55 protein-coding genes (1 of these 55 only partly in view) are annotated in these 56,634 nt (G+C 72.2%); 35 read left to right on the plus strand and 20 right to left on the minus strand.

Going from position 1 to position 56,634, the window contains the following annotated elements:
- Positions 1–152, plus strand: a 152-nt coding sequence (locus tag ACFHWT_RS09185; protein ID WP_416594300.1) for a RidA family protein, incomplete at its 5' end; no start/stop codon positions are given.
- A gap of 203 nt (positions 153–355) precedes the next feature.
- Positions 356–1,516, plus strand: coding sequence for an alanine racemase (locus tag ACFHWT_RS09190; protein WP_416594173.1), 1,161 nt, complete (start codon positions 356–358; stop codon positions 1,514–1,516).
- Positions 1,517–1,537: 21 nt separating this feature from the next.
- On the opposite strand, the gene ACFHWT_RS09195 is transcribed toward ACFHWT_RS09190, so the two are convergent.
- Positions 1,538–3,517 (minus strand): polysaccharide biosynthesis protein, encoded by a 1,980-nt coding sequence (locus ACFHWT_RS09195; RefSeq protein WP_416594174.1) that lies wholly within the window; start codon positions 3,515–3,517, stop codon positions 1,538–1,540.
- Between the two features lie 182 nt (positions 3,518–3,699).
- On the opposite strand from ACFHWT_RS09195, the gene ACFHWT_RS09200 reads away from it, so the two are divergent.
- Positions 3,700–5,169 carry a polysaccharide biosynthesis tyrosine autokinase gene (locus ACFHWT_RS09200; RefSeq protein ID WP_416594175.1) on the plus strand — a complete coding sequence of 490 codons (1,470 nt, stop codon included), beginning with the start codon at positions 3,700–3,702 and terminating at the stop codon, positions 5,167–5,169.
- Here the strand turns inward: ACFHWT_RS09200 and ACFHWT_RS09205 are convergent.
- Positions 5,156–5,746: a low molecular weight phosphatase family protein gene (locus ACFHWT_RS09205; protein ID WP_416594176.1), complete on the minus strand. Its 591-nt coding sequence runs from the start codon at positions 5,744–5,746 to the stop codon at positions 5,156–5,158. The genes ACFHWT_RS09200 and ACFHWT_RS09205 overlap by 14 nt on opposite strands.
- Before the next feature lie 129 nt (positions 5,747–5,875).
- On the opposite strand from ACFHWT_RS09205, the gene ACFHWT_RS09210 reads away from it, so the two are divergent.
- Genes ACFHWT_RS09210 through ACFHWT_RS09225 form a run of 4 tightly spaced genes read left to right on the plus strand, consistent with a single transcriptional unit; the run spans position 5,876 to position 10,260 of the window.
- Positions 5,876–7,030, plus strand: coding sequence for a DegT/DnrJ/EryC1/StrS family aminotransferase (locus ACFHWT_RS09210; RefSeq protein ID WP_416594177.1), 1,155 nt, complete (start codon positions 5,876–5,878; stop codon positions 7,028–7,030).
- Entirely contained in the window at positions 7,027–7,689 is a 663-nt protein-coding gene (locus ACFHWT_RS09215) for a NeuD/PglB/VioB family sugar acetyltransferase (protein WP_416594178.1), read from the plus strand. Before ACFHWT_RS09210 ends, ACFHWT_RS09215 begins: the two co-directional genes overlap by 4 nt.
- A 53-nt stretch (positions 7,690–7,742) precedes the next feature.
- Positions 7,743–8,939, plus strand: a complete 1,197-nt coding sequence (locus ACFHWT_RS09220; protein ID WP_416594179.1) for a glycosyltransferase — start codon at positions 7,743–7,745, stop codon at positions 8,937–8,939.
- Between the two features lie 58 nt (positions 8,940–8,997).
- On the plus strand, positions 8,998–10,260 hold the full coding sequence (locus ACFHWT_RS09225) for a glycosyltransferase (protein WP_416594180.1): 1,263 nt from the start codon (positions 8,998–9,000) through the stop codon (positions 10,258–10,260).
- Positions 10,261–10,303: 43 nt separating this feature from the next.
- Here the strand turns inward: ACFHWT_RS09225 and ACFHWT_RS09230 are convergent, their stop codons facing one another.
- Positions 10,304–11,566: a nucleotide sugar dehydrogenase gene (locus ACFHWT_RS09230; RefSeq protein WP_416594181.1), complete on the minus strand. Its 1,263-nt coding sequence runs from the start codon at positions 11,564–11,566 to the stop codon at positions 10,304–10,306.
- A 142-nt stretch (positions 11,567–11,708) separates the two neighbouring features.
- On the opposite strand from ACFHWT_RS09230, the gene ACFHWT_RS09235 reads away from it, so the two are divergent.
- Entirely contained in the window at positions 11,709–12,695 is a 987-nt protein-coding gene (locus ACFHWT_RS09235; RefSeq protein WP_416594182.1) for a GNAT family N-acetyltransferase, read from the plus strand.
- A gap of 53 nt (positions 12,696–12,748) precedes the next feature.
- Here ACFHWT_RS09235 and ACFHWT_RS09240 read toward each other — a convergent pair whose 3' ends face one another.
- Positions 12,749–14,479: a hypothetical protein gene (locus tag ACFHWT_RS09240; protein WP_416594183.1), complete on the minus strand. Its 1,731-nt coding sequence runs from the start codon at positions 14,477–14,479 to the stop codon at positions 12,749–12,751.
- A 129-nt stretch (positions 14,480–14,608) separates the two neighbouring features.
- Between ACFHWT_RS09240 and ACFHWT_RS09245 the strand changes: the two genes are divergently transcribed.
- On the plus strand, positions 14,609–15,091 hold the full coding sequence (locus tag ACFHWT_RS09245; RefSeq protein ID WP_416594184.1) for a DUF1707 SHOCT-like domain-containing protein: 483 nt from the start codon (positions 14,609–14,611) through the stop codon (positions 15,089–15,091).
- Between the two features lie 81 nt (positions 15,092–15,172).
- Entirely contained in the window at positions 15,173–15,526 is a 354-nt protein-coding gene (locus ACFHWT_RS09250; RefSeq protein WP_416594185.1) for a hypothetical protein, read from the plus strand.
- Here ACFHWT_RS09250 and ACFHWT_RS09255 read toward each other — a convergent pair.
- The 4 genes from ACFHWT_RS09255 to ACFHWT_RS09270 form a co-directional block, all read right to left on the minus strand.
- A complete protein-coding gene (locus ACFHWT_RS09255; RefSeq protein ID WP_416594186.1) occupies positions 15,517–16,197 on the minus strand; it encodes a hypothetical protein in 681 nt (226 codons plus the stop codon). The genes ACFHWT_RS09250 and ACFHWT_RS09255 overlap by 10 nt on opposite strands.
- A gap of 712 nt (positions 16,198–16,909) precedes the next feature.
- Entirely contained in the window at positions 16,910–17,494 is a 585-nt protein-coding gene (locus ACFHWT_RS09260) for a TetR/AcrR family transcriptional regulator (protein ID WP_416594187.1), read from the minus strand.
- A gap of 212 nt (positions 17,495–17,706) precedes the next feature.
- Positions 17,707–17,958 (minus strand): helix-turn-helix domain-containing protein, encoded by a 252-nt coding sequence (locus ACFHWT_RS09265; protein WP_416594188.1) that lies wholly within the window; start codon positions 17,956–17,958, stop codon positions 17,707–17,709.
- Between the two features lie 151 nt (positions 17,959–18,109).
- Positions 18,110–18,862 (minus strand): zf-HC2 domain-containing protein, encoded by a 753-nt coding sequence (locus ACFHWT_RS09270; protein WP_416594189.1) that lies wholly within the window; start codon positions 18,860–18,862, stop codon positions 18,110–18,112.
- 125 nt (positions 18,863–18,987) lie between these two features.
- Between ACFHWT_RS09270 and ACFHWT_RS09275 the strand changes: the two genes are divergently transcribed.
- The 6 genes from ACFHWT_RS09275 (at position 18,988) to ACFHWT_RS09300 (ending at position 25,439) form a co-directional block, all read left to right on the plus strand.
- The gene (locus tag ACFHWT_RS09275) at positions 18,988–19,569 is read left to right on the plus strand and encodes a sigma-70 family RNA polymerase sigma factor (protein ID WP_416594190.1); all 582 of its coding nucleotides are present in this window, start codon (positions 18,988–18,990) and stop codon (positions 19,567–19,569) included.
- 257 nt (positions 19,570–19,826) lie between these two features.
- On the plus strand, positions 19,827–21,377 hold the full coding sequence (locus ACFHWT_RS09280) for an ABC transporter substrate-binding protein (RefSeq protein ID WP_416594191.1): 1,551 nt from the start codon (positions 19,827–19,829) through the stop codon (positions 21,375–21,377).
- Positions 21,378–21,450: 73 nt separating this feature from the next.
- A complete protein-coding gene (locus ACFHWT_RS09285; protein ID WP_278169221.1) occupies positions 21,451–22,389 on the plus strand; it encodes an ABC transporter permease in 939 nt (312 codons plus the stop codon).
- 74 nt (positions 22,390–22,463) lie between these two features.
- Positions 22,464–23,360 (plus strand): ABC transporter permease, encoded by an 897-nt coding sequence (locus ACFHWT_RS09290; RefSeq protein WP_416594193.1) that lies wholly within the window; start codon positions 22,464–22,466, stop codon positions 23,358–23,360.
- Positions 23,357–24,403, plus strand: coding sequence for an ABC transporter ATP-binding protein (locus ACFHWT_RS09295; RefSeq protein WP_416594194.1), 1,047 nt, complete (start codon positions 23,357–23,359; stop codon positions 24,401–24,403). The genes ACFHWT_RS09290 and ACFHWT_RS09295 overlap by 4 nt, the downstream gene beginning before the upstream one ends.
- A complete protein-coding gene (locus ACFHWT_RS09300) occupies positions 24,396–25,439 on the plus strand; it encodes an ABC transporter ATP-binding protein (protein WP_416594195.1) in 1,044 nt (347 codons plus the stop codon). Before ACFHWT_RS09295 ends, ACFHWT_RS09300 begins: the two co-directional genes overlap by 8 nt.
- Before the next feature lie 15 nt (positions 25,440–25,454).
- On the opposite strand, the gene ACFHWT_RS09305 is transcribed toward ACFHWT_RS09300, so the two are convergent.
- The 6 genes from ACFHWT_RS09305 to ACFHWT_RS09330 form a co-directional block, all read right to left on the minus strand.
- Positions 25,455–26,084, minus strand: a complete 630-nt coding sequence (locus tag ACFHWT_RS09305; RefSeq protein WP_416594196.1) for an MBL fold metallo-hydrolase — start codon at positions 26,082–26,084, stop codon at positions 25,455–25,457.
- A complete protein-coding gene (locus ACFHWT_RS09310; RefSeq protein WP_416594197.1) occupies positions 26,084–27,169 on the minus strand; it encodes an S-(hydroxymethyl)mycothiol dehydrogenase in 1,086 nt (361 codons plus the stop codon). Before ACFHWT_RS09310 ends, ACFHWT_RS09305 begins: the two co-directional genes overlap by 1 nt.
- Before the next feature lie 105 nt (positions 27,170–27,274).
- Positions 27,275–28,057, minus strand: coding sequence for a 2-oxo acid dehydrogenase subunit E2 (locus tag ACFHWT_RS09315; protein WP_416594198.1), 783 nt, complete (start codon positions 28,055–28,057; stop codon positions 27,275–27,277).
- Positions 28,054–28,296, minus strand: a complete 243-nt coding sequence (locus tag ACFHWT_RS09320; RefSeq protein WP_416594199.1) for a biotin/lipoyl-containing protein — start codon at positions 28,294–28,296, stop codon at positions 28,054–28,056. The genes ACFHWT_RS09315 and ACFHWT_RS09320 overlap by 4 nt, the downstream gene beginning before the upstream one ends.
- A 2-nt stretch (positions 28,297–28,298) precedes the next feature.
- Positions 28,299–29,321: an alpha-ketoacid dehydrogenase subunit beta gene (locus ACFHWT_RS09325; RefSeq protein ID WP_416594200.1), complete on the minus strand. Its 1,023-nt coding sequence runs from the start codon at positions 29,319–29,321 to the stop codon at positions 28,299–28,301.
- A complete protein-coding gene (locus ACFHWT_RS09330) occupies positions 29,318–30,475 on the minus strand; it encodes a thiamine pyrophosphate-dependent dehydrogenase E1 component subunit alpha (protein WP_416594201.1) in 1,158 nt (385 codons plus the stop codon). Before ACFHWT_RS09330 ends, ACFHWT_RS09325 begins: the two co-directional genes overlap by 4 nt.
- A 188-nt stretch (positions 30,476–30,663) precedes the next feature.
- Here ACFHWT_RS09330 and ACFHWT_RS09335 point away from each other — a divergent pair, with 188 nt between their 5' ends.
- The 8 genes from ACFHWT_RS09335 to ACFHWT_RS09370 all read left to right on the plus strand — a co-directional run bounded on the left by ACFHWT_RS09335 (position 30,664) and on the right by ACFHWT_RS09370 (position 38,213).
- Positions 30,664–31,212 (plus strand): flavin reductase family protein, encoded by a 549-nt coding sequence (locus ACFHWT_RS09335; RefSeq protein WP_278169209.1) that lies wholly within the window; start codon positions 30,664–30,666, stop codon positions 31,210–31,212.
- A 6-nt stretch (positions 31,213–31,218) separates the two neighbouring features.
- Positions 31,219–32,298: an LLM class flavin-dependent oxidoreductase gene (locus ACFHWT_RS09340; protein ID WP_416594202.1), complete on the plus strand. Its 1,080-nt coding sequence runs from the start codon at positions 31,219–31,221 to the stop codon at positions 32,296–32,298.
- Positions 32,295–33,176, plus strand: coding sequence for an SMP-30/gluconolactonase/LRE family protein (locus ACFHWT_RS09345; RefSeq protein ID WP_416594203.1), 882 nt, complete (start codon positions 32,295–32,297; stop codon positions 33,174–33,176). The genes ACFHWT_RS09340 and ACFHWT_RS09345 overlap by 4 nt, the downstream gene beginning before the upstream one ends.
- Positions 33,173–34,258, plus strand: coding sequence for an LLM class flavin-dependent oxidoreductase (locus ACFHWT_RS09350; protein WP_416594204.1), 1,086 nt, complete (start codon positions 33,173–33,175; stop codon positions 34,256–34,258). Before ACFHWT_RS09345 ends, ACFHWT_RS09350 begins: the two co-directional genes overlap by 4 nt.
- A gap of 19 nt (positions 34,259–34,277) precedes the next feature.
- On the plus strand, positions 34,278–35,813 hold the full coding sequence (locus ACFHWT_RS09355) for a class I adenylate-forming enzyme family protein (protein ID WP_416594205.1): 1,536 nt from the start codon (positions 34,278–34,280) through the stop codon (positions 35,811–35,813).
- An 84-nt stretch (positions 35,814–35,897) separates the two neighbouring features.
- On the plus strand, positions 35,898–36,560 hold the full coding sequence (locus ACFHWT_RS09360; RefSeq protein ID WP_416594206.1) for a TetR/AcrR family transcriptional regulator: 663 nt from the start codon (positions 35,898–35,900) through the stop codon (positions 36,558–36,560).
- 10 nt (positions 36,561–36,570) lie between these two features.
- Complete coding sequence (locus ACFHWT_RS09365; protein ID WP_416594207.1) at positions 36,571–37,416, plus strand: SDR family NAD(P)-dependent oxidoreductase; 846 nt, start codon at positions 36,571–36,573, stop codon at positions 37,414–37,416.
- Positions 37,413–38,213 carry an SDR family NAD(P)-dependent oxidoreductase gene (locus ACFHWT_RS09370; RefSeq protein WP_416594208.1) on the plus strand — a complete coding sequence of 267 codons (801 nt, stop codon included), beginning with the start codon at positions 37,413–37,415 and terminating at the stop codon, positions 38,211–38,213. Before ACFHWT_RS09365 ends, ACFHWT_RS09370 begins: the two co-directional genes overlap by 4 nt.
- Positions 38,214–38,278: 65 nt before the next feature.
- Here the strand turns inward: ACFHWT_RS09370 and ACFHWT_RS09375 are convergent, their stop codons facing one another.
- Positions 38,279–39,505: a CaiB/BaiF CoA transferase family protein gene (locus ACFHWT_RS09375; protein ID WP_416594209.1), complete on the minus strand. Its 1,227-nt coding sequence runs from the start codon at positions 39,503–39,505 to the stop codon at positions 38,279–38,281.
- 28 nt (positions 39,506–39,533) lie between these two features.
- Between ACFHWT_RS09375 and ACFHWT_RS09380 the strand changes: the two genes are divergently transcribed.
- A complete protein-coding gene (locus ACFHWT_RS09380; protein ID WP_416594210.1) occupies positions 39,534–40,454 on the plus strand; it encodes a hydroxymethylglutaryl-CoA lyase in 921 nt (306 codons plus the stop codon).
- On the opposite strand, the gene ACFHWT_RS09385 is transcribed toward ACFHWT_RS09380, so the two are convergent.
- On the minus strand, positions 40,443–41,084 hold the full coding sequence (locus ACFHWT_RS09385; protein WP_416594211.1) for an enoyl-CoA hydratase/isomerase family protein: 642 nt from the start codon (positions 41,082–41,084) through the stop codon (positions 40,443–40,445). The genes ACFHWT_RS09380 and ACFHWT_RS09385 overlap by 12 nt on opposite strands.
- Before the next feature lie 44 nt (positions 41,085–41,128).
- On the minus strand, positions 41,129–41,956 hold the full coding sequence (locus ACFHWT_RS09390; RefSeq protein WP_416594213.1) for an enoyl-CoA hydratase-related protein: 828 nt from the start codon (positions 41,954–41,956) through the stop codon (positions 41,129–41,131).
- A 118-nt stretch (positions 41,957–42,074) separates the two neighbouring features.
- Between ACFHWT_RS09390 and ACFHWT_RS09395 the strand changes: the two genes are divergently transcribed.
- The 10 genes from ACFHWT_RS09395 to ACFHWT_RS09440 are packed head-to-tail and all read left to right on the plus strand — an operon-like array spanning position 42,075 to position 52,329.
- Complete coding sequence (locus ACFHWT_RS09395; RefSeq protein ID WP_416594214.1) at positions 42,075–43,238, plus strand: acyl-CoA dehydrogenase family protein; 1,164 nt, start codon at positions 42,075–42,077, stop codon at positions 43,236–43,238.
- Positions 43,235–43,798 (plus strand): hypothetical protein, encoded by a 564-nt coding sequence (locus tag ACFHWT_RS09400; RefSeq protein ID WP_416594215.1) that lies wholly within the window; start codon positions 43,235–43,237, stop codon positions 43,796–43,798. Before ACFHWT_RS09395 ends, ACFHWT_RS09400 begins: the two co-directional genes overlap by 4 nt.
- The gene (locus tag ACFHWT_RS09405) at positions 43,795–45,138 is read left to right on the plus strand and encodes a phenylacetate--CoA ligase family protein (protein WP_416594216.1); all 1,344 of its coding nucleotides are present in this window, start codon (positions 43,795–43,797) and stop codon (positions 45,136–45,138) included. The genes ACFHWT_RS09400 and ACFHWT_RS09405 overlap by 4 nt, the downstream gene beginning before the upstream one ends.
- Positions 45,135–46,310, plus strand: a complete 1,176-nt coding sequence (locus ACFHWT_RS09410) for a thiolase family protein (RefSeq protein ID WP_416594217.1) — start codon at positions 45,135–45,137, stop codon at positions 46,308–46,310. Before ACFHWT_RS09405 ends, ACFHWT_RS09410 begins: the two co-directional genes overlap by 4 nt.
- Positions 46,310–47,824, plus strand: a complete 1,515-nt coding sequence (locus ACFHWT_RS09415) for a 3-hydroxyacyl-CoA dehydrogenase NAD-binding domain-containing protein (protein ID WP_416594218.1) — start codon at positions 46,310–46,312, stop codon at positions 47,822–47,824. The genes ACFHWT_RS09410 and ACFHWT_RS09415 overlap by 1 nt, the downstream gene beginning before the upstream one ends.
- Positions 47,821–48,654 carry a CoA-transferase gene (locus ACFHWT_RS09420; protein ID WP_416594219.1) on the plus strand — a complete coding sequence of 278 codons (834 nt, stop codon included), beginning with the start codon at positions 47,821–47,823 and terminating at the stop codon, positions 48,652–48,654. Before ACFHWT_RS09415 ends, ACFHWT_RS09420 begins: the two co-directional genes overlap by 4 nt.
- A complete protein-coding gene (locus ACFHWT_RS09425; RefSeq protein ID WP_416594220.1) occupies positions 48,651–49,430 on the plus strand; it encodes a co-chaperone HscB in 780 nt (259 codons plus the stop codon). The genes ACFHWT_RS09420 and ACFHWT_RS09425 overlap by 4 nt, the downstream gene beginning before the upstream one ends.
- On the plus strand, positions 49,427–50,548 hold the full coding sequence (locus tag ACFHWT_RS09430) for an acyl-CoA dehydrogenase family protein (RefSeq protein WP_416594221.1): 1,122 nt from the start codon (positions 49,427–49,429) through the stop codon (positions 50,546–50,548). The genes ACFHWT_RS09425 and ACFHWT_RS09430 overlap by 4 nt, the downstream gene beginning before the upstream one ends.
- On the plus strand, positions 50,538–51,572 hold the full coding sequence (locus ACFHWT_RS09435) for an acyl-CoA dehydrogenase family protein (protein ID WP_416594222.1): 1,035 nt from the start codon (positions 50,538–50,540) through the stop codon (positions 51,570–51,572). Before ACFHWT_RS09430 ends, ACFHWT_RS09435 begins: the two co-directional genes overlap by 11 nt.
- A gap of 1 nt (position 51,573) precedes the next feature.
- Positions 51,574–52,329 (plus strand): enoyl-CoA hydratase, encoded by a 756-nt coding sequence (locus ACFHWT_RS09440; RefSeq protein WP_416594223.1) that lies wholly within the window; start codon positions 51,574–51,576, stop codon positions 52,327–52,329.
- A gap of 21 nt (positions 52,330–52,350) precedes the next feature.
- Here ACFHWT_RS09440 and ACFHWT_RS09445 read toward each other — a convergent pair whose 3' ends face one another.
- The 3 genes in view from ACFHWT_RS09445 to ACFHWT_RS09455 are tightly spaced (at most 49 nt apart) and all read right to left on the minus strand, a layout consistent with a single transcriptional unit that may run on beyond the window.
- Positions 52,351–53,541: an osmoprotectant NAGGN system M42 family peptidase gene (locus tag ACFHWT_RS09445; RefSeq protein ID WP_416594224.1), complete on the minus strand. Its 1,191-nt coding sequence runs from the start codon at positions 53,539–53,541 to the stop codon at positions 52,351–52,353.
- Between the two features lie 22 nt (positions 53,542–53,563).
- Positions 53,564–55,312, minus strand: a complete 1,749-nt coding sequence (gene ngg / locus ACFHWT_RS09450) for an N-acetylglutaminylglutamine synthetase (protein WP_416594301.1) — start codon at positions 55,310–55,312, stop codon at positions 53,564–53,566.
- A gap of 49 nt (positions 55,313–55,361) precedes the next feature.
- Positions 55,362–56,634 carry the 3' portion of an N-acetylglutaminylglutamine amidotransferase gene (locus tag ACFHWT_RS09455; protein WP_416594226.1) on the minus strand. The gene runs 512 nt beyond the window's last position, so the window shows 1,273 of its 1,785 coding nt (coding positions 513–1,785); the start codon falls outside the window, past its right edge; its stop codon occupies positions 55,362–55,364.

The following is a 56,634-nucleotide window of genomic DNA, read 5'->3' on the forward strand; positions in this document are numbered from 1 at the left end:
ACATGAACGACTTCGGCGGCTACAACCAGGTCTGGGCCGAACACTTCGACCACACCGGACCCACCCGCACCACCGTCGCCGTCCACCAACTGCCGCACCCACACCTGCTCATCGAGATCCAGGCCGTCGCCGTGGCGCCGGGGCGGCGGTGAGATTCCGGCCTTGCCGGTGCCCGTGGCTCGATGACTATGCGACCGTGCTCGCCGGTGGCACGGTTGGCGACAACGCGCGGATCGGGTGCGCTGCGACGCGGGTGAGCGCGACACCACGTTGCGAGGTCGTCGCTTGACCATCGCGGTACGGCAGGATGGGCGACGGAGACGCCCGTACCGCGACGACGACTGCCGGAGACGCCGTGACCACCGACACCCGCCCGCAGACCGCCACGCCGGACCTGTTCGCCGTACCGGCCGGCCTGGAGACTCCCAATCTGCTGCTCGACCTCGACGTCCTGGAGCGCAACCTCGATGAGATGGCCGGGCTGTGCCAACTGCATCAGGTGGGGTTGCGGCCGCACGCCAAGACCCACCGGGTGCCCCGGCTCGCGTCGATGCAGCTGGATCGTGGGGCGGACGGCATCTGTGTGGCGAAGCTCGGTGAGGCCGAGGCGTTCGCCGCGGCCGGGGTGACCCGGATGACGGTGGCCTATCCGCTGGTCGGCCGGGACAAGGCCGAACGCGCCGTACGGTTGGCGCAGGGCTGTGAGCTGACCGTCGGCGCGGACAGCGTCGCCGGTGCCCGGACGCTGGGGGAGGCGTTTGCCGCTGCCGGGCGGCTGTTGGACGTACTGCTGATTGTCGACAGTGGTCTGGGCCGGTGTGGGGTGGCGCCGGCGGATGCCGCGCGGATCGCCTGGGACATCGCCGAGCTGCCCGGCGTCCGGTTGACCGGGGTGATGACGTACGAGGGATCGGTGTACGCGGCGACCGACCGTGCGGATCTGACCCGGCGTTCACAGGAGGCGGCCGGTGTCATGGTGGGTACCGCGGCCGCGATCCGGTCGGCCGGGCTGACCCTGTCGACGGTGTCGCTCGGTGCTTCCGCTTCCGCCCGGACCGTGGTGGCCGAGCCCGGGGTGACCGAGATCCGGCCCGGCATCTACGCCTTCAACGACCTGGGGCAGATCGCGCTCGGTAACGCCACCGTGGCGACCTGCGCGGTGCGGGTCCTCGCCACCGTGGTCAGTCATCCGGAGCCGCACCGGGCCTGCATCGACGCGGGGTCGAAGACGTTCGGCCAGGACGGCCTGCCGGCGTCGGCGCATGTCGATGCCTACGGTGGCCACGGGCTGCTGGTGGGGCTGCCGGGTTGGCGGATCGACCGGCTTTCCGAGGAGCACGGTTGGCTGCGGTGGGCCGGTCCGGGGCAGCCGAGTCCGCTCACGGTCGGGCAGCGGGTGCAGGTCGTTCCGAACCACGTCTGCATGGTGTTCGCCGGCCTCGGCGAGGTGACGGCGGTACGCGGCGGCGAGGTGGAGGCGGTCTGGCCGACGATCGGGCCGGGCGCGTCGAGGTGACCCTGAGCGGCCGCCGATCGGTCAGACCGCCCCGGTGGACCCGTTCTGGCTCGCGATCGGTGTGCCGTTCGGGTCGTCCGGTGCCGGCAGACCGCCGTCGCCGTCCGTACCGACCGCGCCGGCCCGTACGGTGCCCCGCTGCCGCCGCGCACCGACCGGTGGCCGGTGCCCCGCACCGACCGGTGGCCGGTGCGGCGCGCAGAGCGCGGCCAAGTCGTCGATCAGATCGTCCGGTCGGCCGTACGGGTCGAGCAGGTGCACGTGCACCGGGTCCAGCGCCGGCACCGGGACCTGAGAGATCAACGGGTGCAGTGGCCGGTTGTCCGGCTCGCCGGCGCCGAGCAGGTCCTCGTGCAGCTTTTCGCCGGGGCGCAGCCCGGTGTAGATGATCCTGACCGGGTTGTCGTACTGCTCGGCGATGCTGCGGGCGACGTCGGCGATCCGCACCGGTTCGCCCATGTCGAGCACCAGCGACTCGCCGTCGCGCCCGATCGCGGCTGCCTGGATGACCAGTTGCACCGCTTCCTGGATGGTCATGAAGTACCGGGTCACGTCCGGGTCGGTGACGGTGATCAGCTTGCCGGCCGCCGCCTGGGCGAGGAACGCGTGCAGCACCGAGCCGCGGCTGCCGAGCACGTTGCCGAACCGGACACTGAGGAACGTACCCTGGTTGGCGCCGGCCGCGAAGGCCGTGAGCCGCTCGGTGATCCGCTTGGAGAAGCCGAGCACACTGGTCGGGTCGGCGGCCTTGTCGGTGGAGATGTTCACGAACCGCTCCACACCGGATGCTGCCTCCAACAGGGTCTGGGTTCCCCACACGTTTGTCATGACGGCCTCACCCGGGTGACGCTCCAGCAGTGTGAGGTGTTTGAGCGCGGCGGCGTGGAAGACCACCTCGGGGCGCCGGGCGCGCATGATCTGCCGGATCGTCTCGCTGTCGCGCAGATCGGCGAGGATCAGGTCCGGGCTGTCCAGCAGTGCCCGGCCGCGCAACGACAGCTGTACGGCGTGCAGTGCGGACTCGTCGCGGTCGAGCATCATCAGCTCGCCGGGCTGGAACCGCTGGATCTGTCGGCACAGCTCCGAGCCGATCGAGCCGCCGGCCCCGGTGACCAGCACCCGTTTTCCGGTCAGGTAGCCGGCGATCGAGTCGAGGTCGGTCTCGATCTGGTGCCGGCCGAGCAGGTCAGTGAAGTCGGGGTCGCGCAGGTCGGTTACGGCCGGTTCGTTCTCCAGCAGTTCGCCGACCGACGGGACCACTTTGAACCTGGCGCCGGCCTGGTTCGCGAGGTGGCGTACTTCCCGGATCAGCGCGGCGTCGGCGTTGGCGACCGCGGCGACGACGGTGGTGGCACCGGTACGGGCGGCGACGGCCGGGATGTCCTGCCGGCTGCCCAGTACCGGTACCCCGCTGAGCCGTAGTTGCCGTTTCGCCGGGTCGTCGTCGAGCAGGCCCACCGGCAGGTACCGCCCGCTCGGCTCGTCCAGCATCGCCCGGAGCAGCGACTGGCCGGCGGCGCCGGCGCCGAACAGCAGCACCCGCTGGATGTCCCGGCCGGCGGGTCGGCGGCGCCGTTGCCGGTGCAGCCGGCGCAGGTACCGGACGCCGAGCATCTGGACGAGCGCCAGGCAGCCACCGACCAGCGGTGTGCTGGCCGGCACCGGCCGTTGTGGTGCGGCGAGATCGAGTAGCAGCAGCAGACCCATGGTGGCCAGCACGCAGCGGGACACCACCCACACCTCGTCGAAGCTGCCCAGCCGGTACCGGTCCCGGTACAGGTAGCTGAGGTGACCGACCACCGTGTGCAGCACGATCGCGGCCAGCATGACCAGGATCAGGCCGTTGAGGTGTGTCCCGGCGAGGGCGAACTCGTAGCGGGTCCAGACGGCGACGACCAGGCCGGCGCACCAGGCGCCGAGGTCTACCAGCCACATCGGTGCGACGGCGCGTTCCCGGTTGCGGCGGGTGGTGGTGTCTGCGGGTCGGGTCGATGTCTGCATTCCAGCCCCGTTCAGTCGGCGTACGGGCACCGCTGGTCCGGCCGGCGGTGCCTGCGGTCTCGTCCATGCGGTGTGGAGACTGCGGTAATGCCACTATTTGACCAGAAAACCTCCTTAGCCAGTGCAGATTGGTACAAGATGGTGCTGACCATGACGGAGCAGGATTTTTGGAGGCCGTACCGATGGAACTGCGTGACTACTTCGACGCGGTGCGGAAGCGATGGCTCTGGGTACTCGCTGCGGTGACCGTCGCGGTCAGTGCCGCCGTACTGATCAATGTCCGGACCACCCCGCAGTACGCCACCTCGGTCACCTTCTTCGTCTCCACCTCCAGCAGCCAGGGGGTGACCGACGCGTACCAGGGCGGGCTCTTCTCCCAGCAGCGGGTCAAGTCCTACAGCGGTCTGCTTACCAGCAGCCGGCTCGCCGAGACCGTGGTCGACCGGCACAGCCTCGGCCTGACCGCCGGTGAGGTGCAGTCGCGGGTCAGCGCCCGCCCGGTGCCGGACACGGTCCTGCTGCAGGCGACGGTGACCGACAGCTCACCGAACCGCTCGGAGCAGATCGCCGAGGCGATCGTCGCTGAGTTCGTCCGCCTGGTCCAGCAGCTGGAGACCTCACCGGGCGCTGACCGACCGGCCATCAAGGTCGAGGTGATCGCCGGCCCGCTGCTCAACCCGGCGCCGGTCGCGCCGCAACCGGTGCGCAACATCAGCCTGGGGCTGTTCCTCGGGCTGCTCAGCGGAATCGGCCTGGCACTGCTGCGCGGGATGCTCGACAACACAGTCCGCACCATCGATCAGATGCGCGACGTCACCGCGGCCGGGGTACTCGGCACGATCCCGTTGGACAACGCGGCCCGCCGCGATCCGCTGATCATCGGCCGGCAGGCACACTCGCCACGGGCGGAGGCGTTCCGGCAGCTGCGGACCAACCTGCAGTTCGCCGACGTCGACAAGCCGGTGCGCAGCCTGGTGGTGACCAGCGCGATGCCCGAGGAGGGCAAGACCACCACCGCGACGAACCTGGCGTTGACCTTCGCCGAAGCGGGCAACTCGGTGCTGCTCGTGGAGGCGGACCTGCGCCGGCCTCAGGCGGCCTCCTACCTGAACATGGAGGGCGCCGTCGGGCTGACCAGCGTACTCGCCGGGCAGGCCGAACTCGACGACGTGCTGCAACCCTGGGGGGACAGCGGCATGACTCTGCTGCCCAGTGGCTTCATTCCGCCGAATCCGAGCGAGCTGCTCGGCTCGCAGCAGATGGCGGATCTGCTCGCCACGCTGCGGGCACGGTTCGACGTGGTCATCGTGGACACCGCGCCGCTGGTGCCGGTCACCGACGCGGCGCCGATCGCCGCCCAGGTGGACGGTGTGATCGTGGTGGGGCGGTGCGCCAAGACCACCGAGACGCACCTGCGGGCGGCGGTCGCCGCGCTGCGCGCGGTGGACGCCCGGCTGCTCGGCTGCGTGTTGAACATGACGCCGCACCGCAGTGGCGCCTACAACTACTACTACCACGAGCACGGCCGTCGGCGTCGGTCCGCGAACCCGGCCGCTCCGGCCCGGCAGCGTCAGGCGGTCGCGGCTCCCGACACCACCGAGACCGCCGAGGGCCGGACGGCGGACGCCGGCGTACCGGTCAAGACTTCGTGATGACGTCCAGCAGGATGTCGACGGTCTGGCCGATCTGGCTGGCGCAGACCCGGAAGTCCCCGACCGGCCGCAGCACCGGGTCGGCGAGGTCGTCCTGTTCGGCGGAGACCGGCTGGACCCGGCTGCGGGCGGCCGCCGCAGCGGTCACCAGCGACCTGGCCCGGTCCGCGACGTCCGGCGGCGAGGTCGTCGGGGGCAGGACCGCGGCGTTGGCCAGCCGTCCGAACTGGCGGACGGTGAAGGTGCGGGTCAGCGTGGCCGGGGCCAGCGCGACGCAGTACGCCCGGTGCCGGCGGCTGGCGGTCAGCACCAGATCCGCGCGGGTCAGCATGGCGGCGTCCACCTGCCGGCTGGCGAACCCGTCCGGGTCGGCCTGGCGTTCCCGCAGGACCCGCTCGGTGTGCGGATGCATCGGCTGGCCGACCAGCGCTTCGGTGCCGGCGCTGTACGCGACGACGTCGGCCCGGTCCGCGCCCAGCCGGGTCTGCACGGCGTACCGGGTCAGCCGTTCCGCCAGCGGCGAGCGGCAGATGTTCGCCCGGCACACGAACAGGATGGTGAACCGATCAGTGGTCATCAATGCCAGCCAATCCGGTGTGTCCGCGACCGGCCGCCGGACCGCGCCGGCCAGTCGGTCGCGGCCACCGACCCGGCCACGACCAGGTCAGCGTAGCCCGCGACCTGGACATTTCGCCGGAGCCGCGCGATGACCCGGCAGATCTACCTGTCCCCGCCGGACGTCGGCCCGCTCGAAGAGGAGTTCCTGGTCCGGACGCTGCGCTCCGGCTGGGTGGCCCCGTCCGGCCCGGAGGTGGACGCCTTCGAGCAGGAGCTGGCCCGGCGGGTCGGGGTCGCTCACGCGGTCGCGGTCAACTCGGCGACCGCCGGCCTGCATCTGGCCCTGCTGGCCCTCGGGGTGGGGCCGGGCCAGGCGGTGGCGGTACCCACTCTGACCTTCGTCGCCACCGCCAACGCCATCGTCTACACCGGTGCCCAGCCGGTCTTCGTCGACTGCGATCCACGAACCGGCAACGTCGACGTCGATCTGCTGGCCGAGGCGCTCACCCGGCCGGAGCCCGGTCAGCCGCCGGTACGCGCGGTGGTGCCGGTCGACATGTTCGGCCGCTGCGCCGACTACGACGAGATCGTCCCGTTGTGCGCCACGTTCGGACTGCCGGTCGTGGAGGACGCGGCGGAGGCGCTCGGTGCCTGCCTGCGCGATCGGCCCGCCGGCAGCTTCGGCCGGGCCGGGGTCTTCTCCTTCAACGGAAACAAGATCATGACAACCTCGGGGGGTGGGATGGTAGTCACCGACGACGCGGCGATCGCCCATCAGTGCCGCTACCTGGCCAGCCAGGCACGCCAGCCGGTGGCCCACTACGAACACACCGACATCGGCTACAACTACCGGCTGAGCAACCTGCTCGCCGCGCTGGGTCGGGCGCAACTGCACCGTCTCGACTCGATGGTCACCCACCGCCGGGAGACCCGTCAGCGGTACGCGAAGACCTTCGCCGGCGTCCCGGGGGTGCGCCTGCTCGGCGATCTCGGTGACGAGGCGGACCTCGGCGGCAACGCCTGGCTCACGGTAATCGTCGTCGACCCGGCCGAGGCCGGCTGGGACGCCGCCGAACTGGGCCGCTACCTGACTGACCGGCGGATCGAGACCCGGCCGGTCTGGAAACCGATGCACCGGCAGCCGGTCTTCGCCGCCGCGCCGCGGATCCTCACCGGCGCGGCGGACCGGCTCTTCGCGACCGGGCTGGCCCTGCCCAGCGGCTCGTCGTTGACCGAGGAGCAGATCGGCCGGGTGCTCGCGGCGATCGAGGCGTTCCTCGACGGTGACCGGAGCGGCCGATGAGCGCCCGGGACCTGGTGATCGTCGGCTGCGGCGGGCACGGCCGTGAACTGTTCGGCATCGTCGAAGCCGTCAACCGGGCCGGCCCGGCACCGTCCTGGCGGGTGGTCGGGTTCGTCGACGACGATCCCAGCCCGGCCAACAAGGAACGCCTCGACCGGCTCGGTACCGCGCTGCTCGGCGCGGTGGACTGGCTGACCGGGCAGAGCGACCCGCCCGCGTACGTGATCGGGATCGGCCTGCCGGCATACCGCCGTGCGGTCGGCCGGCGGATTGACGCCGCCCGACCGGCGGCGGCCCCGCTGGTCGCCGCCACCCTGATCCATCCGAGCGCCACGGTCGGTCCGGACAGCCGGATCGGCGCGGGTTCGGTGCTGTTCGCCGGTGCCAGGGTGACCACCGACGTGACGCTCGGCCGGCACGTGCACATCAACCAGAACGGCGTGGTCGGCCATGACACGACCGTCGCGGACTACGGCTCGGTGGGACCGCTGGCAGCCGTCTCCGGCTCATGCACCTTGGACGAGGGCGTCCTGGTGGGGACGACGGCGGCGATTCTTCAGGGCCGCAGCGTCGGTGCCGCAGCGACGATCGGCGCCGGAGCCTGCGTCGTACGTGACGTGCCGCCCGGTGCGGTGGTCAAGGGGGTGCCCGCGCGATGAGGGTCCGTTGGCGGTCGCGTCGGGGGTCGTCGGTATCGAGGAAGGCATCGGGCATGCGGGTGGTCGTGATACTCAAGACCGCTGAGGGCGGCCGGTGGATCGTGCCCCAGGTCGAGGAGCTGCGCCGGCGTGGCAACGAGGTGATCGTGGTGCTGCCTGCCGGTCCGGGCCGGTTGCGCGAGAAACTGCGCCGGGCCGGGGTACCGATGATCGACTCGCCGTTCCGGTTCCGGTTCCGTCCGACGTTGGCCACGGCCGTGCAGCTGTGGTCGCTGCGTCGGCTACTGCGTCGGCTGCGGCCGGATGTGGTGCACTACCACCACTACCACGCGGCGCTGGCGGTCCGGTTGAGCCTGCTCGGGCTCGACGCCGCCAGGATCTTCATGGTGCCCGGTCCGCTCTTTCTGGAGTCGACGCCGATCCGCGCCGCGGAGCGCTTCCTGGCCCGGCTGGACGACCTCGTGATCGCCGGCAGTGCACACACCGCCGAGCTGTACCGGTCCCTGGGGCGTCGCGGCGACGCACTGGCGGTGGTGCCGTACGGGGTGGACACCCGGCAGTTCCGCCCGGCGGACGCCGCCACCCGGGCCGCTGCACGTCGGCGGCTGGGCCTTTCGGCCGATGTGTTCGTGGTGATCATGGTGGCGTACGTGTACGCGCCCAAGTCGATGGTGCACCGGGGGACCGGCATCAAAGGTCACGATGTGCTGCTGGCGGCGTGGCGCTCGTTCACCCGCGACTGCCCCCGCGCCCGGCTGGTCCTGGTCGGTGAGGGCTGGGACGTGGCCGGTGAGGAGCACCGCCGGGAGCTGGTGCGACGTTTCGACGTGGCGGCCGATCCGACCGTCGACTGGTTTGCCGGAGTCATCGACGTGCGGCAGTACTACGCTGCCGCGGACATCAGCGTCAGCCCGTCGCGGTCGGAGAACCACGGCGCGGCGCTGGAAGCCGGAGCCTGCGGAGTGCCCTCCGTCGTGTCCGACGCCGGCGGACTTCCGGAGACGGTCAACCGGGACAGCGGTTGGGTGGTCCCGACCGGTGACGTCGAGGCACTCGCCACCGCGCTGCGCGGTGCACACGCGGAGTTCCGGTCCGGTCGGCTCGCCCGGCGTCCACCGGCAGCACGGGAACACATCGAGCAGCGGTTCGACAGCGGTGACTGTGCCCGGGTGGTGGCCGACCTGGTCGAGGCGACCGGCGGGCGTCAGCCGGTGTCCCGCCGCCGGCCGGCCGCAGCGTCGGTCGGCTGACCTGCACGGACCGCTGTCGGCGGGCGCCGCGCCGGCACCTGACTCTGACTACCGGCTGATGGGGAGCACAGTGGAGAACTCGCCAGGTTCCGCGATGGGCACCGTCGCGGTCAGTACCCAGCACCGGTTCCAACGCACACCGGACGGCGCCGTGTGGACGGTGAACGGGCCGGCGCACGCCTTCTGGACCCGGTATCTGTCGGCCTTCGACCGGGTCCGACTGCTCGCCGAGGTCACCGACGTACCGCTACCGCCGACCGGCGCGTCCCGGGTGGACGGCGCGGGAGTGGAGATCTGGCCGCTGCCGTGCGGTCGCGGCGCCTGCGGCCTGCTGCCGGGTCGTGCGGCGCTGCGCCGGTCGTTGCGGTACGGGGTGGACGACGTCGACGCCGTCATCCTGCGGAGCCCGTCACCGGCCACCGGCCTGCTCGTACCGATCTTGCGTCGCTGGCACCGCGGCTACGCGGTCGAGGTCGTCGCAGACCCGCACGACATGTTCGACGGTCCGGTGGCGACGTACCCGGTGCGCCGCTGGCGCGTTCACCGAGCGGCGCGCCGACTGCGGGAGCAGTGCCGGGATGCCACCGCCGTGGCCTACACCACCGGAACTTCGCTGCAGCTGCGATGTCCGCCAGGTCCGCACACCGTCGCCGCCAACTACCCGGACGTCGACCTGCGGGCCGACGCGTTCGTCTGCGAGCCCCGCGTCCCGTCGGCGCCCGGCGGTCCGGTGACGCTGATCTCGGCCGGGACGCTCGACCGCTGCCGGCACGGCGTCGACGTCGTCCTGGCGGCGATGCGTCGGCTGGCTGACGACGGCATCCGGGCGGACCTGGTGCACCTGGGCGACGGCCGGTCCCGGCTGCGGCTCGAACGCCGCGCGGCCCGGCTGGGACTGACCGACCGGGTCGTCATCGCCGGCGAGCGTCCCGCCGCCGAGGTGCGGTCCTGGCTGGACGCCGCCGACGTGTTCGTGTCGCCGACTTCCGTCGACGTGCGCTCCCCGGTAGTGGTCGAGGCGATGGCCCGGGGTCTGCCCGTGGTCGCCGTCGCGGCGGTGGGCGCGCCGGACCTGTTCGAGGCGGACTGTCTGGTCACCACCGGTGGTCCGGCGGCGCTGGCCGAGGTGGTCCGGCGGCTGCTGACCCAGCCGCAGCGGATGGTCGAGGTGGCGGCGGCCGGTCTGGTCCGGTCCCGCGGCTACCGCACCGAGCTCGTGGCACCCCGACGGGCGATGTTCTACCGTGCCGTCCGGATGGCCGGTCGCCCGACGCCGGTGGCGCCGGCGGCCCGGGCGCGGGAACACGCCCCGACGAGCTGACCGGGTCAGCGTCCCCGCCGGCTGCGTAGCCGGCGGGGACGGGTCACAGCAGTTCCGTGCCGGCGGTGGCGGCCAGCCTCCGGCGGGTGTCCAGCACCAGCGGCGCATCGTCGAGCAGGGAGTAGTCGATGTCGTCGTGGTCGGCCAGCACGACCACCGCGTCAGCGGCTTCGACCTGGTCGACGGTGAGCGGCACCGCCTGTACGAAGGCCGGCATCTGCTCCGGGCGCAGGTGCGGGTCGACGACGTGCAGCTGCGCGCCGGCCAGGTGCAGCAGTTCGGCGACGCGGACCGCCGGGGACTCGCGACAGTCGCCGCTGTTGCGCTTGTACGCCAGCCCGATGAGCAGCACCCGCGCGCCCCGCAACGCCTGGCTGCGCCGATTCATCGCGCTGGTCAACCGTTCCACGACGTACATCGGCATGTAGTTGTTCACGTCGTTGGCGAGTTCGACGAACCGGAAGTTGCGGCCGAGAGTCCGCTTGACCTCCCAGGACAGGTAGGACGGGTCCACCGGCAGGCAGTGCCCACCGACGCCCGGGCCCGGGGTGAACCGCAGGAAGCCGAACGGCTTGGTGCTGGCGGCGTCGATCGCGTCCCAGATGTCGATGCCGAGCATGTGCGCGTACACCGCCAGCTCATTGACCAGGGCGATGTTGACGTGTCGGAAGGTGTTCTCCAGCAGTTTGGTGGTCTCGGCCTCCCGGGTGCCGGCGACCGCCACGGTCCGGTCCACCAGACCGTCGTAGAACGCCTGCACCGACCGCAACGACTCGGGGGTGATCCCGGAGACCACCTTCGGTGTGTTGACGAAGGTCCATTCGCGGTTGCCCGGGTCGATGCGCTCCGGGCTGTACCCGAGGTGGAAGTCGAGCCCGGCCTGCAGACCGCTGCGCTTCTCCAACAGTGGCCGGAGAAACTCGTCGGTGGTGCCGGGGTAGGTCGTCGACTCCAGGATCACGGTCGCGCCGGGAGTGAGCTGCTCGGCGAGTGACCGGGCCGCCTGCTCGATGTACCGCAGGTCGGGTGCTCCGTCACGCAACGGCGTCGGCACGGTGATCACCGCGGTGTCAAATCCTGCGGCTGCGGCGTAGTCAGTGGTCGCCGTGTAGCGGCCGCTGCCCAATGCGGCGTGTAGCTCGGCGTCGGTGACATCCTCGACGTACGAGGTGCCCGCGCGCAGCATCCGGATCCGCTCGGCGTCGGTGTCCAGCCCGACGACCAGGTGTCCGACCGCTACGGCGCGCATCGCCACGGGCAGGCCGACGTATCCCTGGCCGACGATCACCACCAGTGTGTTCGCCATGTCTCCCACGCTCCAGACGAAAACCCAATAACCGGCATAAGCATCTAACCATCTAAAGCTCCCCTATAAGTCCGAATCTGGTTTTGCCGGGTCAGCTGAAATTCGCTCGTGCCGGCGTGCCGGCCTGCCCGACAATCGCCCGATGACTGCGACCACCGAGGCTCCGTCACTTCCTGCTGGATACACCCAGCGGCCCGCCGGGCCCGATGACGCACCAGCCGTCTTGCAGGTGATCGCCACCTGCAATACCGCGGTCATCGGCCGGCCCGACTACACCCTCGACGAGGTCGCCGACGACCTCGCCGGTCCGGACTTCGACCCGACGCGGGACGGTTGGCTGGTGCACGACCCGGGTGGCGTGGCGGTCGGCTGGGGTTGGGCGTGTCGCAAGGGGAGCAGTGACACCGTCGACGTCGATGCGTACCATCTCGACACCGAGCCGGCGGTCGGCGACTGGCTCTGGTACCAGGCCCAACGTCGCGCCGTCGCGATCGCCGCCGAACTGGGCCATTCCCGCGCCGTGCTGGACGCCGGCTGCTACCGGGAGGACACTGCCACGGCCGGACGGCTGGCCGAGCTCGGCTTCTCGGTGGCGACCGTGTTCAACCGGCTGTTCGTCCGGCACGACCCGGCGAGCCCGAGGGTCGACCCCAGGGAACCCGACGGCGTGCGGATCCGCGGCACCGGTGACGATCCCGAGGCCCGTCACCAGGCATGGACGGTGCACCAGGCCGCCTTCGCCGACCACTTCGGTTTCGCGGCCAAGGCCTACCCCGACTGGGTCGGGCATCTCGAGTCGCACAGTGACCACGACTGGTCGCTTGGCGAGGTCGCGTACCTGGACGGCGTCCCGGCCGCGATGGTGTTGCGGTCGCACGCCTTCGTGGCCGACGAGCAGAGCGGCTACGTACGGCTGCTCGCGGTCCGACCCGAATGGCAGGGGCGCGGCCTGGGTCGCCTGCTGCTGCGCCGGGCGTTCGCCGCCGACGCCGCCGACCACCGGCGGGGCACCTTCCTGCACGTCGATACCGACCCCCGGCGGCCGGCGCTGCGCCTGTACCTCGCCGAGGGCATGCGGCCGGTGCAGATCATCGACGCCTGGCGACGGACCGTCCCGGTGACGCCCTGACCGGGGACGTGCCCGATCCGACGAGCTGGGCCCGCCGACGAGCTGGACCCGGCTCACCGCTCGGCCACCAGTACGGCCACCGTCCGCCGCATGGCCTGCTCGAACAGCTCCCCGTCGACGACGGCCAGCGACGCGGTCATCGACACCACGACCAGCGTGGTTTCGACCTGTACGACAGCCAGCGCGGTCGTCGCGGTGACCCGTCCGGCACCGCGGCCCAACGTCCGTACCAGATCTATCCGCCAGGCGCGGTCGCCGACGGCCGGTGCCGTACGGGTCAGCGACTGGACCCGTAGCCCGGACCGTCCGTCGATGAACTCCCGACAGGCCGCGCCGGCTCGTTCGACCGCAGCGAAGACCATCTCCACCGGCCGTGCCGAGGACATCGCATCCGGCCCGTACGACACGACGTCGATCTGCAGGGTGGTGCGGCCGAGCCCACCGCCGCCCGGTGTGGCCCGCGTCGCGTAGCGCGCCACGCCCCGGCCGGTACGTCCGGCGGCCGCCCGACGCAGATAGTCGTTGACGATCGACGGCTGACAGCCGGCCGGACGGCTCCCGGCCGGTGGCGGTGCCGGGAGCGGATCCGCCCGCCATGCCGGGCCGAGCACGGGCTCGACGGCTCGGGCGGCCCGGTTCGCCGCGGTCGTGTCGATCGGGACCGGGCCGGCGGTCCTCGGGTCATCCGGACGGGCACGGCGGGCGCGGTCCGGGTCGGATCCGCTGTCCGGAACGGCGGGCGACGGCTGGACCAGCAGCGGCGCGGCGAGATTCGGCGGGGCCGCGGTGCCCACCGGGAAGGCGAGCAGGCCGGCGACGACTCCGGCCAACGTCGCCGGGACGGCAGCTGGGCCCGGCGATCCGGTCGCGCCCGGTCGTCTGGCGGTCAGCGCCGGCAGCAGGCAGGCCAGGACCAGCAGGGCGGGTGCCAACGCGGCACCGGCGACCAGCCGATCTCCAGTGGCCGGTGCCAGGTGCCACAGGATGGACGCCCCGGCCTGGCCTCCCGCACCGGCGGCTACCCCGGCAGCTGGCACGGCACACCAGGCCACTGTCCGGGCACCGCACGTAGCGCCCGGGCCGCTGCGTGATCCGACGGTCAGGCCGGCGACGGCGGCGGTCAGCAGCAGCACGCGGGTCGTCGACCCGGCAGGCGCGCCGAGCCCCGGGCCGGTGAACGCGGCCACTGCGGCCAGTGCGGCGCTCACTGAAGTCAGGAGCCACGGCCAGCCGCGCAGCACGGCGCGGCGAGCGCTCTGGCCCGAGGCGATCCGGTCAAGTTCGGCGCGGACCAGCGGGTCGAACACCACCGGAACCAACGGTTGACGGACCGCCGCCGCCGGCAGCACGACCGCCGCCCGCTGGCCGGGACCGGCGGTGCTGCCCGTCCGATGGCCGCCGATCCGCAACCGGGGCCGGTCGGCACCGACTAACCGGTGCTGCCGGCAGAGTTCCTCGAAACGCGCCTCGGCCATCGGGTGGGCCGAGGGCAGCCGGGCGATCCGGCGTTGGGCGCACACCGTCGAGACCAGCGTCCCGGCCAGCCCACTGCCGAGCGCGATCGCCGCTCCTGAGGTCATCAGCGCACCGACCGCCCAGGTCGCCTCGGTCAGGCACATCGCCGGGTCGCTGGCCGAGGGCGGGCAACGGGTCAGCACGTCCAGGTACGCCAGCCCGATGGGGCGGTACGTCAGGGCCAGCATCCCGCCGATCGCCGCGCCGAGCGCGGCGAGTGCGACCGCGACCACCAGCAGCGGCCACGTCCTGACACCCCTGGGCGTCATGCCGACGGACCCCCGCAGTCAGTCATCCGTGTCGGATCGTGTACCGAACGTAGCCATGATGGGGGATCGTGGCCCGCTGGTCCAGCGCGACCTGCGGAGACCGTCAGATGGGGTAGCCTCGGAAACACTGTGGAAGGCGGCGACGGGGTCAACGAGCGGGCTGGTGACGAGCGGGTCGGTGACGCGCAGCGCAACTACGTCGTCGAGCTGCTCGCCCGGGCGCTCGGTGAGGGCTATCTGGACCTCACCGAGTACGAGCGGCGACTGGTCGAGGCGACCGCGGCGACGACGTCGGGGGAGCTCGCCGCGCAACTGACCGATCTGCCGCGGCGGTTCCACTGGGATCCTCGTACGCCCGTCGTCGGTTCGTCCGTCGCCGACCGGGCCTGGGCCGGGCGTACCTCTGCCGCGTTGATCATGGCCGTCGCGTCGCTGCCATTCGCCGCCTGCTACGGCGCCGGCGCGGTATTCGCTGTCGCAGCGATCGTTCTGGCGGGCCCGGGCCGACGGGTTCCAGGTCAGCGGGCCAGGGCGCTGGCAGCGACCGTGATCGGCTCGGTCGGTGTGTTCGGGTCCGTGATGAGTGTCGTCCTGCTGCTCGTCGTCGGCTGATCGCCCGGTGGTCTCCCGGTAAAGTGCCATCTACGGCCTGGCCGGGTCCGATCGTCGCGGACAGATGTGATCGTCGATGGCATGCGCCCGTCACGAACGGCCCGACATGCCGGGGTCCTCCTTGTTCTACTGCTGTGTCTGAGCGCCTGCGGCGCGACCAGCGCGAAATGCCGCAACAACAGTTGTACAGTCGCCGTCAAAACAACCGAAACTGCAAGTGTGGAGATTTTCGATCACCAGATGGAATTCCGGGATCTCGTCGCCGGATCGGTGACCGTGGTCTACGCCGGACAGCCCCATTACATCCCGGTCGGGCAGACGGCGGGGGTCGGTCCGCTGACCGTGACGGTGACCTCGGCGGAACCGGGTCGGGCACAGCTGGTCATCTCCGCGGACCAGCACAGCGGCGCGGATGCCGGTCGTGGTCACCGTTGAATCCACAGGCGCAGTTCCTGCGGGTCGAGGCAGGCCAGCACCGCTTCGTGCAGGATCATGCTGGCCGCCCGCGCCAGGGTGAGGTCGAACTGTCCGGTGCGGCCGTCGGGTAGCCGCAGCGCGACCGTGCCGGTTCGCCGGTCCACGGCGCAGCGCAGCGGCAGTTCGGCAGGCCGGTCGCCCGGCGAGCGGACCAGGACCCGCAGCTCGATCACGCCGTCGGAGACCCGTCGATCGACCACGGGCCCGCTGGCCGGCGGGGCGGGTCGACCGGCCGGCTGAGGCCGGAGGCGTCCTGCCGGCTGGCGCTGGGGACGCCGGGGCGGATCGCGTTCCGGCCGGCAGGACGGTGTCATGGTGCGTCCGTTCGATGGACCCGGCACGGTCGCTGGCCTCGCCGCTCGGGCGGTCCGCACGGGCTCGGGTGGTGGCCGCCGGTCGGCGCGGGGCGCCAGTTCGGGGCGGCCGAGCACCACGGTGTCCACGCCGGTGCCCTCCGCGCCGGTGACCCGGTACCGGACGGTGACCGCGGTGTCGGACAGGTTGAGCACCACTCCGGGCCGCCAGGCCCCGGTACGGTGAATCCAGATCGGATCACCTCGCCGGTACGCCGTCACGGTGCGCGCCGTACCGGCCGGCGGCAGGCGCGAGCTGCGGCCCGTGCCGCTCACCGGAACTCGTACCGCATTATTGGGAGCTGCCTCTGATCGCCGGGACAGGTCGTGACGTTGCTCGGCCGACGATACTTCCCCGATGACCGGGTGCGGCAGGGGTCAATGCCTGGTGCCTATTCGGATATTGCGGACCAGGAGGCGGGGGAGACCGAGTCGCGTCGTCTTCCCGACGATCAGGAAAGCTGGTCGGGCGCTCCGCCGGATATCACAGGATTCCTGCCGCGTCGCCGAGGACCGGATCGACATGACTCGGCGTGAACACGCTTCCGAGGACCATGCACTGTCGTGTTTCTCCGTACCGGTGCGACCTCGCAGCTGGCATGCGTCGACGTACCGGCCCGATGATTGATCGCACGACTGACACCGCCTCGGCGAAGTGGTTTGACGACTCTCCGTGATGTTTCGCGGTTGGCTGACGCCGGTCGGGCGGGGAGTTCGCTGGCCGAGCGGCGTCGAGGAGGGCGGGCGCGGACGGCATCGGCGGGCAAGGGGCGGTAACCCAGCTTCCTAGGAAGCCATAGAGACTGTGCGGGCAACGACCAGCCGACGAGCGCGATCGTCCATCAGCTACTCATTAAAAGGAGTGTCTGCAGTGGAACATAAGAGCTGGATCGGCCGACCGGCGTCGAAACTGCAGCGGCGGGTGGGAGCGTTGCTCAACCACCCAGTGGACCGCGATGCATCGCCGGGCCGGCCGTAGCGCCGCTGATCAGCGGCGTGCGGCGATGCCGTCCAGGAAGAGGGTGGTGCAGTCGGTGATCAGCCGGTTGAGCGAGTACTTGCCGCCCGGCCTGAACCATCGCACGGTGAGCCACACGGCATCGCGGGTGAGCCGGTAGAAGGTCTTCGGGTCGATGTCGGAGCGCAGGGTGCCGTCTTGGCGTCCGGCGTCGATGACGGTGAGCCAGACGCTCTCCACCTCCTTGGCGACGCCCTTGAGGTAGCCGAACCGGGGCAGGCCGCGCAGGTAGTTCGCGTCGTTCTGGTAGATCTCGGTGGCGTGCGGGTGGCTGGCGGCGCACTCGAGCGAGGCGCGGATGAGCTGCCGCAGCTGGTCGTCCGGCCCGTCCGGCCCGTCAAGGATCTGCTGGTAGCGGGCGCGTAGGTCGGCGAGGTAGCTGGAGATGATCTCGTCGACCATCGCTTCTTTGGATTCGAAGTGGTGGTAGAGGCTACCGGAGAGGATGCCCACGTCGTCGGCGATCTCGCGAACGGTCGTGCCGGCGACGCCTCGGCTGGCGAACAGCGCGCCAGCCCGGTGGAGTATGTGCTCTCGTCGGCTGCGGGAAGTCACCATTGTCTCCCTGGTCGTGTAGCGGTGAAGCGGACACTTGCTTGGCACCTTCCGCGACGAGCCGACCTGGCGGATCCAGCCGGATTCGGCAGTCAACCATGGTTGCTCTCTGACCAATGTGATCGGTGACCGGGTAGTCACCTCGAGGGGCGGAGGAGGTACGTCCGTCAGTCTAGGACCCAGGCAGGACGATTAACCGTACGCGTCGCGAACTAGTCCAGTGTGTCCTGATCGGCGCTCACCGCGCTGTGCTCAGACTCAGGTGTACGGTCAGCATGGACGGTCGGATCTGGGCGGCGTCCGCCGCGACTGCGGATGGGCACGCCCGAGTAGTGCAGTCGCCGGTGCACGTAGCTGTACGACACGCCGAGTTCGGCGGCGATGCGCCGGATCGGGGCTCCGGCGAGGTACCGGTTGACGATCTGGGCGCTTGTCGGACGCTCGGCGGGCGGGGTGGCCGGCATGACTGCTCCCTGGCCGTTGCGGGACGGTGGTGTCGTTGCGGATGTCTCCCGGACGAAGCCGGCGGCTGCTCCGTCGTCACCATGTCCCGCCAGGGGAAGCGGAGGTTGTCCGGCCGGGGTGTCAGATCAACGGCACCCGGGCCGACAGGGGTCAGGCCGCCCGGTCCCGACGGTGGCGGGTGCTGGCCGCGCCGCCCCGGACCACCCGCAACGGTGTCGGGTTGACCGCCGGTGGTTCGTCGTCGAGTTCGACGCGCCAGCGTGACCGGGTGCGGCCAGCTTCGCCCGGTGACGTGTCCGGGTCGCCACCGTGTCGGCGCAACGCCAGGATGAGCAGGTACCCGGCGACGACCAGGCCGTGGCTGAGCAGCCGAGGGTAGTCGACCCGCCCGGTGATCACGTCGTTGACCGACAGCAGCGCCAGCACCGCGACGAACGCGGTCAGGGTCGGCAGCATCCCGGCCGGCCGGGTACGCCGGACAGCGATCCACACGAAGCCGGCGCCGAGTGCGACGTTCCAGGCCGCGGACTCGTGCCACAGGTGGTTGGGGGCGGTTCCACCGACCGGATCGGGCACATGCAGATGGCCGTCGGCGACGCCGCCGATCTGGGCTGCCCCGAGCAGGAACTGCGCGATTCCGAGCACGCCGAGGGCGTACCGCAGCAGTAGGGCCACCCGGGCGGCGGTCAGCCGTCGGGGTGGCGCGAGTGCGTCGAGCACCGACTCGTCGACGGTGCCGACCGGTTCCGGACCGGTACGTCGGGCGAGGCCGGTGACCACGGCGGCGTCGGCGTACCAGTCCCGGCACCCGGCGCAGCCGGTCAGATGGTCCCGCGCCGCAGCCGATTCGGCGGCGTCGGTCTCCCCGTCGAGTTCGGCCGACAACAGCTCACGAAAGTCCACGCACCCCACATGTCAATAGTCGGCCCGCCCGCCGGGACAGTTCCCACCGGGGTGGGGCCGGACGGCCGGCACCGCCGGGCGGGGCGGACTACGGCGGGGGAGCCTTCCCGGATACCCTTCCAGTCATGCCGCACGCCGCACCGGACGACGCCCAGATCACCCGTTGGGCCCTGGCGGCCCGCGACGGTGACCGGGCGGCCGCCACGTCGTTCGTCCGGGCCACCCAGGGTCAGGTGCAGAGGTTCCTCGCGCATCTGGTGGACGCCACCGAGGCGGAGGACCTTGCCCAGGAGACGTTCCTGCGGGCGATGCGGTCGTTGCCGCGCTTTGCTGGGCGGTCCAGTGCGCGTACCTGGCTGCTGTCCATCGCCCGGAGGGTCGCCGTCGACCATATCCGCGCTGTCGTGGTGCGGCCCCGGGTCGCCGACCTGGCCGACTGGCAGGCGGTGGCCGAAGCAGCGGTCGCCGGTCCACGCTTCGAAGAGGCTGTGGCGCTGCGTCAACTGCTCGCCGGCCTGGCCGCCGACCGCCGGGAGGCGTTCGTGGCGACCCAGGTGCTCGGGTTGAGCTACGCCGAGGCCGCCGTGGTCTGCGACTGCCCGGTTGGGACCATCCGCTCCCGGGTCGCCCGGGCCCGGGAGGACCTGGTCGCTGCGATGACGGAGTCGGGCCGGCAGTCCGGCCGGCATCTGCGAGCGATCAGCTGATCGCTCGTGGCCCTGTCCCGCGCGACGGAGTAGTCGGCGGCGGTGTTCGTCCGCTGGTCCTGATGCTCGCGCGGCACCCGCCGGGCTGACCCGGGCGCTGCCCGACCCCCGCCGGCCGATGCCGGCCACACCTGCGCGTCCGGGTCCTAGCGGCCCGGCCGTTCGTCGCGGGCTTGTTTCAGCGTTGACCTCTTGCGTTAACAAACGTGAAGTGCAAGGCTTCGTCAACACCAACGAAGACGTCGACGGAGGCCAGCATGCAGAAGGCCCACACCAGGTTGTGGCGTCACGCGGCGGTGATTGGCGTTGCGGTGATCCTGACTGCCGCCTGCTCGTCAGGCGGTGACACGGACACGGACAGTAGCCCATCGGATGGCGCCACTGCCAACCCCGACGCCACCTTCCGCTTCGCAGACACCCTGCCAATCGACACCCTTGACCCGCACAAATCACCCGGAGCCGGCAACAACGTCTGGCTCTTTCCCGTATATGACCGGCTCATCCACCTCAACTCGTCGGCCGAACTCGTTCCCGGCCTGGCGACCGAATGGTCCTTCTCCGACGACGGGCTCACCCTGTCGCTGACCCTGCGGGAGAACGTCAGCTTCCACGACGGCACCCCATTCGACGCCGCGGCCGTGCAAGCCAACATCGACCGGGCGAAGACGGTGGAGGGGTCGGCCGTCGCCAGCGAACTCGCCGTCATCGACTCGGTCGAGATCGTCGACGACACACACGTCGACCTCAACCTCAATGCCGTCAACAGTGCCCTGCCATTCATCCTGACCGACCGCGCCGGAGCCATCGCCAGCCCGGCCGCGTTCGACGCCGACCTGGCCCGCAACCCGGTGGGCACCGGGATGTACCAGGTCACCGAGTACCAGCCGAGCTCCAGCGCGACATACGAGCGTAACCCCGACTACTGGGACCCGGACGCGGCCGCCGCCGCCCGGATGGAGTTCACCAGCATCACCGACTCCCAGCAACGGCTCAACGCGCTGCGGACCGACTCGATCGACGCCACCATCCTGGACGCGGCGAACGTCGCCGCAGCCGAGTCGGCCGGTCTGGTGGTGGACTCCGCCCCGGTGCTGCAGTTCTACCACCTGCAGCTCAACCTGTCCCGCGAGTACCTCGACGACGTGCGGGTACGGCAGGCGATCAACCATGCGATCAACCGTGAGGACCTGGTCAGCGGGCTGCTGTTCGATCTCGGTGAACCGGCGGTCCAGCCGTTCCCCAGCGGATACTTCGCCCACGACGAGTCCGTCGCCGACCTGTACCCCTACGATCCGCAGCGGGCCCGGCAACTACTGGACGAGGCCGGCGTACCCGAGGGCCACACCCTGGAGTTCATCAACCAGAACGCCCCCGCGTACACCCAGCTGACCGAGGCACTGCAGGCGCAGTTGGCGGAGGTGGGTCTCAACGTCGAGATCACCCAAACGGTCAACTTCGCCAACTCGTTCTACGTCGAAGGCCAGGGCGACGCCGGAGCGATCAACTGGACCGGTCGGCCGGACCCGTCACAGACGGTCGGTCTGGTCTTCGCCGAGAACGGCTTCGCCAACCCGGGCAAGGTGACCACGCCGGAGGTGACGGCCCTCTACCAGGACCTGCTGGCCACCACCGACGAGACACAGCGGCAGGGACTGGCCCGGCAACTGTCGGCCCAGATCACCACCGACGCCCTCGACGTCGTCCTCTACTTCCCTTACAGCAACGTCGCGTACAGCGACAAGGTGGTGGGCCTGGAGAACTGGCTCTCCGGCAAGCTCGAGTTCCCCGGCGTCGGCGTCGCCGACTGATCGACGTCGTCGTGCCGGGTGGGCGGCTACGGCCGCCCACCCGGCACGACCCCGGACCAGGCATGGTGAGGACATGATCGGACTCGTCGGCCGGCGCCTGTTGACCATGGTGCCGCTGCTGCTGTTCGTCACGCTCGTGGTGCACGGCATCGCCATCTTCGTCCCCGGCGACCCGGCGGTCCGCATCGCCGGGGAGAACGCCACCCCCGAACAGATCGCTCTCACCCGGGACCGGCTCAACCTCGACGAGCCCTGGCCGGTGCGGTACTGGCGGTGGCTCACCGACGCCGTCCGTGGCGACCTCGGCAACTCGATCTTCAACAACGACTCGGTGACCCAGCTGATCCTGGAACGGATGCCGGTGACCCTGGCGCTGACCCTTGCCGCGCTGGTCGTCGCGGTTCTGTTCGGCGTACCGGCCGGCATCCTCGCCGCCCTGCACCCGAACCGCTGGCCGGACAAGCTGGTCCGGGCCATCGCCACCGTCGGCATCGCCTTCCCCGGCTACTGGCTCGGCCTGCTGCTGATGCTGGCCTTCTCGATCCGGCTGGGCTGGTTCCCGACCATCGGCTACACGCCGATCAGCGAGGACCCGGCGGGCTGGCTGCGCCACATCACGCTGCCCGCCATCGCGTTGGGTGCCTCGGCCGGCGCGGAGGTGGCCCGGCAGCTGCGCCGGTCGATGCTCGACACCCTGCACCGCGACTTCGTCCGTACCGCCACCGCCAAGGGGCTGCGGTACCGGGCGGTGCTCGGCAAGCACGCCCTCAAACACGCCGCCGCGCCCGTGGTGACCGTACTCGCCACCCAGGTGGCGCTGCTGCTCGGCGCCGCCGTGATCATCGAGCAGACGTTCACCATCCCCGGGGTGGGGGCGCTCGCCGTCAGCTCGGTGATCGGCAACGACCTCACCGTCGTGCAGGGCATCGTGGTGGTCAGCACCGTCGCCATCGTGCTGGCCAACCTGCTCGCCGACGTCGCCCAGGCATGGCTCGCCCCGAAGACCCGGTGATCCGCGTCCGCCCCGACCGATCCGCCTCGCATCCTTCGAGTACCCGCACCGCACCAACAGCAAGGGAGGCGACCGTGACCGCCACCGCGACGCCGGCAGTGGACACCTCGTCGGCACCGCTGCAGAGCCGCCACCGCCGGCGGTTCCTGCGCCGGTTCGCCGGTCACCCGGGTGCGCTGCTGGCCGCCGGATACCTGCTCGTCGTGGCGCTGCTCGCCGTGTTCGGTGGCCGGCTGACACCACACGACCCACTGGCGCAGAATCTCGGTGCGGTGCTGCAGCCACCCACCGGCGGGCACCTGCTCGGCACCGACGATCTGGGCCGGGACCTGCTGAGCCGGCTCATCGTCGGGGCCCGGCCGTCGCTGCTGGCCGTCCTGCAGTCCCTCGCGGTCGGGGTCGGCTTCGGAATGCCGATCGGGCTGGCCGCGGTGCTGCTTCCTGCGTTGCCCGGCGGGCTGCTGATGCGGATCGTCGACGGGGTGATGGCCTTCCCGCCGTTGCTGCTGGCGATCGGCGTGATCGGCGTGCTCGGCCCCGGGCTCAGCCAGGCGATGATCGCCGTCGGTGTGGTGTTCGTGCCGCGGTTCGCCCGGCTGACCCGTACCAGTGTCCTGCAGGTCTACCACGAGACGTACATCGACGCCTCCCGGGTCATCGGCACCCCGCTGGGCCGGCTGGTCCGCTGGCACGTGCTGCCGAACATCACCGGCCCGGTCGTCGTGCAGGTGGCGGTGGCAAGCGGGTTCGCCATGCTCGCTGAGGCCGGTCTGAGCTTCCTCGGGCTCGGGGTCCAGCCACCGGACGCGAGCTGGGGCGCGCTGCTCGGCCGGGCGCTGCCGTACATCGACACCGCCTGGTGGCTGGCGGTCGCCCCCGGCGCGGTGATCACCCTGACCGTGCTGGCCACGAACGTGCTCGCCGACGGCGTCGGCGACTCCCTCGGCCGCGAATCCAGGAGCCGGCGTTGACCACACCCGCCAAGAGCACCACATTTGCCAAGAGCACCGACCGGCCGGCGTCGGCGACCGACGCCGTGCTGCAGGTCACCGACCTCACCGTCGCGGTGGGTAGCGCCGCCGTCGGCGGCTGGACCGACCTCGTTCACCAGGTGTCGTTTGAGGTAGCCGCAGGTGAGACGGTGGGGCTGGTCGGGGAGTCGGGCTGCGGCAAGAGCACCACCGCGCTGGCGTTGATGGGGCTGCTGCCGCCCCGGGACCTGCGGGTCTCCGGCGGCACGGTCCGGCTCGACGGGACCGACCTGTACCGGTTGTCCCGTCGGGGCTGGGAGGACGTCCGCGGCGACCAGATCTCCATGATCTTCCAGGAGCCGATGTCCAGCCTGCACCCGGCGTTCACCATCGGCGAGCAGATCGCCGAGTCGGTGCGCCGGCACCGGGGGCTGTCCCGCCGGGCGGCCGCCGACCGGGCGGTCGAGCTGCTCGACCTGGTCGGCGTGCCGGACGCCCGGTCCCGGGCTCGGGCGTACCCGCACGAGTTCTCCGGCGGGATGCTGCAGCGGGTCCTGATCGCCATCGCGCTGGCCTGCGAGCCGAAACTGCTGGTCGCCGACGAACCGACGACGGCCCTGGACGTCACCGTACAGGCGCAGATCCTGGACCTGCTGCACGAGATGCGCGACCGGTTCGGGCTGGCCGTCCTGCTGGTCACCCACGACCTCGGGGTGGTCGCCGAGGTGTGCGATCGGGTGGTGGTGATGTACGCCGGCCAGGTCGTCGAGGAATGCGACATCGACACCTTCCTCGCCGGTCCCCGCCATCCGTACAGTCGGGCGTTGCTGGCCGCCGCGCCGGACGCCGCCGTCGACGGCGAACTGACCTGGATTCCCGGTTCCCCACCCGGCCCGGACGAACTGCCGTCCGGCTGCCGGTTCCAGCCGCGCTGCCGGTACGCCCACGACGACTGTCGCAGCGGACCGATCGTGCTGCGCCGCACGGCCGACGGCCACGCGAGCCGTTGCCTGCTCGACCCGGAGGCGATGACCGATGAGTGACCTGCTGCGCCTTTCCGATCTGCACGTCACGTTCCCCGGTCGGTCGCTGTTCGGCCGCCGGGCCGCGCCGGTGCAGGCGGTACGCGGCGTGGACCTGACCGTCGCGTCGGGCGAGACGGTGGGGCTGGTCGGCGAGTCCGGCTGCGGCAAGTCCACCCTCGGCCGCACCGCCGTCCGGCTGATCCGCCCCACCCGGGGCCAGGTGCTGTTCGAGGGCCGCGACATCGGGGCGATGTCCAGCCGTCAGCTGCGCCCGCTGCGGCCCCGGTTCCAGATGGTCTTCCAGGACCCCTACTCGTCGCTCGACCCGTCGATGAGTGTGCTGGACAGCCTCGCCGAACCGCTGCGGGTGCATACCGGCGACGGGCGGGCCGAGCGGGCCGCCCGGGTGGCTGCGGCGCTGCGTCAGGTCGGGTTGGACGAGCGGCACCTGTACCGCTACCCGCACGAGTTCTCCGGCGGGCAGCGGCAGCGGCTCGCGCTGGCCCGGGCAATGATCCTCGACCCCCGGCTGATCGTCGCCGACGAGGCGACCAGCGCGCTGGACGTGTCCACCCAGAACCAGATCCTCATGCTGCTGCGGGCGTTGCAGCGGGAGCAGGGGGTGGCCCTGCTGTTCATCAGCCACAACCTGCTCGCTGTACGGCATGTCGCGGCCCGGGTGGCGGTCATGTACCTGGGTCGGGTGGTGGAGACCGGGCCGACCGCCCGGGTGTTCGCCGCCCCGGCCCACCCGTACACCCGGGCGTTGCTCGCCGCCGTGCCGGGCGCAGCCCGGCGCCGTCGACGCGGCGTGCGGGCTACGTCACCGGCCGGTGAGCTACCCAGCCCGGTCGCGCCGCCGACCGGCTGCCCGTTCCACACCCGCTGCCCGCTCGTGCTGGACCGCTGCCGGGTCGAGATGCCGGCGGCGGTGCCGGTGGACGACGGCGGTCACGTCTCGTGTCACCTGCAGACCGACGGCCCGACGCTCGGCGGCCGGCCGCTACCGGCGTCGCTGGCCGCCGGCGTCGGACCCGGGACGGCGTCCGGGTGAGGTGTACCGGGGCAATCAGTGGCCGCGGGCGATCCATTCGTCGAGGTGCGGCCGTTCGGTGCCGATCGTGGTGCTGTCGCCGTGTCCGGTGTGCACGACCGTGTCGTCCGGCAGGGTGAACAGCCGGTCGCGGATGGACGCGACGATCGTGCCGAAGTCGCTGTAGGAGCGGCCGGTGGCCCCGGGGCCACCGGCGAACAGCGTGTCGCCGGTGAACACCACGCCCAGCTCCGGGGCGGACAGGCAGCACGCACCGGGGCTGTGCCCAGGAGTGTGCAACACCCGCAGCGTGGTGCCGCCGACGGTGAGCTGCTGACCGTCGGCCAGTGTGGCGTCCGGGGGCCGCCGCGGGTGCACCTGGTCCCACAGCACCCGGTCGGCCGGGTGCAGCAGCACGGGTGCACCGGTCTCGTCGGCCAGCCGCGGCGCGACCCGTACGTGGTCGTCGTGGGCGTGGGTGGCGACGATCGCCCGGACGGTACGTGCGCCCACGACAGTACGGATCGCCTCGACGTCGTGCGGGGCGTCGATCACCACGCATTCGGTGTCGTCGCCGACCACCCAGACGTTGTTGTCGACGTCGAAGGTCTGCCCGTCCAGGGAGAACGTCCCGGACGTGACGGTGTGGTCGATCCGGGTCGGCATCAGAACACCACCACCGAGCGGAGCACGTCGCCGTGGTGCATCTTGCCGAACGCCTGCTCGACCTGGTCGAGCGGGATCTCCTCGGTGACGAAGGCGTCGAGGTCGAGCCGGCCCTGCCGGTACAGTTCGGTCAGCATCGGGAAGTCGCGCGACGGCAGGCAGTCGCCGTACCAGCTGGATTTGAGCGCGCCGCCGCGACCGAACACGTCCAGCAGTGGCAGTTCGACGCGCATCTGCGGGGTGGGCACGCCGACCAGGACGACGGTGCCGGCCAGGTCCCGGGCGTAGAACGCCTGTTTCCAGGTCTCCGGGCGGCCGACCGCGTCGATGACGACGTCCGCGCCGAAGCCGCCGGTGAGTTCCTGGATCCGTTCCACCACGTCGGTCTGCCGGGCGTCGACCGTGTGGGTGGCGCCGAAGCCGCGCGCCCAGTCGAGTTTGCGGGGGTCGGTGTCGACGGCGATGATGGTGGTCGCACCGGCCAGGGCGGCTCCGGCGATCGCGCCGTCGCCGACGCCGCCGCAGCCGATCACCGCGACGGAGTCGCCGCGGCCGACGCCGCCGGTGTTGATCGCGGCGCCCAGGCCGGCCATCACTCCGCAGCCGAGCAGGCCGACGGCGGCCGGCCGGGCCGCCGGGTCCACCTTGGTGCACTGGCCGGCATGCACCAGGGTCTTCTCGGCGAAGGCACCGATGCCCAGCGCGGGGGAGAGCACGGTGCCGTCGGTCAGGGTCATCTTCCGGGTGGCGTTGTGGGTGGCGAAGCAGTACCAGGGTCGGCCTCGGACGCAGGCCCGGCAGGTGCCGCAGACGGCCCGCCAGTTCAGCACCACGAAATCGCCGGGGGCGACGTCGGTCACCCCGGCACCGACCTGTTCGACGATGCCGGCCGCTTCGTGGCCGAGCAGGAACGGGTAGTCGTCGCTGATGCCGCCGTCGCGGTAGTGCAGGTCGGTGTGGCAGACACCGCAGGCCTGCACCCGCACCACCGCCTCGCCCGGGCCGGGGTCCGGTACGACGATCGTGGCGACCTCGACCGGCGTACCGGTGCTCCGGGAGATCACACCCCGGACGTGTTGGCTCATCGGAACCCTCCTGAAACGTCCTCGTCACACAGGTCCGGTCCGAACCTACCGTCGGGCAGGCCGGTGCGGAACCGTCCCGCCCGGCGTATCCCCTGGTGGTGACGACTACCGCTGGTCGGCGGCCGATTCGATCAGGTGCCGGATCCGGCCGAGGAAGGCAGCGCAGTACGCGCCGTCGAAGACCCGGTGGTCGAACGAGGCGGTCAGCACGGCGACTCGGCCGACGTCCAGTCGGGGCCGGCCGCCGTCGCGGACGACCACCGGCCGGTCGGCGACGCTGTCGAAGGAGAGGATGGCGGCCTGCGGCTGGTTGATCACCGGGACGGTGAACAGGGTGCCGGACCGGCCCAGGCTGGAGAGGGTGAAGGTGCCGCCGGTCACGTCGGTGACGCCGAGCCGGCGCTGGTGGGTGCGGGCGGTGACGTCGGTGATCCGGTCGTGCAGGGTGGTCAGGTCGAGTTCGTTGGCGCGGTGTACGACCGGCACGACCAGGCCTTCGTGCCGCAGGTCGACCGCGATGCCGAGGTTGACCTGCTCGAAGACCCGGATCCCGGCCTCTTCCCAGCTGGCGTTCACCATCGGGAACTCGGTCAACGCCTGCGCGGTGGCCCGGGCCAGGTAGGCGAGCATCCCGGGTGGTCGACTGCCCCGGGTGGCCCGGTCCGCTTCGACGGCGTCGAAGCGGACCTCGACGGCCATCGCCGCGTGCGGGCTGGTCGCCAGGGACCTGACCATGTGGGCGGCGATCCGGCGGCGCAGCCCGTCGGGGCGGACCAGTTCGCCGGGCCCGCGGGGGTCGGCGGGCGCGGCGACCGTCGTCGCGGCACCGGCACCGTCTGCGGTGTTGGTTGCGCTCCCGGCTCCGGTCCGGCCGGGTGGGCTGGTCACGGCGTGTCGCCGACGATGACGCCGAGGACGGTACGGACCTCGACGACGTCGCCGGGCTGGGCGGTGATCCGCAGCGTGCCGCTGGCCGGTGCGGCGAGCACCTCGCGGGCCTTCTCCGCCTCCACCTCGACCAGGTCGGCGCCCTCCTCGACCCGGTCGCCGTCGGCAACGTACCACTGCATCACCTCGGCCTCGGACATGCCCATGCCGAACTGCGGCAGACGCACCTCGGTCTCCATGTTCACCTCTTTCCGAGCGTGCGGCGTACCGCCGCGACGATCTTGTCTGGGGACGGGTAGATCTGCTTTTCCAGGGCCGGGCTGAACGGCACGTGGATGTCGTCGGTGGTGACCCGCAGCACTGGTGCGCTCAGCACGTCGAACGCCTCCTCGACCAGGTGGGCGGCGATCTCGCTGGCGGCGCTGCAGGTGCGGTTGGCCGGGTCGACGACGACGGCGCGGCCGGTTCTGGCCACCGAGGCGACGATCGTCGACCAGTCCATCGGGACCAGGGTGCGCGGGTCGACGACCTCGACGGAGATGCCGTCGGCGGCGAGCTGGTCGGCGGCCTCCAGGGCGAGTTTCACCCCGCCGCCGATGCCGATCACGGTCACGTCGGTGCCGGCCCGGGGGACCGCGGCGACGCCGAACGGGACCAGGTGTTCGTCGGCGGCTGGTGCCGGCCCCCGGCCGCGGCGGCCCCACAGGTTGGCGTCCTCGAAGCACAGCACCGGGTTGTCGTCGCGGATCGCTGTCTTGAGCAGGCCTTTGAGGTCCGGACCGTTGCTCGGCACGATGATCTTCAGACCGGGGACGCTCATGAACATCGGGTACGGGCGGTCGGCGTGGTGTGCGGCGGTGCCGCCGTGGTAGTACAGTGCCTGCCGGTACACCACCGGGAGCCGGGCCTGCCCGCCGAACATGTAGCGGCTCTTGGCCGCCTGGCTGATGAACTGGTCCATCGCGCCGAACATGAAGCTGGCCACGGTCAGGTCGACGATCGGCCGTAGGCCGGCCATCGCGGCGCCAGCGGCCATCCCGACGCTGGCCGCCTCGGACAGCGGCAGGTCGCGTACCCGGGCCGGGCCGAACTCGGCGAGGAAGCCAGCGGCCGCACCGAAGACGTTGGCCCGCAGGTCCTGGCCCATCAGGATGATCCGTTCGTCGCGGGCCATCTCCTCCTGCTGGGCCTGCTGGATGGCCTGCAGGAAGCCCAGTTCGGGGCTGCGGCGTCGGGTCGGCGCCGACGTGGTGTCCGTGCTCACGCGCCCGCTCCTTCCGGCTCGTGGTACAGGTCCCGGTACGCCTCGGCCGGCTCAGGGTAGGGGCTGCGCCGGGCGAACTCGACCGCTTCGGCGATCTCGACGTCGATTTCGGCGCGTACCGCGTCGATCCGGGCCTGGTCGGTCCGTCCGTCGGCGAGCAGCCGGGCGGTGAACAGGCTGATCGGGTCGCGGTCGGCGCTCCACGTGCCGACCTCGGTATCGTCGCGGTACGCCTCGCGCAGCTTCAGCCCGTACGCGTGTTCGTGGAACCGGTAGGTCTTGGTCTCCACGATGCTGGGTCCGTCGCCGGCGCGGGCCCGGGCGACCGCGGCGGCGACCGCCCGGTAGGTGGCGGTGACGTCCTGGCCGTCGACCACCACCCCGGGGATGCCGTAGGCGAGCGCCCGGGTGGCGATGTCCGGCACCGAGGTGAGATCGTCGGCGCGCACGCTGACCGCGTACCCGTTGTTCTCGCAGAGGTAGACGACGGGCAGCCGCCAGACGGCGGCCAGGTTGAGCGACTCGTGGAAGACGCCTTCGTTGGCGGCGCCGTCGCCGAAGAAGCACAGGCAGATCCGGCCGTCGCCGAGGACGTCGGCGGCGAGGCCGGCGCCGGTGGCGACCGGGATGGCGGAGCCGACGATGCCGGACTCGCCGAGGCTGCCGACGGAGAAGTCGGCCAGGTGCATGCTGCCGCCCTTGCCTTTGCAGACGCCGTCGGCGCGGCCCAGCAACTCGGCCATCAACCGGTCCAGCCGGGCGCCCTTGGCGATCGGGTGCCCGTGCGAGCGGTGGTTGCCGGTCATGTAGTCGTCGACGCCGGTGGCCAGGCAGGCACCGACGATCGCGGCTTCCTGGCCGATGCTCAAGTGCACCATGGCGGGAAGTTCACCGGCGTGGAAGAGGTCGATGGTGGCTTCCTCGAACCGCCGCACGCGCAGCATCCGGCGCAGCATCTCCACCGCCAGGTCGGCATCGATGTCGGCCAGGTCGCGATCGATCCCTACTGGGTCGGGGTCCACGTCGACCGGGCCGGGGACGATGCCCGCCGGGTCGGGTGCCCGCTGCGTTGCCAGCTCCATCTCGCTCTCCTCTGGGTTGCGTCGGCGGTCGCGGACCACGGCGTCGCCGCAGGTCGGGTACGGACCGACCATCGCGTAAACACTAGTGTTAACACAGTCTGCCGCCGTTCGGAACGCCCCGCCGGGGTCGAATTGGATTGTCAGCACCGCTGTTGACGCATGGTCGGTGCGATGTTAGCCTTCCGTCAACATCAGCGGTGACGTGCATGTCATCGAGTCCGCCCGACCGGGAACCCCCGAGGATGTTGGAGGCGAGGTAGATGGTGGTCGACACCCCGATCCGCCCGGCCCGGATCAATCCCTTCACCGCCGAGCGTTTCCGGCACGTGATGGGTCACGTGCCCACCGGCGTGACGGTGGTCACCGCGATGACCCGGCAGGGGCCGGTCGGCCTGACCGTCGGCTCGTTCGTCTCCGCGTCGCTCGACCCGCCCCTGGTGGGCTTCCTGCCGGCCCGCACCTCGAGTACCTGGCCGCTGATGGTCCCGGTCGGGACGTTCTGCGTCAACGTGCTCGGTGAGGAGCATGAGCAGTTGTGCCGCGGCTTCGCCCGATCCGGTGGTCGCAAGTTCGACGGTGTCGACTGGCGTCCCGCAGCCGAGACCGGATCCCCGGTGATCGACGGCGCGCTCGCCTGGTTCGACTGCGTCTTCGAGCGCTGCCACCCGGCCGGCGACCACCTGTTCGTACTGGGCCGGGTGCGCAACCTCGACGTCCGCGCCCAGGGCCGACCGCTGGTCTTCTGCCACGGCCGGTACCAGCAGCTCGCGGCACCCGACGCCGCCCCCGATCCGTCCACAGGAGGCTGAACCCCGATGCGTGTAGGGATGACCTGCATCTTCGAAGGTCACGAGAACGCGACCGACGAGGAGATCTACCACAACGAGCTGCGGCTCGCCGACCTCGCCGAGCCGCTCGGGTTCGACGCCATCTGGGGCGTGGAGCACCACTTCACGTCGTACACCATGTGCCCCGACGTCCTGCAGTTCCTCACCTACCTGGCCGGGCGCACCGAACGGGTCCAGCTCGGTTCCGGCGCGGTGATCCTGCCCTGGCACGACCCGGTGCGGGTGGCCGAACAGGTCGCCGTGCTCGACATCATCTCCAACGGCCGGTTCGTCTTCGGCATGGGCCGTGGCCTGGGCCGCATCGAGTTCGACGGCATGCGGGTGCCGATGGGCGAGTCGCGGGAACGCTTCGTCGAGGCCGCGCAGATCATCATGCAGGCCCTCGAGACCGGCGTGCTGGAGTACGAGGGCAAGTACTACACCATTCCCCGGCGTGAGCTGCGGCCCCGCCCGACGCGCAGCTTCCGGGACCGGCTCTACGCCGCCGCCGTCTCCCCGGAGTCGGTGCGCATCATGGCCGATGTCGGCGCCGGCATCCTGATCAACCCGCAGAAGGACTGGATGGAGGTGGCCGACGACCTGGACGCCTACCGGGCCACCTTCAAGGAACTCAAGGGCGTCGACGCACCGGCCCCGCTGGTCACCGGCTGGGTCTGCTGCGACGAGGACCCGGTCAAGGCCCGCGACATGGCCCAGGAGTACATCGGCGGCTACTACGAGTACGTGCTCAACCACTACGAACTCGGCGGCCGGCACTTCGACACCACGATGGGCTACGAGTACTACCAGAAACTGGCCCGGTCCATCCAGAAACACGGCTCCGACCGGGTCGTCGACAACTTCATCGAACTGCAGATCTGGGGCACCCCGGAGCAGTGCTACGAGCGGATCGTCGACATCCGGTCCAAGGTCGGCAACGACGGGTTCAACGGGGTCTTCTCGTTCGCCGGCATGTCGCCGCAGACCGCCGAGCACAATCTGCGGCTGTTCGCCGCCGAGGTGATGCCCCGGCTCAAGGCGCTCGACCCGGTGCAGGTGACGTCGTGACCGCCGGGACACCCCGGGTGGTCACCGACGGCCTCGACTTCCCGGAGGGCCCCAGCCACCTCGGCGACGGCGCGGTCGCCGTGGTCGAGATGCAGGGCCAGCGGCTGACCCGGGTCGCCGCCGACGGGAGCCGGTCCACCCTCGGTGACCTCGGCGGCGGCCCCAACGGCAGCGCGCGGGGTGCCAGCGGCGCGGTGTACGTGGCAAACAACGGCGGCCTGTCCGCCACCCGGACCGGCGGATACTGGCACGCGCCCGAACCGTTCGACGGCCGGGTGCAGAAGGTCGCCGCCGACGGCACCGTCAGCACCGTCGCCGCCGACCTGCCCGGTCCGGCTCCGCACCGGCCCAACGACCTGTGCTTCGGCCCCGACGGCCGGCTGTACGTCACCGACTCGCACAACTGGGAGAACCTGCGCGACCTCAAGCCGGGCCGGATCGTCGCGGTGTCCGCCGACGGCGCGGTACAGCAGGTCGCCGAGGTCCCCGCGATGCCCAACGGCATCGGGTTCGGCCCGGACGGACGGCTGTACCTGGCCCAGTCGCTGACCCGCCGGATCCTGGTGTTCGACCATTCGCCCGGCACCGGGCTCGGCGACCCGCAGGTCTTCGCCAAGCTGCCCACCGGCTCCCCGGACGGGTTCTGCTTCGACACCGACGGCAACCTGTACGTGTGCGGCAGCGTCGGGCACGTCGTCGTGGTCATCGGAGCGGACGGCACGGTCCGCGACACCATCGACACCCCACCCGGCGCCCAGCCCACCAACTGCTGCATCGGCGACGGTCAGCTGTACGTCACCTTCTCGATGACCGGCGAACTGGTCGCGTACGACCTGGGCGTGGCGGCGTACCCGTTGTACGAGGGAGACATCGGATGAAGTTCGCCCTGATGTACGAGATCGCGGTGCCCCGCCCGTGGGACGACCGCAGCGCCTACGTGGCGTTCCAGAACGTCCTCGACCAGATCGTGCTCGCCGACCAGCTCGGCTTCCACAGCGTCTGGACCGTCGAACACCACTTCCTCGACGAGTACTCGTTCTCGTCGGCGCCGGGCGTGCTCTACGGCGCGATCGCCGCGAAGACGAAGAACATCCGGATCGGGCACGGCGTCCGGCTGCTGCCGTTCCCGTACAACCATCCGGTGCGCGCCGCCGAGGCTGCCGCCACCGTCGACGTGCTCTCCGGCGGCCGCCTGGAGTTCGGCACCGGCCGCTCCGGCACCCGGACCGAGCTGGAAGGGTTCGGCATCGACCCGACCGACACCCGGCCGATGTGGGAGGAGGCGCTGGAGGTCATCATGGGCTGCTGGACCCAGGAGGAGTTCTCCTGGGACGGCGAGCATTTCAAGCTGCCGCCGCGCGGGGTGGTGCCCAAGCCGATGCAGCGCCCGCACCCGCCGCTGTGGGGTGCCTCGTCCAGCGCCGACAGCCACGAGCTGATCGGGGAGAAAGGGCTCGGCCTGCTGTCGTTCTCGGTGGCCGCCGCACCGGAGACCCTGGTCAAACGGTTCAACCGGTACCGGGACGGAATCCGGCGCGCCAAACCGGTCGGGGCGTACGTCAACGAGCAGATCGCCACCTTCACCCAGGTGCACTGCGCCCAGACCACCGAGGAGGCGTACGCCGCGGCGCGGGACTGCTTCGGCTGGTACGTGCAGACGTCGCTGAAGTCCGTCGCCGAGCTCGGCGACTGGAAGGACGGCGCGCAGCTGGGCAGCTACGAGTACGCCAAGAAGCTGCTCGGCGGGATCGACCTGGACTCGCTGACCTTCGATTACCTGCTCGACAACGACGCGGTGATCGTCGGCAACCCCGATCAGTGCGTCGAAATGGCCAAACGGTACGAGGCGGTGGGGACCGATCTGCTGCTCTGCCTCGTCCAGCCGTACAACATCCCGCACGAGAAGGTCATGAAGTCGATCGAGCTGCTGGGCAAGCACGTGCTGCCCGAGTTCTCCTAGGTAACCGAGGGGGTGGCTGATGTCCACGCAGCGCACCAGCCGGGCGGCGGACTGGGTCCGGCTGCACGCCCGGAACACGCCGGGTCGGGCCTGCTTCGTCACCGACACCGACTCGTACTCGTTCGGTCAGGTCAACAGCCGGGTCAACCGGGTCGCCAACGAGTTGCGCCGGATGGGCGTGGGTAAGGGCGACCGGGTGGCGCTGTTCGCCACCGACTCGCACTGCTACATGGAGACCCTGCTGGCCTGTATGAAGCTCGGCGCGGTCTACGTGCCGCTGAACTTCCGGCTGGCCCAGCCGGAACTGCAGATGCTGCTGCGTACCGCCGAGGCGAAGATGCTGTTCTTCAGCGAGCGGTACGCCGCCATGATCGAGTCGGTCGACGTGCCGACGCTGCGCTACACCGTGTCGTACGAGAAGACCGCGGTGGCCGACCGGGGGTACGAGGAGCTGGTGGCCGCCGGTGACGACGTCGAGATCGACACCCCGTTCGGCGACGACGAGATCATGTGCCTTGCCTTCACCAGCGGCACCACCGCCCTGCCCAAGGGCGTGATGCACCACCAGCGGATGACCAAGCACCTGGTGTTCCAGTGCATCCTCGAGCGGCGGCTGCCGGCGGACTCGTTCCACTACTCGCCGGCGCCGCTGTACCACGTGGCCGGGATGGGCTACGTGCTGGCCGGGGTGGCCCGCGGTTTCCCGTCGCTGATCCTGCCGGCGTTCGATCCGGTCACCGTGCTCAAGTGGCTGCGCCGCGATGTGCTCAACGGCGTCTTCCTGGTCCCGACGATGATCGACATGCTGCTGCAGCAGCCGGACGTGCGCGACGCCAGCTACGACCGGCTGCTGTCCATCGCGTACGGGGCGGCGCCGATGTCGCCGACCCTGCTGCGCCGGGCGATGGACACGTTCCGGTGCGACTTCATGAACATGTTCGGCGCCGGCACCGAGGCCGGTCTGCAGACGGTGCTGACCCCGCAGGACCACCACCGCGCGTTGGCCGGCAACGAGCATCTGCTCGGCTCGATCGGCAAACCGGGCATGGGCGTCGACCTGCGGCTGTGCGACGACGACCTGAACGAGGTCCCGGACGGTGAGGTCGGTGAGATCGTCACCCGGTCCGACGCGGTGATGACCGGCTACCTCGGCATGCCGGAGGAGACCGACCGGGTGCTGGTCGACGGCTGGTTCCGCGGCGGTGACATGGCCTGGCGCGACGACGAGGGCTACCTCTACCTGTCCGGCCGCAAGAAGGACATGATCATCAGAGGTGGGGAGAACATCTACCCGATCGAGATCGAACAGGTGCTGTCGGAGCTGCCGACGGTGCAGGAGGTCTCGGTGGTCGGGGTGCCGGACGATCGGTGGGGCGAGATCGTCCGGGCGCACCTGGTGCTCAACCCCGGTGGCACCTTCGACGAGGACGCCGTCCGGGAGTACTGCCGGACCCGGCTCGCCGGGTACAAGATCCCGGCGGTGTTCCGGGTCGAGGAGGCGCTGCCCCGCAACGCCAGCGGCAAGGTCCTCAAGCGGACGCTGCGTACCCGATGACTGCCGTCCGACGCGCTGCGCTATCATCAACGCGACTGTTCATAGATCGACTCTGGTCGGTCGTGCTGGAGGAGTGTGGCGCCCGTGGCGACCCGGGAACGCAACCGGACGGCAGCCAGCGACATCGCCCGTCGCCGGATGGAGCGCAGGCTGGCCAGCGGCCGCAAGTCCGACGCCCGCTGGCAGGAGGTCCTGGACGGGGCGGCTCGGGTGTTCCAGCGGCTCGGCTACGCCCAGACCACCCTGGAGGACGTGGCCACCGAGGTCGGCATCAACCGGGCCACGCTCTACTACTACGTCGGCACGAAGGAAGAGCTGCTCGTCTCGCTGCTGCATCAGCCGATCGAGCAGATGCGCGTGGAGCTGGAGCAGATCGTCGCCGAGCCGACACCCCCGCCGGAGAAGCTCGCCCGCGGGCTGCGCGCCTACGTGCACGCGATGCAGCGCCGGCCGGAGCTGTTCATCTTCGTCGGCGAGAACATCCACAAGGTGATGACCGGCGACGAGGTGACCGACATCCAGCGCAACGCCGACCTGTGGGGCCGGCTGCTGACGAAGGTGATCACCGACGGCGCGGCCAGCGGCGAGTTCCGCTCCGACGTCGACCCGAACGTGGCGGTGCTCGGCATCGTCGGGATGTTCAACTGGACCTACCGCTGGTTCGACCCGGAGGGGCCGCGCAGCCTGGCCGACTTCGGCGAGATCTTCATCGAGCTGGCCCTGTCCAGCCTGGCACCGAAGTCCTGACCGTCGGCCGGTGCGGCAGCGCGGCGTCCGGCAGCAGACCGCCCCGGGCGATCCGGGCCGGCCGATGAGCCGGGCCGGCCCGGCACCCGCCACCGGCGGTGGCCGTCCGACCGGTCCCGACCTGACCGACCGGGTGGCGCTGGTCACCGGCGGTGGGTCCGGAATCGGCGCGGCGACCGCGTACCGGCTGGCGGCGGCCGGCGCGCGGGTGCTGGTCGCCGACCGTGACCTACCGGCCGCCGAGGCCGTCGCGGCGCGGATCGGCCCGGCCGCCGTGGCGCACCGGGTCGACGTCGGTGACGCCGACTCCGTCGCCGCGATGGTCGCCGCCGTGGTCCGGTGGTTCGGCCGGCTGGACATCGCGCACAACAACGCCGGGGTGACCGGCGTTTTCGCCGACACCGCCGACTACCCGGCACCCGTCTGGGACCGGGTGCTGGCGGTGAACCTGACCGGCACCTTCCACTGCCTGCGCGGCGAGATCGCCCAGCTGCTCGCCCAGGGTGGCGGCGGGTCGATCGTCAACACCGCGTCCGGGGCCGCGTTGCGCGGGGTGCCGGCGTCGGCCGCGTACGTGGCCAGCAAACACGGCATCGCCGGTCTCACCCGGACCGCGGCGATCGAGTACGCCGCCGCCGGTATCCGGGTCAACGCGGTCTGTCCCGGCCTGGTCCGCACCCCGATCGTCCGGTTCGACACCACCGCGCTGGAGGCGGCCCACCCGATCGGGCGGGCCGCCGAGCCGCAGGAGATCGCCGAGGTGGTCTGCTGGCTCGCCTCGGACGCCGCCAGCTACGTCACCGGGGCGCTGCTGCCGGTCGACGGCGGCCTGGTCGCCGGGCTGGCCCGGCCGTGACGGCCGCCGATCCGCAGGTGCTGCGCCCCGGGCTGCTGACCGGCCGGACCGCGCTGGTCACCGGTGCCGGCACCGGGATCGGCCGGGCGGTCGCGTTGCGGCTGGCCGGCCTCGAGGCCCTGGTGGTCGGCGTCGGGCGGCGGCCGGAGCCGCTGGCCGACACGGCGGCGCTGGCCGCACCGGGCCGGTTCGTCGCTTGGCCGCTGGACGTGCGTCGCCCGGAGCAGGCCACCGACCTGATCGCCGAGGTGGGCCGCCGGTACGGCCTGGACATCCTGGTCAACAACGCGGGCGGACAGTTCGTCGCGCCGGCCACCGGGATCTCCACCCGGGGGTTCGCCGCGGTGACCGACCTGAACCTGACGGCGGTCACCCGGCTGACCGAGTCGGCGCGTCCGTGGCTCGCCGCGCGCGGCCACGGCCGGGTGGTGAACGTCTCGCTGTCCGCGCCGGAGGCCGGCATCCCGGGCCTGGCCCATTCGGCCGCCGCCCGCGCCGGGGTGCTGGGCCTGACCCGGTCGCTGGCGCAGCGCTGGTCCGCCGACGGGATCCGGCTCAACTGTCTGGCGCCGGGCACCGTGCTGACCGACGGCGTACGCCACGAACTCACCGGCACCGCGTTGGCGGAGGTGCTGCGTCGTACCCCGCTGGGCCGGGCCACCACCCCGGACGAGGTGGCCGAGCTGGTCGGCTTCCTGGCCGGACCGGCGGGGGAGTGGATCACCGGCCAGCTGATCGCCCTGGACGGCGGCGCCACGCTCGTCGGTGCCGCCGGTGCGCTGCTGCACCACGACTGACGTGTCGCGCAGCGCGGTCGGGGCCGCCGACGCCGCTGGACTGACGCCGACCGGCGGTGCTGCCGTCAGATGACGCCGACGCTCCGCAGCCGCGCGTACCGCTCGTCGGCCATCCCGAGCAGACCCTGGTAGATCTCGTCGTTGTGGGCGCCGAGCGCCGGGCCGGTGTGCCGGACCCCGCCGGGGGTGCGGTCCAGCCGGGGGAACACGTTCTGCATCGGCACCGCGCCCAGCGCCGGGTCGTCGACCGAGACGATGGTCCGGCGGGCCTGGAAGTGCGGGTCGGTGAGCATCTCCGGCGCCCGGTAGATCTTGCCGACCGGTACCGAATGGGCGATCAGCGTCTCGGTGAGGGCGTCCACGCTGAGGGTCCGGGTCCAGCCGGCGATCTGGGCGTCCAGCTCGGCCTGGTGCCGGCCACGGGCGGTGTGGCTGGCGTACCGCTCGTCGGTGCCGAGCTGCGGGCGGCCCATCGCGGCGGCCAGCCGCCGGAAGACGGTGTCCTGGTTCGCGGCGATCAGCACCATCGCGCCGTCGCTGGTGGGGTAGACGTTCGACGGTGCCACGTTGGGCAGGATCGGTCCGCTGCGTTCGCGGACGAAGCCGACCAGACCGTACTCGGGCACCAGGGACTCCATCAGCGCGAGGACCGCCTCGTAGATCGCGGCGTCGACGACCTGACCGGTGCCGGTGCGGTCCCGGGCCCGCAGCGCGAGCAGGGTGCCGAGGGTGGCGAACGTCGCGGCGAGGGAGTCACCGAGGCTGATGCCGACCCGGCTGGGCGGGGTGGACGGGTCGCCGACGACGTACCGCAGCCCGCCCATCGCCTCGGCGATCGCGCCGTAGCCGGGCCGTTCGGCGTACGGTCCGTGCTGTCCGAACCCGGAGACCCGGACCATCACCAGCCCCGGGTTGATCGTGGTGAGCTGGTCGAAGCCGAGTCCCCACTTCTCCACCGTGCCGGGCCGGAAGTTCTCCAGCAGCACGTCCGCGTCGGCCAGCAGGTCGCGGGCGATCTGCTGGCCGTCCCCGGTGCGCAGGTCGAGGGTGATCGACTTCTTGTTGCGGGCGATGATCGGCCACCACAGCGACCGTCCGTCGGACTTCTCCCGTCCCCATTCGCGCATCGGGTCGCCGACGCCCGGCGGCTCGATCTTGATCACCTCGGCGCCGTGGTCGGCGAGAAGCTGCCCGCAGAACGGGCCGGCGATCAGGGAGCCCATCTCGATGACCCGCACTCCGGCCAGTGGCGGTGCGGTGTCCTGGGTGCCGTCCGGCGGCGCGTGCGTCATGCCTGATGTTATACAGTCCACGTAAACGTTGACGCAACTGCAGGGAGTGGTCATGGTCGAGATCGTCGAGGTGGCGCCCCGGGACGGGCTGCAGAACGAGGCCACCCTGCTGCCGACCGGTGACAAGCTCGAACTGGTCCGCCGGGCGGTACGCCACGGCGCGCGGCGCATCGAGGTCACCGCCTTCGTCCGGCCGGACCGGGTACCGCAGCTGGCCGACGCCGAGCAGGTGGCCGCCGGCCTGCCGGACCCCGCCGGTGGGGTGCGCTACACCGCTCTGGTGCTCAACGAACGCGGTTACCTGCGGGCCCGCGACGCCGGCTTCCGCGAGATCAACATGGTGGTGCTCGCCACCGAGACGTTCAGCGAACGCAACCAGACAATGCCGGTGGCGGCGGCGCTGCGGGCGATGGCGGCCGTCCGCCGCCGGGCCGCCGCCGACGGGGTACGGGCCGCGGTGACGGTCGGGGCGGCGTTCGGCTGCCCGTTCGAGGGTGAGGTCCCGGTCGCACGACTCGCGAGCGTGCTGCGCGCGGTGCTCGCCGAATCGCCCGACGAGCTGGTGCTGGCCGACACGATCGGGGTGGCGGTGCCGACCGACGTGGGGGAGCGCTTCGGCCTGGCCGCCGACCTCGCCCCGGGACTGCCGCTGCGGGCGCACTTCCACGACACCCGCGGCACCGGGGTGGCCAACGCGGTGGCGGCGGTCCGCTCCGGCGTCACCGCCCTGGACGCCAGCCTGGCCGGGATCGGCGGCTGTCCGTTCGCGCCGGCCGCCACCGGCAACGTGGCCACCGAGGACCTCGCCTACACGTTGAGCCGGATGGGCGTCGACGTGGGACTGGACCTGCCGACGGTGCTGGACGACGCCCGCTGGCTGGCCGCCACGTTGGGCGTCACCGCCCCGGGCCGGCTCAGCCGGGCGGGTCTGTTCCCGTCACCGACCTGACCTGGTGTCCTCCGCCGGGGCCGGGGTGAGCAGCGGCAGTAGATCGCGGGCGTAGCCGGCGGCGTCGGCGGCGGGCAGCCGCTGCGCCGCGTCCAGGGCCCGCAGCGCGAGTCCGGCACCCGGGGAGTCGGCCCAGGACCGGGCCAGCTCACCGGCCCGGTCGGCGCACTGCGGGTCGACCCCGGCGATCAGACCCCAGTCCAGTGCGGTGGTGGCGCTGAGGAACCGGCCGGTGAGCACCAGGTGCCGGGCCCGTCCCGGCCCGACCCGCCGGGCCAGCAGGCCGGCCAGGTCACTGGCGAGCAGCGCCCCGCTGTCCGGGTCGCCGGCGGTGAACGTGCTGGTCGGGGCGGACAGCACGACGTCGAAGTGCAACAGCGCGGCCAGCCCGGCCCCGCCGACCGGGCCGGTCACCGCCAGGACGGTCGGTGCCGCCGCCCGGTGCAGCGCGGCGCGCAGCCGGTCCGCGGCACCGCCGGCGGCGACCTGGTCGCCCCGCGGGTCCAGCGCCTCACCGGCGACCTCCACCAGGACGGCGACCAGCCCGGTCTGCCGCGCCGCGTCGCGTACGGCCGTGGTCAGGTCGGCCAGGTCGGCGCCGGCGCCGAGCGCGACGGTGGCGATGTTCATTTCGGTCCCTTCGTCACGGATGCTCCGGCACCCACGGATGGTTCTCACCGGCCCTGAAACCGGGGCGGACGTTTGTCCAGGAACGCGGTGATCCCCTCGGTGCGGTCCGCGGTGCCGAGCAGCCCGGCCAGCATCGCGCGTTCCAGGTCCAGCCCGGTGCTGAGCGGGGTCTCCTCGGCGGCCCGTACCGCTGCCCGGGCCTGGCGGGTGGCGATCGGGCCGAACCCGGCCAGTTCCCGGGCGACCTCGGCGGCGACCTGCACCACCCGCTCGCGTGGGGCGATCCGGTGGACCAGGCCGAGGTCTCGGGCCCGCCAGGCGTCCACGGTGCGACCGAGCAGGACGACCTCGGCGGCGACGAACCGGCCGGCGACCCGGGCCCAGCGTTGGGTGCCGCCCGCGCCGGGCATGATGCCGAGCCGGATCTCCGGCTGGCCGAACACCGCGTTGTCCGCGGCGACGAGGAGGTCGCAGGCGAGGGCCAGCTCGCAGCCGCCGCCGAGGACCGGTCCGGCGACGGCGGCGACCAGCGGCGTGCCGACCGACATGATCCGCCGCCACGCGGCGACCCGGGGTGAGTCCAGGTACCGGGCGGTGTCGAGGGCGAGCAGTTCGCGGACGTCGGCGCCGGAGGCGAAGGTGCGGCTGCCGCCGGTGAGCACGATCGCCCGGACCTGCGGGTCGGCGTCGGCCGCCGCCAGGGCGTCGACCAGGTCGTGCATCGTGTCGGTGGTGAGCGCGTTGCGCCGGTCCGGCCGGTTGAGCCGGACGACGGCGACGGCGCCCTCCCGTTCGGTGAGCACCGCCGGTGCCGGCGGCTGTTCGGCCACCGGCCCGGTCGGGTCTGCCGCTGTCCCTGTCGGGTCTGCCACTGTGCGACCTCCTTGACACGTCGGACCTTGCTCGGCAAGCTGGTCGACATCTACGTTGACGTTATCAACGGGCCGGTGGGTCGGGAAGTACCGGCGGCGACTTCGGAAAGGATCCGGGATGGGCGTGCTGTGGGAACCGGAACTCGACCCGGCCGGGGCCACCTGGCTGGCCACCGCCCGGACCCTCGCCGCCGAGAAGTTCGCCCCGCTCGCCGCCGAACTCGACCGGGACCAGCGCTACCCCTGGGAACACGTCGCCGCCTTCGTCGAATCCGGACTGACCGGAGTCTTCGTGCCGACCGAGTACGGCGGAGCCGGGCTGAGCATGCAGGCGGTGTGCGCGATCACCGAGGAGGTCTCCCGGGCCTGCGCCGCCACCGGCGCCATCCTGGCCGCGTACGAACTCGGCGCGGTACCGCTACTGCTGGCCGGCACCGACGAGCAACGCCGACTGGTCCTCGGTGACCTGCTCCGGGGCCGGGCGGTCAGCTTCGCCCTCAGCGAGAACGGTGCCGGCAGCGACGCCGCCGCGATCACCACCACCGCGCTGCCCGACGGCGACGGGTTCCGGCTGCGCGGCGAGAAGATCTACATCGGCAACGGCGGCGCCGCGCAGCACTACGTGGTCTTCGCCAAGACCGACCCGGACGCCGGGGCCCGCGGCATCACCGCGTTCCTGATCGACAAGGACACCCCGGGCGCGGTCATCGACCGCTACGAGGACAAGATGGGCATCCGGGGTACCCGGACCAGCAACCTGAAGCTCGACGCCCGGGTACCGGCCGACGCGATCCTCGGCGAACGCGGCCGCGGACTACGGCTCGCGCTGCGCACCCTCGACCTGGGCCGGATCAGCGTCGCCGCGCAAGGCCTCGGCATCGCCGCGGCCGCCTACCAGCTCGCCACCGCCGAGGCCGCCCGCCGCAGCCGGTTCGGCCGCACCCTGCTGGAACACCAGGGGATCGGCTTCCGGCTCGCCGACCTCGCCACCGGGCTCACCGCCGCCCGGCTGCTCACCTACCAGGCCGCCCGCGCCTACGACGACGGCGCGTCGGTGTCCACCATCGGCGCCATGGCCAAGCTCTACACCAGCGAGGTCGCCCACCGCGCCGTCGACCTCGCCGTCCAGGTGTACGGCGGCGAAGGCTACTGCAAACCCTGCCCGGCCGAACGGCTCTACCGCGACCAGCGGGTGCTGGAGATCTACGAGGGCACCTCGGAGATCCAGCGGATCGTCATCGCCCGGGCGATCGGCGCCGACCAGCCGGAGCCGGTCCGGTGACCACGACGCAGGCCAGCTGCCTGGCCGCCGCGCTCACTGGCCGTACCGTCGCCTGGGTCGCCGGCGCACCCACCCCCGCGCTGACCGCGGCCCTGGCCGGCATCGGCGCCCGGCCGCCGGATGCCGGCCCGGCACACCCGGACCTGGTCGTCGCCGACCTGCGCGACGGCGTCGCCCCGACCGCCGTGGACCGGCCCGGCCGCGCCCCGGCCGTGCTCACCGCCGTGTTCACCGCCGCCCGCGCCGGCCGGGACCTGCTCACCGGCGGGACCGACCTGACCACCGGTGCCGCCGGCGGCGGCCTGCTGCTCATCGCCGCCGCCGCGCCCGGCCCGACCGGGGCGGCGCTGCACGCGGGTCTGACCTCGCTGACCCGGACCCTGGCCACCGAATGGGCCCCGCAGCAGATCCGGGTGAACTGCCTGCTCACTCCGGAGAATCCGGCGCCACCGCCGCTGGCCGACCTGATCGGCTACCTCGCCGGACCGGCGGCCGCCCTGCTCACCGGGCAGCTGCTCACCCTGACCCCGCCGGCCGCCCGACCGGGGCGGACCGCATGATCGGGCACCGGCCGGTGCGCCGCTGGTGGTCGGAGTGCGAGACCTTCCCCCGTGACCGGCTCGCCCAGCAGCAGCTGACCGCGTTGCGCCGCCAGCTCACCTACGTCTATCAGGCGAGCACCCTGCACCGGCGGCGGATGCTCGACATCGGCTGGCACCCGGCCGACCTCACCGACCTGGACTCGTTGCGGGACCTGCCGATCATCGACAAGGCCGACTACCTGGACGGGCTGCGCGAGGAACCGCCGTGGGGGACCGCCCGGGCGGCCGATCCGGAGGCGGTCCAGCGGGTCCACTTCTCCTCCGGCAGCACCGGCGACCCGGTACCGGTGCTGTGGACCGGCCCCGACCTGGACCGCTGGGCCGACCTGTACGCGCGGATGGCGTACGGGCAGGGCATCCGCGACCGGGACGTCTACCTGTGCCTGTTCAGCTATCCGTGGTTCGTCGGCGGACTCGGCGCCACCGCCGGCTACCAGCGGATCGGCGCGACGGTCGTGCCGGGCGGATCCGCCGACACGCACCGGCAGATCGACACCATCTTCCGGTACGGCGTCACCGCCGTCGGCGGGACACCGTCGTTTCTGCTGCACCTGGCCGAGGTCGCCGAACAGGCCGGGCGGCCGCTGCGCGACTGCCCGGTACGCCGGGTGATGGTCGGCGGTGAACCGGGCGGCGCGGTGCCCGCCACCCGGGCACTGATCGAGCAGGCCTGGGATGCCCGCTGCTTCGACGGCTACGGCTGCCTGGAGTTCCAACCGGTCGCCTGGGAATGTGCGGAGCAGGCCGGCGGGCACCTCGCCGAGGACTTCGTCCACGCCGAGGTGCTGCACCCGCGTACCCGCGAACCGGTGCCCGACGGCACGACCGGCGTGCTGGTACTGACCCACCTGGACAAGCAGGCCACCCCGCTGGTCCGGTTCTGGACCGGTGACCTGGTGGTGCGTGACAGCACCGGGTGCGGCTGCGGCCGCACCCACGCCCGGCTGACCGGCGGGGTGCTGGGCCGGGCCGACGACATGTTGGTGGTCCGGGGCGTCAACGTCTTCCCCAGCGCGGTGGAGCAGGTGCTGCGGGAACACCCGGCCGGCCGGGGCCGATACCAGATCGTGCTGGACGCCGACGTCACCGACCGGCACAGCGGATATCTGACCGGGATCAAGGTCGAGATCGAGTTGCCCGACGGCACTCCGACCGCCGCCGCCGAACTGACCGCGGCGCTGCGGCAGACGCTGCGGGTCCGCGCCCAGGTGGTGGCGGTCGCGCCCGGCAGCCTGCCGCGCCACACCCACAAGGCCCGCCGCGTCGTGCGACGCGGCGGCGGGACGGAGCGAACGTGAACCGGCAGGTGTATCTGATCGGTGCCGTGCGCACCCCGCACGGACGCTACGGCGGCTCGCTGCGTACGGTGCGGGCGGTCGACCTGGGCACCGTCGCGGCGACGGCGGCGCTGGAGCAGTCCGGCCTGCCGGCCGACGCCGTCGGCGAGGTGGTCGCGTCCAACTGCCGTCAGGCCGGCAACGGCCCCAACCCGGGCCGGCAGATCACCCTGCGGGCCGGCCTGGCGCAGCACACCCCGGCGCAGACCGTCAACATGGCCTGCGCCTCCGGGCTGAAGGCCATCCAACTGGCCGCCCAGTCGGTCGCCGCCGGCGACACCGGCGCCGCCCTGGTCGTCGCGGTCGAGTCGATGAGCACGATGCCCTACCTGGCCGACTCCGGGCTGCGCTGGGACGGCGTACGGCGCGGCGACATCACCCTGGTCGACGGGTGGCGCGACGGCGGCACCGACCCGGTCTGTGGGCTCAACATGGGCCAGACCGCCGAACGGGTCGCCGAGCGGTACGGTATCGGCCGCGTCGACCAGGACGCCTGGGCCGCCCGCAGCCACCAGCGGGCCGCCGCCGCCTGGGCCGACGGCCGGTTCGCGGCGGAGACGGCGCCGGTACCCACCGCCGACGGCGCGTTCGCCCGTGACGAGACCTTCCGCGCCGACAGCACCCCGGCCCGCCTCGCCGGTCTGAGACCTGCGTTCGTCGACGGCGGCACGGTCACCGCCGGCAACGCCAGCCAGATGGCCGACGGCGCCGCCGCCGTGATCGTCGCCGACGCGGCCACCGTCGACCGGTACGGACTGACGCCCGCCGCCCGGCTGGTGTCGTTCGCGGCGGTCGGCGTCGACCCGACCGAGATGGGAGTCGGCCCGGTGCACGCCGTGCCCCGCGCGCTGGACCGAGCCGGCCGGTCGACGGCCGACGTGGACCTGTTCGAGATCAACGAGGCGTTCGCCGCGCAGATCGTGCACAACGTCCGCGAGCTCGGCCTCGCCGAGGACCGGGTCAACGTCAACGGCGGCGGTATCGCGCTGGGCCACCCGACCGGGCAGAGCGGCACCCGGATCGTCGTGTCGCTGCTGCACGAACTCGCCCGCCGCGACGCCACCACCGGCGTGGCCAGCCTCTGCGTCGGCGGCGGCCAGGGAGTCGCCGCCGTACTGGAAAGGGTGAGCTGATGGCCACGGTGGACGAACTGTCGGTGGTGATCGTCGGGCTCGGACCGATGGGCCGCGGCATCGCCCGGGTGTTCGCCCAGGCGGGGGCCCGGGTCACCGTGGTCGACGCCGACGAGACCAGCACCCGTGACAACGCCGAGGTGCTGCGGCGCGAGGCGCACCGCGACGACCGGCCGGTGCCGGTCACCGCCACCGCCGACCTGACCGCCGCGCTCGACGGCGCCGACCTGCTCGTCGAGGCCGTCGTGGAGGACCTGGCGGTCAAACGTGACCTGCTCGCCCGGGTCGCCGCCGCCGGGTCCACCGATTTGGTCGTGGCCACCAACACGTCCTCGTTGAGCGTCGCCGAACTCGGCCGGGCCTTCGGCGATCCGACCCGCCTGGTCGGGTTGCACTTCTTCAACCCGGCGACCCGGATGCGGCTGGTCGAGGTGGTCGCCGGTCCGCAGACCGCGCCCGAGGTCGTCGACCGGGCGCAGCGGTGGGTCGCCGGGCTGGACAAGACCGCGGTGCGTTGCGTCGACACCCCTAACTTCGTGGTGAACCGGATCTGCCGGCCGCTGTACTACGAAGCCCAGCTGCTGGTCACCCAGGGCGTGCCGGCCCCGGTGGTGGACGCGGTGGCGCGGGCCGCGCTCGGTCACCGGATGGGTCCGCTGGAACTGCTCGACTTCACCGGGCTGCACACCCACCTGGCCTCCTCGGAGACCGCGCTGCGCGAGTTCGGCGACCCGCGTTACCGGCCGATTCCGCTGACCCGGGCGCTGGTGCGGGCCGGGCTCACCGGCCGCGGCGTCGGCCGCGGCTACTACGACTACTCGGCCGAACCACCGGCCGCCGCGCGGCAGCGGGTCGTCCGGCCGGCACCGGCCGGCACCGGCCCGGTGGTGCTCACCGGTCCGGCCGCCGACCGGCTGCGCGGCGTCGCCGGTCTGGTCGGTGCCTCCGCTGAGGCACCTGCCGGCGCGGTGCTGCTGTACGCCGCCGCCGGTGACCCGCGTCGGTGCGCCGGCGAGCTCACCGACCTGCTGGCCGCCGGCAGGAGCGTCGTGCTGGACAGCTCCGACGCCGGCTGGCTCGACGTCGCGCCGCCCGGGGTGGGCTGGCTGCGGCTGCACCCCACCGGCGAGCGGATCTTCGCTGAAGTGGTCCACGACGACGTCGCCGCGATCACCGAGACCGACGCGGTCACCGCCGTGCTCGCCGCCACTGGGGCCTCGTCGGTCCGGCTGCCGGCGCTGCCCGGCCTGGTCGCCGACCGGCTGATGTACACGATGGCGAACGAGGCCGCCGCGGTGGTCGAGGAGGGCACCGCGACCGCGGCGGCCGTGGACACCGCGCTGCGACTCGGGATGAACCATCCGGTCGGACCGGCCGAGTACGTCGACCGGGTCGGCGCCGAGCGGGTGCTCGACGGCCTCGTCGCGCTGGCCCGGTTCACCGGCGACCCCCGGTACCGGCCCTGCCCGCTGCTGCGTCGACAGGCGGCCGGCGCCGCCCGCCGCCGGTCATGACACCGCCCGCCGACCGGCTGCGCCGGCCCACCCTCACCCTGACCGAGGCCGTCACCCGCTACGTCGCCGACGACGACTGCGTCTACCTGGGCAACTTCGGCGCGCAGCTGTTCAGCGTCGGCCACGAGCTGATCCGGCAGCGCCGCCGCCGGCTGCACGCGGTCGTCGCCTCTGGCGGCCTGCTGCTCGACCAGCTGATCGGCGCCGGGACGCTGGCCGCCGCGACGTTCGGACACTGCTGGAGCCCGGTCGGCCCGGACCCGGCATGGAACTTCCGCCGGCTGGTCGAGTCGGGTGACCGGTCGGTCGCCCTGCACGAGGTCAGCCTCGGCATGCTCAACGCGGCGCTGACCGCCGCCGCCTGGCGGGTGCCGTTCATGCCGGTGCCGCCGACGCCCGGCACCGGGTACACCGACAGCGGCTGGCCGGGCGGGCTGCTCGGCACCGCCGACAGCGACTTCGGCGCGGCCACCGTCGTGCGGGCGGTCACCCCCGACGTCGCGTTCGTGCACGCCGACCTGGTCGACGAGCGCGGCAACGCGGTGATCCGTACCCCGCTCGGCGAGGTACCCGCCGCCAGCCAGGCGGCGCGGCGGGTCGTCGTGGTCGCCGAGGCCGCCGCCAGCGTCGAACGGGTACGCGAGGCCGGCGTCACCCTGCCCGGTCTGCTGGTGACGGCAGCGGTGGTGGCACCCGGCGCGGTGCATCCGGACGGCGCACCGGGCCGCTACCCGCGCGACGTCGCCGCCTACCAGGCGTACGTGACGGCGGCCCGCAGCCCCGACGGGTTCGCCCGCTGGCTGGCCGAGGAAGTGGCGGGTGCCCGGTGAGCGTCGTCGACTTCCTGGTCCGGGCGGCCGGCGAGTTCCGCCGCGGCGGCTACGTGTTCACCGGCTTCCACTGGCCGGTCCTCGCCGCCCGGTTGGCCCACCAGCTGCCCGGGGAGCCGTTCGCCGAGGTGTACGAGGCGGGCGCGGTGTGCGACCGCCCGGCCGCCACGGTCGCCACCAGCACCACCGACCACCACGCGTACGCTGACGCGGTGGCCTGGCGCGGCACCAGCTCCGACGTGCTGCTCTGCCTGGCCGCCCGGTGCGACCGGGTGGTGCTCGACGCGGCCAACGTGGACCTCGCCGGGCGGATCAACGCGACCATGGTCGGCGCCGGCGAGCCGCCGCAGGTTCGGCTGGCCGGCGGGGGCGGCGCGGCCGACGTCGCCGCCGCGGCCCGCGAACTGGTGCTGCTGCACGGCGGTGCCGACCCGACCCGGCTGGCCGCCCGGGTGCAGCACGTCACCGCCGCCCCCGGGCCGGCCGCGCCGGTGCGGGTGCATACCCGGTGGGGAACGCTGTGCCTCGGCGCCCGACCTCGGCTGGTGGATCTGGTCGACACCGCCGGCACCGACGTGTTCCTGCGCCGGCTGACCGACCTCGGTGTGCCGGTCGACTGGGCCCGGCCGGTGGCACCGGTGCCACCGGCCGCCCGCCGCGCGGCGCGGCGGACCCTGGCCGAGGCGGCCGACCGCGGCTACCGGGTGGCCCGGCAGGCGTTGGCCGAGAAGACCGGACCCGTCCACCTGGCAACCGACGACGGAGGGCAGCCGTGACCGACGATCTCGACGAACTGCGCCAGCAGGTCCGTGACCTCGCCGACCGCTGGCAGGCAGCCGGCCGGTTCCGGCCGGTCTGCGACGCCTGGCTGCGGGGGCACGACATCGAGTTCAGCAAGGAGATGGCCCGCCACGGCTGGATCGGCATCACCTGGCCACGCGAGTACGGCGGGGGCGGCCGGTCGAACCTGGCGCGGCTGGTGGTCACCGAGGAGCTGCTGCGGGCCGGCGCACCGGTGGCCGCGCACTGGATCGCCGACCGGCAGATCGGTCCGGCGATCCTGCGGTACGGCACCCCGCAGCTACGCCGGGAGTTCCTGCCCCGGATCGCGGCCGCCGACGTGACCTTCTGCCTGGGGATGAGCGAGACCGAAGCCGGCTCGGACCTGGCGGCGGTGCGCACCACCGCCGCCCGCGACGGATCCGGCTGGCGGATCACCGGTGCCAAGGTGTGGACCAGCCACGCGCACCGCAGCAGCCACGCCTACGTACTGGCCCGCACCGGCGGCGGCGAGCGCCGCCACGACGGGCTGACCGAGTTCGTCGTCGACCTGGCCGCCCCGGGCGTCACCGTCCGGCCGATCATCGACCTGCAGGGCGAGCACCACTTCAACGAGATGATCTTCGACGACGTGCCGGTCCCGGACCGCTGGGTGATCGGCGAGGTCGGCCAGGGCTGGCGGCAGGTGACCGAGCAGCTGTCGTTCGAACGCGGCGGACTGGAACGGGTGATGAGCACCTACCCGCTGCTGCAGGCCCTGGCCCGGTCGGTGGCCGACGGAGCCGAGCCGGCCGCGGTCGAGGCGATCGGCGAGCTCGCCGCCCGGCTGGCGACGCTGCGCCGGATCGCCTGGGAGATCGCCGCCGACCTGGACGCCGGTGCCGCCCCGGTACGGCGGGCGGCGCTGCTCAAACACCTCGGCACCACGTTCGAGCGGGAAGTGACCGAGACCGCCCGTCGGGTGACCGGCGCCCGGCCGGACCCCACCGGCGACGGCCTGCCCGCACTGCTCGCCCAGGGAATCCTGGCCGCGCCGGGATTCTCCATCCGCGGCGGTACCACCGAGGTGCTGCTGACCTTGATCGCCCGAGGGGAGGCGGACCTTGTCCGGTGACGAACCGACCGACGAGGCGATGCTGCGCCAGATCGTCCAGGAGGCGTTGACCGGCGTCGCGACCGGCACGCTGTGGGCCACCGCTCGGGACCTCGGCTGGCCGGCCGTGGGCGTCGCGGAGGCCGACGGCGGCTCCGGCGGCACCGTCCGCGACGCGGCCGCGATCGTCCGGGCGGCGGCCGCCACCGCCCCGGAGCTTGCCCTGGTCGAGGCGATGCAGGCAAGCTGGCTGCTCGGCGAGGCCGGCTGGCTCGACCCGGACCGCGACGAGCAGTACGCGGTGGCGCTGCCCGACCCGGCGGAGACGATCACCCTGCACACCGGGCTGACCGGCTCGGCCACCGGTGTGCCGGCAGCACGGACGGTGTCCGCGCTGCTGGTCTGCGCCGTCGCGGCCGACGACGACCGGCCGGTGCTGGCCCGGGTCGACCCGGCCGCCGACGGACTGCGCGTCACCCCGGGTACCAACCTCGCCGGCGAACCCCGGGACCGGCTCGCCCTGCGGGGCTGCGTACCACTGCGGGTGGCGATGACCGCGCCGCACGCCGCCGACGTGCGGTGCCGGGAGTCGCTGCTGCGAGCCGCCGCGCTGCTCGGCGCCATCGAACGGACCTGCCAGTTGACCGTCGACCATGTCCGGGTCCGCACCCAGTTCGGTCGGCCGTTGCTGGCCCAGCAGGCGGTGGCGCACGCGGTGGCAACCATGGCGGGGGAGCGGGAACAGTGCCGGGCGGCGCTGCGCGGTGCCCTAGACGCCTGGGGCGGCGACCACGCGGCCAGCCGGGTCGCCGCCGCCCGGGTGATCCACGACCGGGCCGCCACCACGGTGGCCCGGCTGGCGCACCAGCTGCACGGCGCGGTGGGCGTCACCCGGGAACACCCGCTGCACCGCAGCACCGGCCGGCTGCTCGCCTGGCGCGACGAGCCGGTCACCGCCCGAACGGCGTCCCATACCCTGGGCACGGTGGTCGCCGGGGGCGGCGACCTGTGGCAGTGGGTCGTCACCGACCGGATCAGGAGCTGACGTGCAGACCGTTTCGCTGCGTACCGCCGACCATCCGAACGTGCGGGTGCTGACCCTCGACGATCCCGACCGGCGTAACGCGATCGGCGCCGTGATGAAGCGGGAACTGGCCGAGGCGGTGTCGACCGTCGCCGCTGACCGCGACGCCCGGGTTCTGGTCGTCACCGGCGCCGGCAGCGCTTTCTGCTCGGGGGCCCACCTCGACGAGATCTTCGGCGGCCCGATCCGGCCGGTCAGCCAGACCCGCCGCGACCTGGAGGACATCTACCGCAGCTTCCTCGCGGTGCGCGACCTGGACCTGGTGACCATCGCCGCGGTGCAGGGACCTGCCGTGGGCGCGGGCCTCAACCTGGCGATGTGCTGCGACCAGCGGATCGCCGGCCACCGGGCCCGGTTCGGGGCGACGTTCACCCGGATCGGCCTGCACCCCGGCGGCGGCTGCACCTATTTCCTGGTTGACGCGCTCGGCCCGCAGCGGGCCATGCAGATCCTGCTGGACGGCGCGATGCTCGACGCCGCCCGGGCCCACGAGCTCGGCCTGGTGCTCGACGTGGTCGACGATCCGCTGGCCGCCGCGTTGGCCGCCGCGCACCGCTACGCCGACCTGGACCCGCATCTGGTCCGGCACGTCAAGCAGAGCGTCCGGATCGCCGCCTCGTCCGGCCTGGACGCCTCGGTGCAGTACGAGGCGTGGGCCCAGGCCGCGTCGGCCAGCGACCCGGCGGTGCTGGCCACGCTGCTCGGCGACCGACGCTGAGGCGGACCGCCGCCCGGGGCGTCAGGCCACCCCGATCGGCCCTTCCCGGGGCCCCTCCTCCTGCGCCGGCTGCACCGCCAGCGACGGGAAGTCGGCCAGGTCGCCGTCCGGTTCGGCGTCCCACTCCGGAAACACCAGCTCACTCTGCAGGTAGAGGCAGAGCAGCTGGGTGAGGTGCCGCAGCCCCTCCAGGTGGGTGCGTTCGTGTCCGTGAGTGGCGTCCACCCCGAAGCCGAGCAGCGCCACCCGGGCGTGTGCGCCGGCCTCAACCGCCGCCGCCACGTCCGACCGGTAGTAGTCGAAAACGTCGCGGACCAGGTCCACGCCGTGATCGGCGGCCAGCCCGGCCAGCTTGCGGGTCAGGTGGTAGTCGAACGGGCCGACACCATCGCCCATCGCCAGGGTCGCGGCGTCCTCCCGGGACTGCTGGCCGGGGGCCACCACCGCGGCGTCGACCGAGACGATCTCGGCCACGTCCGGGTCGAGCCCGTGGCTGGCGCCGTGCCCGACCTCCTCGGTGCAGGTGATCAGCAGGTGGGCGGTGACCGGTGGCCGCTGGCCGGCGTCGACCATCGCCTTCACCGCGGTCAGCACCGCCGCCACCCCCGCCTTGTCGTCCAGATGCCGGGACTTGACGTACCCGCTGGGCGTTATCGTCGGCGCCGGCAGCATCGCCACGAAGTCGCCGACGTCGATGCCGAGCGCGCGGAGCCCGGCGATGTCGGTGACCGGCTCGTCGACCCGCACCTCGACCTGCTCCCAGCCGACCCCCTGCAGGTCGACGTCCTCGTTGTAGCGGTGGCCGCTGGCCTTCAACGGCAGCACCTGGCCGGTGATCACCCGGTCCAGGCTGTCGGTGTAGACCCGCACGTGGGCGCCTTCGGCGAACCGGGCGCTGTGGGTGCCGATCTGCTTGAGTTCCAGCCGGCCGTTCTCCTTCAACTGTTTGACCATCCCGCCGATCGTGTCGGTGTGCACCACGATCGCCCGGTCCGCGCCGGTGGTCCGCGGCCCGCACAGCGAGGCGCTGAGCGCGCCGCGCCGGGTGACGGTGAACGGGATACCGAGAGCGGACAGCCGTTCCCCGACGTACTGCTGTACGTGGTCGGTGCGGCCGGACGGGCTGGGAATGTCCAGCAGTTCCAGCATCACCTGCTGCAGGTAGTCGAGGTCCAGTTTCAGGGGGGTGGGGGGGTTCGGGTCGGCCGGCATGCCAAGACCGTACCGCCGCCGATCACGGCGTTGCCGGCGCCCCGCCGGGACCGGGCGGGCTCCACCGCCGCTGCTGCGCGCTGGTGCCCGGGAACAGCAGGTCGATGAAGCGTTCCGCGGTCGGCTGCGGCTCGTGGTTGGCCAGTCCGGGCCGTTCGTTGGCTTCGATGAAGACATGGTCGGGCTGATCAGGAGCGGTCACCAGCAGGTCCATGCCGGCCACCGGGATGGCCAGCGCCCGGGTGGCGGCCACGCACGCCGCGGCCAGGTCGGCGTGCAGCCGGTCGGTGACGTCGTGGATCGTCCCGCCGGTGTGCAGGTTCGCGGTCCGCCGCACGGTCAGCACCTCGCCGGCCGGCAGCACGTCGTCCATCGTGTGCCCGGCCTCGGTGACCACCTCCCGGGTCAGGTCGTCCAGCGGGATCTTCGACTCGCCGCCGGTGGCCGCGGCCCGCCGCCGGCTGTGCCGCCGGATCAGCTCGGCCACCGTGTGTACGCCGTCGCCGCTGACCGCCGCTGGGCGGCGGACCGCAGCGGCCACCACCTCGTGGTCGATCACCAGGACCCGCAGGTCCTCCCCCTGGTGCCGTTGTTCGATCAGCACCTGCGGGCAGTGCCTACGGGCCAGGTCGACGGCGGCCCGCAAGGCGCTCGGGTCGGTGACACCGACGGTGATCCCGGTGCCCTGTTCGCCGCGGGCCGGCTTGACCACCACCTCACCGACCTTGGCGAGGAACGCCTCGTCGTCGGCGTCGCCGGTGGCGGTGCGGCCGTGCGGCACGGCCAGCCCGGCGTCGAGCAGCACCCTCCGGGTCACCCGCTTGTCGTCGCACCGGCTCATCGCCACCGCCGAGGTCAGCTCGGACAGTGACTCGCGGGTGACGATGCTGCGGGCACCGTTGGTCAGCCGCAGCTCGCCCCAGGACGCGTCGATCACCTCGACCCGGATGCCGCGGCGCATCGCCTCGTCGGCGACGATCCGGGCGTACGGATTCAGCTCGTCGTAGCCGTCCGGCATGCTGGCCAGGAAGAGCCGTTCGTTGATCGGATTCTTGCGTTTGACGCACAGCGTCGGTGTGCGTTCGAATCCGAGCCGTTCGTAGAGGCGGATCGCACCGTCGTTCTCCGCCAGCACGGACAAATCGACGTAGACCCGGCCGCGGTCGGCGAGCTGGCCGGCGAGCTCCAGCAGCAGCGCCTGACCGGTGCCGGGTGGTGCGTGCAGCGGGTCGACGGTCAGGCACCACAGGCTGGAGCCGTTTTCCGGGTCGTCGAAGACCGCCACATGGTCGATGCCGGTGATGGTGCCGACGACCTGCCCGGTGACCGACTCGGCGACCAGGTGCACGAAACGTTCGGTAGCGGCGTTGTCGACCAGGATGTCGACCGGGGCGGTGACCATCCCGTTGTGGGCGTATATCCGGTTGACCGCGTCGGCGTCGGAATCGTCGCGTAGCGGCCGGATCCGTAGCCCCGGCTCCGGCGGCTGCGGTTCGCGCACCGGGGTGAGATCCAGCCGGAAGGTCAGCGACGGGTCGATGAACAGCTCGTCCGGCAGCCGCGACACCAGCACGTGCGGGTCGGGCAGGTAGATGCAGATGTCGCGGGACCCGGCGGCTTCCGAACGCAGCACGTCGGCGACGTCGGAGGGGTCGGCGAACGTCTGACCGAAGACCAGCCGGCCCCAGCCGCACTCCAGGATGACGTCGGCGCTGTCGGTGGGCTTGGCCGGCGGATCGCCCGGGACGACCGGGTCGCCACCAGGGCCGATCCGTTCCCGCCGGGGGGCGGGGGAGTCGGGGCGGGGGGCGCTCGTGTCGTCAGTCAATGCCATGGTTCTGCAGCCACATCTCCAGCAGTCCGAGTTGCCACAACTTGTTGCCCCGCAGCGGGGTGAGTTCGGCGTTCGGGTCACGCAGCAGCCCGTCGACGTACCCGTCGCGGAACAGCCCGCGCCGCCGGGCCGCCGGCGCGTGCAGGGCGTCGCGGACCCGGTCGAGCAGCTTGCCTTCCAGATGGGTCAGCCCGGGTACGGGGAAGTACCCCTTCGGTCGGTCGATCACCTCCCAGGGCAGTACCCGACGGCCGATCTCCTTGAGTACCCCCTTGCCGCCCTGGGCCAGCTTGAGCTCGGGCGGGCAGGTGGCGGCGAGTTCGACGAACTCGTGGTCGAGGAAGGGGACGCGCGCCTCCAGTCCGTGCGCCATCGTCATGTTGTCGACCCGTTTCACCGGGTCGTCCACGAGCATCACCGTGGTGTCGATCCGCAGTCCCGCGTCGACCGCGTCCTGCGCGCCGGCGCGGCCCAGGTGGGCGGCGGCGAACTCGCGTGCGGGGTCACCGGCGGCGAGGTACTCCGGGTTGAGCACCCGGGCGAGACCGGCGGCGTCGCGGTCGAAGAAGGCGGTGGCGTAGGTGTCCAGCGCCTGGTCACGGCCGACCCTGGCCAGCGGCGGGTACCAGTGGTACCCGCCGAGGATCTCGTCGGCGCCCTGGCCGGACTGCACCACCTTGAGGTGTCTGGCGACTTCCTGACTGAGCAGGTAGAACGCGACGCAGTCGTGGCTGACCATGGGTTCGCTCATCGCCGCGACGGCGGCCTCCAGTGGCGGCACCAGGTCACGGGCGGCCACCTGGATCTGATGATGGTCGGTGTCGAACCGTTGCGCCACCAGGTCGGAGTAGACGAACTCGTCGCCCTCCCGTCCACCGACCGCGTCGAAGCCGATGGAGAAGGTGGCCAGACCACGCTGGCCCTGCTCGGCCAGCAGCGCCACGACCAGCGAGGAGTCGAGCCCTCCGGAGAGCAGGACACCGACCGGCACGTCGGCGACCATCCGGCGTTGCACCGCGGTGGTCAACGATTCGAGCAGAGCGTCCTGCCAGTCCTGCTCCGACCAGTCGGCGCGGCGCGGGTCCCGGCTGAACGGCGGATCCCAGTAGCAGCGCTCGTCCACCCGGCCGTCGGGCTGGTAGACCCGGACGGTGGCCGGGGGCAGCTTACGGATGCCGTTGAGGATCGTCCGGGGCGCGGGGACCACACTGTGGAAGCTGAGGTAGTGGGCGAGTGCCACCGGGTCGATGCCGGTGTCC

Source organism: Micromonospora sp. LOL_021, assembly GCF_048060215.1.
Classification (GTDB): domain Bacteria; phylum Actinomycetota; class Actinomycetes; order Mycobacteriales; family Micromonosporaceae; genus Micromonospora_E.

Coding starts and splice junctions, on each gene's coding strand:
- ACFHWT_RS09335 (WP_278169209.1), top strand. CDS start 30,664: ATGGTGGTCGACACCCCGATCCGCCCGGCCCGGATCAATCCCTTCACC.
- ACFHWT_RS09415 (WP_416594218.1), top strand. CDS start 46,310: ATGGCCACGGTGGACGAACTGTCGGTGGTGATCGTCGGGCTCGGACCG.
- ACFHWT_RS09195 (WP_416594174.1), bottom strand. CDS start 3,517: ATGCAGACATCGACCCGACCCGCAGACACCACCACCCGCCGCAACCGG.
- ACFHWT_RS09355 (WP_416594205.1), top strand. CDS start 34,278: ATGTCCACGCAGCGCACCAGCCGGGCGGCGGACTGGGTCCGGCTGCAC.
- ACFHWT_RS09250 (WP_416594185.1), top strand. CDS start 15,173: ATGCGCCCGTCACGAACGGCCCGACATGCCGGGGTCCTCCTTGTTCTA.
- ACFHWT_RS09275 (WP_416594190.1), top strand. CDS start 18,988: ATGCCGCACGCCGCACCGGACGACGCCCAGATCACCCGTTGGGCCCTG.
- ACFHWT_RS09405 (WP_416594216.1), top strand. CDS start 43,795: ATGATCGGGCACCGGCCGGTGCGCCGCTGGTGGTCGGAGTGCGAGACC.
- ACFHWT_RS09385 (WP_416594211.1), bottom strand. CDS start 41,084: ATGAACATCGCCACCGTCGCGCTCGGCGCCGGCGCCGACCTGGCCGAC.
- ACFHWT_RS09215 (WP_416594178.1), top strand. CDS start 7,027: ATGAGCGCCCGGGACCTGGTGATCGTCGGCTGCGGCGGGCACGGCCGT.
- ACFHWT_RS09350 (WP_416594204.1), top strand. CDS start 33,173: ATGAAGTTCGCCCTGATGTACGAGATCGCGGTGCCCCGCCCGTGGGAC.
- ACFHWT_RS09235 (WP_416594182.1), top strand. CDS start 11,709: ATGACTGCGACCACCGAGGCTCCGTCACTTCCTGCTGGATACACCCAG.
- ACFHWT_RS09330 (WP_416594201.1), bottom strand. CDS start 30,475: ATGGTCGGTCCGTACCCGACCTGCGGCGACGCCGTGGTCCGCGACCGC.
- ACFHWT_RS09310 (WP_416594197.1), bottom strand. CDS start 27,169: ATGAGCCAACACGTCCGGGGTGTGATCTCCCGGAGCACCGGTACGCCG.
- ACFHWT_RS09230 (WP_416594181.1), bottom strand. CDS start 11,566: ATGGCGAACACACTGGTGGTGATCGTCGGCCAGGGATACGTCGGCCTG.
- ACFHWT_RS09265 (WP_416594188.1), bottom strand. CDS start 17,958: ATGCCGGCCACCCCGCCCGCCGAGCGTCCGACAAGCGCCCAGATCGTC.
- ACFHWT_RS09285 (WP_278169221.1), top strand. CDS start 21,451: ATGATCGGACTCGTCGGCCGGCGCCTGTTGACCATGGTGCCGCTGCTG.
- ACFHWT_RS09305 (WP_416594196.1), bottom strand. CDS start 26,084: ATGCCGACCCGGATCGACCACACCGTCACGTCCGGGACGTTCTCCCTG.
- ACFHWT_RS09205 (WP_416594176.1), bottom strand. CDS start 5,746: ATGACCACTGATCGGTTCACCATCCTGTTCGTGTGCCGGGCGAACATC.
- ACFHWT_RS09220 (WP_416594179.1), top strand. CDS start 7,743: ATGCGGGTGGTCGTGATACTCAAGACCGCTGAGGGCGGCCGGTGGATC.
- ACFHWT_RS09200 (WP_416594175.1), top strand. CDS start 3,700: ATGGAACTGCGTGACTACTTCGACGCGGTGCGGAAGCGATGGCTCTGG.
- ACFHWT_RS09300 (WP_416594195.1), top strand. CDS start 24,396: ATGAGTGACCTGCTGCGCCTTTCCGATCTGCACGTCACGTTCCCCGGT.
- ACFHWT_RS09340 (WP_416594202.1), top strand. CDS start 31,219: ATGCGTGTAGGGATGACCTGCATCTTCGAAGGTCACGAGAACGCGACC.
- ACFHWT_RS09445 (WP_416594224.1), bottom strand. CDS start 53,541: ATGCCGGCCGACCCGAACCCCCCCACCCCCCTGAAACTGGACCTCGAC.
- ACFHWT_RS09280 (WP_416594191.1), top strand. CDS start 19,827: ATGCAGAAGGCCCACACCAGGTTGTGGCGTCACGCGGCGGTGATTGGC.
- ACFHWT_RS09240 (WP_416594183.1), bottom strand. CDS start 14,479: ATGACGCCCAGGGGTGTCAGGACGTGGCCGCTGCTGGTGGTCGCGGTC.
- ACFHWT_RS09395 (WP_416594214.1), top strand. CDS start 42,075: ATGGGCGTGCTGTGGGAACCGGAACTCGACCCGGCCGGGGCCACCTGG.
- ACFHWT_RS09375 (WP_416594209.1), bottom strand. CDS start 39,505: ATGACGCACGCGCCGCCGGACGGCACCCAGGACACCGCACCGCCACTG.
- ACFHWT_RS09320 (WP_416594199.1), bottom strand. CDS start 28,296: ATGGAGACCGAGGTGCGTCTGCCGCAGTTCGGCATGGGCATGTCCGAG.
- ACFHWT_RS09210 (WP_416594177.1), top strand. CDS start 5,876: ATGACCCGGCAGATCTACCTGTCCCCGCCGGACGTCGGCCCGCTCGAA.
- ACFHWT_RS09420 (WP_416594219.1), top strand. CDS start 47,821: ATGACACCGCCCGCCGACCGGCTGCGCCGGCCCACCCTCACCCTGACC.
- ACFHWT_RS09225 (WP_416594180.1), top strand. CDS start 8,998: ATGGGGAGCACAGTGGAGAACTCGCCAGGTTCCGCGATGGGCACCGTC.